General features: G+C 43.1%; 54 protein-coding genes (1 of these 54 running past the window's edge). 33 read left to right on the top strand and 21 right to left on the bottom strand.

Features of this window, described 5'->3' with window-relative positions:
• Positions 1–379: 379 nt before the first annotated feature.
• Positions 380–1,045 (bottom strand): HAD-IA family hydrolase, encoded by a 666-nt coding sequence (locus G5B30_RS01220; protein ID WP_165318127.1) that lies wholly within the window; start codon positions 1,043–1,045, stop codon positions 380–382.
• 171 nt (positions 1,046–1,216) lie between these two features.
• Here G5B30_RS01220 and G5B30_RS01215 point away from each other — a divergent pair, with 171 nt between their 5' ends.
• Positions 1,217–2,974, top strand: a complete 1,758-nt coding sequence (locus G5B30_RS01215) for an OmpA family protein (RefSeq protein WP_165318126.1) — start codon at positions 1,217–1,219, stop codon at positions 2,972–2,974.
• A 72-nt stretch (positions 2,975–3,046) separates the two neighbouring features.
• Here the strand turns inward: G5B30_RS01215 and G5B30_RS01210 are convergent, their stop codons facing one another.
• From G5B30_RS01210 to G5B30_RS01200, 3 genes are all read right to left on the bottom strand, one after another.
• Positions 3,047–5,644 carry a CHAT domain-containing protein gene (locus G5B30_RS01210; RefSeq protein WP_165318125.1) on the bottom strand — a complete coding sequence of 866 codons (2,598 nt, stop codon included), beginning with the start codon at positions 5,642–5,644 and terminating at the stop codon, positions 3,047–3,049.
• 47 nt (positions 5,645–5,691) lie between these two features.
• Positions 5,692–5,991, bottom strand: a complete 300-nt coding sequence (locus tag G5B30_RS01205; RefSeq protein WP_165318124.1) for a GIY-YIG nuclease family protein — start codon at positions 5,989–5,991, stop codon at positions 5,692–5,694.
• A 146-nt stretch (positions 5,992–6,137) separates the two neighbouring features.
• Positions 6,138–8,156: a PKD domain-containing protein gene (locus G5B30_RS01200; protein ID WP_165318123.1), complete on the bottom strand. Its 2,019-nt coding sequence runs from the start codon at positions 8,154–8,156 to the stop codon at positions 6,138–6,140.
• 83 nt (positions 8,157–8,239) lie between these two features.
• Between G5B30_RS01200 and G5B30_RS01195 the strand changes: the two genes are divergently transcribed.
• Together G5B30_RS01195 and G5B30_RS01190 are read left to right on the top strand one after the other, a co-directional pair.
• Positions 8,240–8,794, top strand: a complete 555-nt coding sequence (locus G5B30_RS01195; RefSeq protein ID WP_165318122.1) for an RNA polymerase sigma factor — start codon at positions 8,240–8,242, stop codon at positions 8,792–8,794.
• Between the two features lie 11 nt (positions 8,795–8,805).
• Positions 8,806–9,525, top strand: a complete 720-nt coding sequence (locus G5B30_RS01190) for a hypothetical protein (protein WP_165318121.1) — start codon at positions 8,806–8,808, stop codon at positions 9,523–9,525.
• Positions 9,526–9,528: 3 nt separating this feature from the next.
• Here G5B30_RS01190 and G5B30_RS01185 read toward each other — a convergent pair whose 3' ends face one another.
• From G5B30_RS01185 to recJ, 3 genes are all read right to left on the bottom strand, one after another.
• The gene (locus tag G5B30_RS01185; protein ID WP_165318120.1) at positions 9,529–11,046 is read right to left on the bottom strand and encodes a GH3 auxin-responsive promoter family protein; all 1,518 of its coding nucleotides are present in this window, start codon (positions 11,044–11,046) and stop codon (positions 9,529–9,531) included.
• A gap of 37 nt (positions 11,047–11,083) precedes the next feature.
• The gene (gene lptB, locus G5B30_RS01180) at positions 11,084–11,830 is read right to left on the bottom strand and encodes an LPS export ABC transporter ATP-binding protein (RefSeq protein WP_165318119.1); all 747 of its coding nucleotides are present in this window, start codon (positions 11,828–11,830) and stop codon (positions 11,084–11,086) included.
• Between the two features lie 63 nt (positions 11,831–11,893).
• Entirely contained in the window at positions 11,894–13,594 is a 1,701-nt protein-coding gene (recJ, locus tag G5B30_RS01175; protein ID WP_165318118.1) for a single-stranded-DNA-specific exonuclease RecJ, read from the bottom strand.
• Between the two features lie 115 nt (positions 13,595–13,709).
• Here recJ and G5B30_RS01170 point away from each other — a divergent pair, with 115 nt between their 5' ends.
• The 3 genes from G5B30_RS01170 to G5B30_RS01160 all read left to right on the top strand — a co-directional run bounded on the left by G5B30_RS01170 (position 13,710) and on the right by G5B30_RS01160 (position 16,377).
• Positions 13,710–14,495: an MBL fold metallo-hydrolase gene (locus tag G5B30_RS01170; RefSeq protein ID WP_165318117.1), complete on the top strand. Its 786-nt coding sequence runs from the start codon at positions 13,710–13,712 to the stop codon at positions 14,493–14,495.
• A gap of 85 nt (positions 14,496–14,580) precedes the next feature.
• The gene (locus G5B30_RS01165) at positions 14,581–15,060 is read left to right on the top strand and encodes a cation:proton antiporter regulatory subunit (protein ID WP_165318116.1); all 480 of its coding nucleotides are present in this window, start codon (positions 14,581–14,583) and stop codon (positions 15,058–15,060) included.
• Between the two features lie 9 nt (positions 15,061–15,069).
• Positions 15,070–16,377: a cation:proton antiporter gene (locus tag G5B30_RS01160; protein WP_165318115.1), complete on the top strand. Its 1,308-nt coding sequence runs from the start codon at positions 15,070–15,072 to the stop codon at positions 16,375–16,377.
• Here G5B30_RS01160 and G5B30_RS01155 read toward each other — a convergent pair.
• Both G5B30_RS01155 and G5B30_RS01150 read right to left on the bottom strand, forming a co-directional pair.
• Positions 16,374–16,703, bottom strand: coding sequence for a metal-sulfur cluster assembly factor (locus tag G5B30_RS01155; RefSeq protein ID WP_165318114.1), 330 nt, complete (start codon positions 16,701–16,703; stop codon positions 16,374–16,376). The two genes, G5B30_RS01160 and G5B30_RS01155, sit on opposite strands and share 4 nt — an antisense overlap.
• Positions 16,700–17,866 (bottom strand): glycosyltransferase family 4 protein, encoded by a 1,167-nt coding sequence (locus tag G5B30_RS01150; RefSeq protein ID WP_165318113.1) that lies wholly within the window; start codon positions 17,864–17,866, stop codon positions 16,700–16,702. The genes G5B30_RS01155 and G5B30_RS01150 overlap by 4 nt, the downstream gene beginning before the upstream one ends.
• A 63-nt stretch (positions 17,867–17,929) precedes the next feature.
• Here G5B30_RS01150 and G5B30_RS01145 point away from each other — a divergent pair, with 63 nt between their 5' ends.
• Together G5B30_RS01145 and G5B30_RS01140 are read left to right on the top strand one after the other, a co-directional pair.
• Entirely contained in the window at positions 17,930–18,907 is a 978-nt protein-coding gene (locus G5B30_RS01145) for a polyprenyl synthetase family protein (RefSeq protein WP_165318112.1), read from the top strand.
• Positions 18,908–18,973: 66 nt separating this feature from the next.
• A complete protein-coding gene (locus G5B30_RS01140) occupies positions 18,974–19,750 on the top strand; it encodes an amidohydrolase (RefSeq protein WP_165318111.1) in 777 nt (258 codons plus the stop codon).
• Positions 19,751–19,813: 63 nt separating this feature from the next.
• Here G5B30_RS01140 and G5B30_RS01135 read toward each other — a convergent pair whose 3' ends face one another.
• The 3 genes from G5B30_RS01135 to sucC form a co-directional block, all read right to left on the bottom strand.
• The gene (locus G5B30_RS01135; protein ID WP_165318110.1) at positions 19,814–20,242 is read right to left on the bottom strand and encodes a hypothetical protein; all 429 of its coding nucleotides are present in this window, start codon (positions 20,240–20,242) and stop codon (positions 19,814–19,816) included.
• Between the two features lie 29 nt (positions 20,243–20,271).
• Positions 20,272–21,717 carry an asparagine--tRNA ligase gene (gene asnS, locus G5B30_RS01130; protein WP_206366980.1) on the bottom strand — a complete coding sequence of 482 codons (1,446 nt, stop codon included), beginning with the start codon at positions 21,715–21,717 and terminating at the stop codon, positions 20,272–20,274.
• A gap of 164 nt (positions 21,718–21,881) precedes the next feature.
• Positions 21,882–23,078: an ADP-forming succinate--CoA ligase subunit beta gene (gene sucC, locus G5B30_RS01125; RefSeq protein WP_165318108.1), complete on the bottom strand. Its 1,197-nt coding sequence runs from the start codon at positions 23,076–23,078 to the stop codon at positions 21,882–21,884.
• 129 nt (positions 23,079–23,207) lie between these two features.
• On the opposite strand from sucC, the gene G5B30_RS01120 reads away from it, so the two are divergent.
• From G5B30_RS01120 to G5B30_RS01040, 17 genes are all read left to right on the top strand, one after another.
• A complete protein-coding gene (locus G5B30_RS01120; RefSeq protein WP_317164305.1) occupies positions 23,208–23,861 on the top strand; it encodes an ABC transporter ATP-binding protein in 654 nt (217 codons plus the stop codon).
• A 6-nt stretch (positions 23,862–23,867) separates the two neighbouring features.
• Positions 23,868–24,338 carry a hypothetical protein gene (locus G5B30_RS01115; RefSeq protein WP_165318106.1) on the top strand — a complete coding sequence of 157 codons (471 nt, stop codon included), beginning with the start codon at positions 23,868–23,870 and terminating at the stop codon, positions 24,336–24,338.
• The gene (locus G5B30_RS01110) at positions 24,335–24,892 is read left to right on the top strand and encodes an HAD family hydrolase (protein ID WP_165318105.1); all 558 of its coding nucleotides are present in this window, start codon (positions 24,335–24,337) and stop codon (positions 24,890–24,892) included. Before G5B30_RS01115 ends, G5B30_RS01110 begins: the two co-directional genes overlap by 4 nt.
• A gap of 58 nt (positions 24,893–24,950) precedes the next feature.
• Positions 24,951–26,411, top strand: coding sequence for a S41 family peptidase (locus G5B30_RS17335; RefSeq protein ID WP_165318104.1), 1,461 nt, complete (start codon positions 24,951–24,953; stop codon positions 26,409–26,411).
• Positions 26,412–26,416: 5 nt separating this feature from the next.
• The gene (locus tag G5B30_RS01100; RefSeq protein WP_165318103.1) at positions 26,417–27,427 is read left to right on the top strand and encodes a LacI family DNA-binding transcriptional regulator; all 1,011 of its coding nucleotides are present in this window, start codon (positions 26,417–26,419) and stop codon (positions 27,425–27,427) included.
• Between the two features lie 44 nt (positions 27,428–27,471).
• Entirely contained in the window at positions 27,472–27,675 is a 204-nt protein-coding gene (locus tag G5B30_RS01095; protein ID WP_165318102.1) for a hypothetical protein, read from the top strand.
• Positions 27,663–27,983, top strand: coding sequence for a hypothetical protein (locus G5B30_RS01090; protein ID WP_165318101.1), 321 nt, complete (start codon positions 27,663–27,665; stop codon positions 27,981–27,983). The genes G5B30_RS01095 and G5B30_RS01090 overlap by 13 nt, the downstream gene beginning before the upstream one ends.
• A 183-nt stretch (positions 27,984–28,166) precedes the next feature.
• On the top strand, positions 28,167–28,610 hold the full coding sequence (gene rplK, locus G5B30_RS01085; protein ID WP_165318100.1) for a 50S ribosomal protein L11: 444 nt from the start codon (positions 28,167–28,169) through the stop codon (positions 28,608–28,610).
• Between the two features lie 22 nt (positions 28,611–28,632).
• Positions 28,633–29,331 (top strand): 50S ribosomal protein L1, encoded by a 699-nt coding sequence (gene rplA, locus G5B30_RS01080; protein ID WP_165318099.1) that lies wholly within the window; start codon positions 28,633–28,635, stop codon positions 29,329–29,331.
• A gap of 2 nt (positions 29,332–29,333) precedes the next feature.
• Positions 29,334–29,852: a 50S ribosomal protein L10 gene (rplJ, locus tag G5B30_RS01075; RefSeq protein WP_165318098.1), complete on the top strand. Its 519-nt coding sequence runs from the start codon at positions 29,334–29,336 to the stop codon at positions 29,850–29,852.
• 78 nt (positions 29,853–29,930) lie between these two features.
• Positions 29,931–30,308, top strand: coding sequence for a 50S ribosomal protein L7/L12 (rplL, locus tag G5B30_RS01070; RefSeq protein WP_165318097.1), 378 nt, complete (start codon positions 29,931–29,933; stop codon positions 30,306–30,308).
• Between the two features lie 163 nt (positions 30,309–30,471).
• Complete coding sequence (gene rpoB, locus G5B30_RS01065; protein WP_165318096.1) at positions 30,472–34,281, top strand: DNA-directed RNA polymerase subunit beta; 3,810 nt, start codon at positions 30,472–30,474, stop codon at positions 34,279–34,281.
• A gap of 31 nt (positions 34,282–34,312) precedes the next feature.
• Positions 34,313–38,590: a DNA-directed RNA polymerase subunit beta' gene (gene rpoC / locus G5B30_RS01060; protein WP_165318095.1), complete on the top strand. Its 4,278-nt coding sequence runs from the start codon at positions 34,313–34,315 to the stop codon at positions 38,588–38,590.
• 221 nt (positions 38,591–38,811) lie between these two features.
• On the top strand, positions 38,812–39,372 hold the full coding sequence (locus tag G5B30_RS01055; protein ID WP_165318094.1) for a type 1 glutamine amidotransferase domain-containing protein: 561 nt from the start codon (positions 38,812–38,814) through the stop codon (positions 39,370–39,372).
• A 164-nt stretch (positions 39,373–39,536) separates the two neighbouring features.
• Positions 39,537–40,985 (top strand): glyceraldehyde-3-phosphate dehydrogenase, encoded by a 1,449-nt coding sequence (locus tag G5B30_RS01050; protein WP_165318093.1) that lies wholly within the window; start codon positions 39,537–39,539, stop codon positions 40,983–40,985.
• A gap of 512 nt (positions 40,986–41,497) precedes the next feature.
• Entirely contained in the window at positions 41,498–41,749 is a 252-nt protein-coding gene (locus G5B30_RS01045) for a hypothetical protein (protein WP_165318092.1), read from the top strand.
• Positions 41,750–42,140: 391 nt separating this feature from the next.
• Complete coding sequence (locus G5B30_RS01040) at positions 42,141–42,461, top strand: hypothetical protein (protein WP_240903060.1); 321 nt, start codon at positions 42,141–42,143, stop codon at positions 42,459–42,461.
• 25 nt (positions 42,462–42,486) lie between these two features.
• Here G5B30_RS01040 and G5B30_RS17580 read toward each other — a convergent pair whose 3' ends face one another.
• Both G5B30_RS17580 and G5B30_RS01030 read right to left on the bottom strand, forming a co-directional pair.
• Positions 42,487–42,690: a PIN domain-containing protein gene (locus tag G5B30_RS17580; protein WP_165318359.1), complete on the bottom strand. Its 204-nt coding sequence runs from the start codon at positions 42,688–42,690 to the stop codon at positions 42,487–42,489.
• A gap of 11 nt (positions 42,691–42,701) precedes the next feature.
• The gene (locus G5B30_RS01030) at positions 42,702–42,923 is read right to left on the bottom strand and encodes a hypothetical protein (protein ID WP_165318091.1); all 222 of its coding nucleotides are present in this window, start codon (positions 42,921–42,923) and stop codon (positions 42,702–42,704) included.
• Between the two features lie 280 nt (positions 42,924–43,203).
• On the opposite strand from G5B30_RS01030, the gene G5B30_RS01025 reads away from it, so the two are divergent.
• From G5B30_RS01025 to G5B30_RS01005, 5 genes are all read left to right on the top strand, one after another.
• Positions 43,204–43,482: a helix-turn-helix domain-containing protein gene (locus G5B30_RS01025; protein WP_165318090.1), complete on the top strand. Its 279-nt coding sequence runs from the start codon at positions 43,204–43,206 to the stop codon at positions 43,480–43,482.
• A gap of 596 nt (positions 43,483–44,078) precedes the next feature.
• On the top strand, positions 44,079–44,708 hold the full coding sequence (locus tag G5B30_RS01020; RefSeq protein WP_165318089.1) for a fibronectin type III domain-containing protein: 630 nt from the start codon (positions 44,079–44,081) through the stop codon (positions 44,706–44,708).
• Positions 44,705–45,181, top strand: a complete 477-nt coding sequence (locus tag G5B30_RS01015; RefSeq protein ID WP_206366970.1) for a DUF5675 family protein — start codon at positions 44,705–44,707, stop codon at positions 45,179–45,181. The genes G5B30_RS01020 and G5B30_RS01015 overlap by 4 nt, the downstream gene beginning before the upstream one ends.
• Positions 45,182–45,185: 4 nt before the next feature.
• Entirely contained in the window at positions 45,186–45,386 is a 201-nt protein-coding gene (locus tag G5B30_RS01010; protein ID WP_165318088.1) for a hypothetical protein, read from the top strand.
• Positions 45,373–45,573, top strand: a complete 201-nt coding sequence (locus G5B30_RS01005) for a hypothetical protein (protein ID WP_165318087.1) — start codon at positions 45,373–45,375, stop codon at positions 45,571–45,573. Before G5B30_RS01010 ends, G5B30_RS01005 begins: the two co-directional genes overlap by 14 nt.
• 14 nt (positions 45,574–45,587) lie before the next feature.
• Here G5B30_RS01005 and G5B30_RS01000 read toward each other — a convergent pair whose 3' ends face one another.
• From G5B30_RS01000 to G5B30_RS00990, 3 genes are all read right to left on the bottom strand, one after another.
• Positions 45,588–46,151 carry an AAA family ATPase gene (locus G5B30_RS01000; protein WP_206366969.1) on the bottom strand — a complete coding sequence of 188 codons (564 nt, stop codon included), beginning with the start codon at positions 46,149–46,151 and terminating at the stop codon, positions 45,588–45,590.
• 12 nt (positions 46,152–46,163) lie between these two features.
• Positions 46,164–48,959: a UvrD-helicase domain-containing protein gene (locus G5B30_RS00995; RefSeq protein WP_165318086.1), complete on the bottom strand. Its 2,796-nt coding sequence runs from the start codon at positions 48,957–48,959 to the stop codon at positions 46,164–46,166.
• 115 nt (positions 48,960–49,074) lie between these two features.
• The gene (locus G5B30_RS00990) at positions 49,075–49,557 is read right to left on the bottom strand and encodes a very short patch repair endonuclease (protein WP_165318085.1); all 483 of its coding nucleotides are present in this window, start codon (positions 49,555–49,557) and stop codon (positions 49,075–49,077) included.
• Between the two features lie 544 nt (positions 49,558–50,101).
• On the opposite strand from G5B30_RS00990, the gene G5B30_RS00985 reads away from it, so the two are divergent.
• Genes G5B30_RS00985 through G5B30_RS00975 form a run of 3 tightly spaced genes read left to right on the top strand, consistent with a single transcriptional unit; the run spans position 50,102 to position 53,806 of the window.
• Positions 50,102–51,703 (top strand): DNA cytosine methyltransferase, encoded by a 1,602-nt coding sequence (locus tag G5B30_RS00985; protein WP_165318084.1) that lies wholly within the window; start codon positions 50,102–50,104, stop codon positions 51,701–51,703.
• Positions 51,704–51,716: 13 nt separating this feature from the next.
• Positions 51,717–52,304, top strand: coding sequence for a hypothetical protein (locus G5B30_RS00980; protein WP_165318083.1), 588 nt, complete (start codon positions 51,717–51,719; stop codon positions 52,302–52,304).
• A gap of 14 nt (positions 52,305–52,318) precedes the next feature.
• Complete coding sequence (locus G5B30_RS00975) at positions 52,319–53,806, top strand: DUF262 domain-containing protein (RefSeq protein ID WP_165318082.1); 1,488 nt, start codon at positions 52,319–52,321, stop codon at positions 53,804–53,806.
• A 36-nt stretch (positions 53,807–53,842) separates the two neighbouring features.
• On the opposite strand, the gene G5B30_RS00970 is transcribed toward G5B30_RS00975, so the two are convergent.
• The 4 genes in view from G5B30_RS00970 to G5B30_RS00955 are tightly spaced (at most 31 nt apart) and all read right to left on the bottom strand, a layout consistent with a single transcriptional unit that may run on beyond the window.
• Positions 53,843–54,925 carry a hypothetical protein gene (locus tag G5B30_RS00970; RefSeq protein WP_165318081.1) on the bottom strand — a complete coding sequence of 361 codons (1,083 nt, stop codon included), beginning with the start codon at positions 54,923–54,925 and terminating at the stop codon, positions 53,843–53,845.
• Positions 54,925–56,058 carry a hypothetical protein gene (locus G5B30_RS00965; RefSeq protein WP_165318080.1) on the bottom strand — a complete coding sequence of 378 codons (1,134 nt, stop codon included), beginning with the start codon at positions 56,056–56,058 and terminating at the stop codon, positions 54,925–54,927. The genes G5B30_RS00970 and G5B30_RS00965 overlap by 1 nt, the downstream gene beginning before the upstream one ends.
• Positions 56,055–56,789, bottom strand: coding sequence for an HNH endonuclease (locus G5B30_RS00960; protein ID WP_165318079.1), 735 nt, complete (start codon positions 56,787–56,789; stop codon positions 56,055–56,057). Before G5B30_RS00960 ends, G5B30_RS00965 begins: the two co-directional genes overlap by 4 nt.
• 31 nt (positions 56,790–56,820) lie before the next feature.
• On the bottom strand, positions 56,821–57,671 hold the 3' portion of the coding sequence (locus tag G5B30_RS00955; protein WP_165318078.1) for a hypothetical protein. 28 nt of this gene lie beyond the right edge of the window; 851 of the gene's 879 nt are visible here — the last part of the coding sequence; the start codon falls outside the window, past its right edge; the stop codon is at positions 56,821–56,823.

Here is a 57,671-nt window from a genome sequence, read left to right as displayed (position 1 = left end):
TCATTTTGACAGAAACAATATAGATTGTCACCAACACAATACAGCAGCTCCCGCTCAGTAAACACGATATGTTGAATTGAAATTTCTTTATAATGTATTAATTATCCAATATTATGGAGATCTTATTTCATTTCAGGTATGTTACGTAGCAATTATACGATGTGAATACTGTCTACCTGCATATATTCGTGTCTAGGGCCTTGTAAACGCGGTTTGAGGCCATGTTATAGCTGTTTGCGATGATGTTATGGCTCTTTGTTTTCCGAACAACACAGCGGCTTATTTATTGACCTATATCTCCATATAGTTAAACCCAGACCATATTAGATCACGAACTGCAGCCTTCCGCTTCGTTTACATTCCTAACGCGGAATCTGGGTTAAAAACTGTTGAGAAACAATAACTCCTTCTTCAATTCAGCCAGATTGTCAAAAATATAAGTTGCTCCTGCACTTTGTAATTCTGCCCGGCTTCCGAATCCATGTAAGAGACCCGTTGTATCCATATGAAAAGCTTGTCCACCTATGATGTCGTATTTCCGATCTCCTATCATCAATGCCTGTGAGGGGTCGCTCAGATTTGTTTCCTCCATTACATGTTGGATAACATGTCCTTTGGTAGGGCGGGAGTCATCTAATCCGGCACCTCCAATGAAGTCGAAATATGTGTCGATTTTAAAATGCTCCACGATCCGTTGGGCAAAGACAGTTGGTTTAGAGGTTGCTAAATAGATGGAATAGCCTTCATCTTTTAATCGCTCCAATAATTCCTGCACACCATCAAACAACCTGTTTTCGTATATACCGATGTCCGTAAACCGTTCCCGGTATTTTTCGACACCAAGATTGGCCTGTGCTTCATCAAAATGATAGATCTGCATCAGGGAGTCTTTGATGGGAGGACCTATCCATGATCGTAGCGTATCCAGGTTATCGGTTTTGATGCCAAAGTATTCCAAAGCATAAGCAATACATTTGGTAATCCCTTCGGAAGGATCGGCTAATGTTCCATCCAAATCAAATAGCAGGTGTCTATATTTTTGCATATTTTATATATTCATTCTGATCCGCAAAGATACAAATCATAAATGTACAGTTAATTTGTCCTATCGATTAAGGCTATCGATGGTAACATTTCTCCCTATCTGTTGATTACAAATTACAGGTGCATCAGAAAAATGCGCTTGTATGATTTGTAGAAACTAAAATGATAGGTTATGAAAAGACTTTTACTAGTATGGATGGTTTGGAGCTCCTTTTTCTCTTTTGCACAGGAGCGTGTAAAAGGAGATCTCCAAGTGGGTATTCAAGGAGGCACAAGTGTGCCGATGGACAGTTATAAGAAAATCGGTGATACTAAAATCGGCTATTACGGCGGATTTTTTGTCGATAAATATTTCTCAGGCAATACATTTGGCATAGGCATAGATGCCCGTTATATCTACAACGGCATAAATAAGCAGGATAGCTTAAAGTTTGAAAATGGCCATTTTGGAACAGACTATCGTAATCCAGCGCGATTCAAGGACTACCTTTTTACAATAGGACCCACATATAAATGGAGCAAAAACAAGTTTCATGTGGAGGCTTATGTACGAGGAGGTATGATGATGCAATACTTTCCGGAGTATGTGCGGACCATGACGTACGATGATGGCAGCGGCAATCAGGTGCTTTACGATCCGCAGTGGACCGAGAATGATTCGACCAACAAGGCGAATAGCTGGGCGGCCTTAGGGGGCTTGCGATTCAATTATAAAATAAGCCCGAAGGTTGCTTTGTTTGCCCATGTGGACTATGTGCAAACCTTTGGCACCAAATTCGGCAATAAACCTAGCCAGTTTACCGTGCGGAATAGTGTAGAAATTCTTCCCGTGGAGGAGACCACTTCCGTTAAGAGCTTTTTGGATCATTACGAAGAGCAGCAGGTTGCCAATAGAACGTTGCATAAAACAATACAGGCAGGCATCGGGGTGAAGATGATGTTTGGTAGCCAATCGACTCCAGTTGTTCCACCTGTGAAAGAAGAGCCTATAAAATATGACGATATCCCTAAACCTGTGGCGGCTGCAAAGGATTTGCAGATTGTGGTTAAGGACAAACAGACGAATTTAGCCCTGAGTGGTGTCACCGTGTCTGTCATGGGAAATGACCGTGAGGAGAAATCGATTTCGGATGCAAGTGGGCAAGCTGCAAAAATAGCAGGTATCAAGCCCGGCCGTTATCAGGTCATCGGTGAGAAAAATGGTATAAAGACTCCTGTACTTGTATTGACCGAAACGGATTTTCAAAGTAATTCGAATGTGATTTTTAAAGAAATATATCACGACGACCCACGGTTTACACTGGTAGGCGAGACGTTCGATTGTGTCAGCCAGCATAATGTCGGCGGTATCAATACCATGCTGACCAATACCGGAAGCAAAACTAATATCAGCCAGATCTCAGATCTGGAAGGGAAGTTCATTTATCAGTTAGAAGCACAAAGTGAATTTACGGTGGTCGCCAATCAACAGGGTAAGTATTCCCAGACCGAAATGGTCTCGACCAAAGGATTGGATCGCAGTCAGACTTTATACGTCACGCTAAAACTGGGTGTGTGTGAACTGGCGAAAGACAGTTCATGGGAGCTGAAAAATATCTTATACGATTTTGATAAAAGCACGATCCGTCCCGATGCGGCATTGATCTTGGATAATGTGGTGTCCATCTTAAAACAAAATCCTTCCCTGCGTATCGAATTGTCGTCTCATACCGACAGTCGGGGAAATGATAGCTACAACTTGAAGCTTTCACAACGCCGTGCGGATGCTGCCGTCGACTATTTGGTACAGAACGGCGTGTCGCGAAATCGACTGATTGCAAAAGGCTATGGAGAAACGCGATTGAAGAACAATTGTGGGAATGGTGTTTCCTGTTCGGAAGAACAGCATCAAGAAAACAGGCGTACCGAAATTAAAGTATTGGATTTTTAAATAAAGAACCTTAATATGAAAACGAATACCACTAAACCCTTTATAAAAACAGCGGAGGAAGAGGACGTTAAATTAGTACGCTTCGTGATCGGATTTTTCGTCTTTCTTTACCGTAGAGCGATTCGACCGTGAATGGATGTATATTCCTGTGAGGATTAATAGAAGGATAACTATACCAATGCCCATATAGAGAGATAGGTTTGTGTTTTTTCGCAAGCCTATCTCATTGTTTATCCCTGAATAATTGATGTTGGCCCAATACCAGGGATTTTGATGTTCGATAGATGCTTCGTTTAGAAATACGCGTTTTGCCTGCGCTAATGCCTCGACAGGTTTCCGGCTTTCATAGAGCTGTTGATAAAACAGGGACGTCAGCCGCAGCATGGCTTCATCGTTGGCAAACCAATAGGTTGAGATGACGGAAGGTACGCCCTTACCCAAGAATACCCGCTGGATACTTTCCATACCTTCGGAAGGTAGGGATATACCGCTTCCCGTATTACATGCCGACAGAAATACCATGGGGGAGTAAATGTGGTAAAAACGGAGCTGTTTAGTCGAGATCGGCTGCTGTAAATAGATAATCGGATTGTCATCACCATCCAAAATGGTATGTGCCGCAATATGGATGATATGAGATCCGGCGAATTGTTGGACGATCGTGGAGTCGTTTTGGTTTTTGGGTCCGATTTGTTCACTTTTGAAATGTTTGCCGATATTGTCGACTTCCTCGTGTACAAATTTTAAATCCGGTAAGGGTTTAGGAAAGGAAGCCCGATAGAGCAGGGTAATATCCGTTTGATTGGCTGTCGGTGCTTGCAGTAGATCGTAGAGGATGAACGAATTGAGATACGCGAAATTGTAGATGTTGACCAAGAAACCTTTCTCATACAAAGCGTCAAAAGGAAGCCCATAAAGCTGTCCATCCAGCGAGAGGCAAATGTTGCCGTCAGCCGTATGCAGGTCCGGCAATAACGCGCTGATGATTCGATGTGACTGCTCCCGGTAGTGTAGTGGATCGCGGTTATAGCTATTGGGCGAAGCCCCGAAATAGGTGTCCTTAAACTGCTGGACAAAGGTGGTAAAAGTAGTGTCGGTTATCTTGTGGTAAGTGTACCTGTCGTTCGACCGATCAATGACGGTAATCGTTTTGTCCTTATGGATGAAATAGCTGTAGTAGCTTTTATTAGGTTCGTTTAAATGGGTGAAGAAAGAGGCCTTATCGGGTGAATAATTATACGTTTCAAAATAACGTTCGGAAAGCTGAAAGTCGATCATCAGCTGATTGACCTGCTGTTGAAGCGCTTCTCGTTGATTTTGATCCGTCGTCTGACTGATTTTCTGATGCAGGTGACGGATAGTCCGGATAGCGTTTTTTAACGAAAGATCGCCATGGTCCCATTTTTCCGATCGGTTTATCTCGTTAATAAGCAGTCGTCCTTTGCTTAATTCGATACACCAAAGCAGCGTCTCTACGATGTCTTGTTTTGTCGGTTCTTGTATCAGGACGCGTTCGATCAAGGCCGACATTTCTTCTATAATCGCTCGGTTCCAGATGTTGTTATTGATTTGATTTCTTTTACTCGTAATGAGCTGTTGTGTCCGAAAGTCGTTTTCAATTGCCCATTGGAAATAGTGAAGCGTCGAGTCCACCTCATTTTCTTGTCCGAAGCATCTCGCCAGTCCCACGAGCGCCTGCGTATAGGTATAATCCAGTGTGTACTCGTCACCCACCGTGGAAGATAAGGCATCAACAACCTGCTGATACGTACGCTTTGCTCGAGGGACATCATTTTTGTGAAACAGGATATTGGCGAGGGTAAGCTGCAGTCGGGCTTTTGTCCGATGTTGCGTGTCGGGGAAATGGTTGTTCAACAACTGTAATGCCTGACGGCCGGAAGCGTAATCGTGATGGATTTCCCCATATTGCCCCAGCGCTGACGCATACCAGATGAGTGTGTCGCCGTACAATTTGTTTTTTGCAAATTCCTGTAAGGCCAGTGTATTATATTTTGTACTGTTGTCCGCATCGTTTTCCTCCTGATAGACCGTAGAAAGGGTGTTATACAGCAAAGCACGTGAGAGGGATTCGGTGGGTTTTTTCAGCGTTTCCTCTATGAGCTTCTTCGCCTTCGTCAGGTCCTGATTGTAGAGGTATGCATTGGCAAGATTGTTCGCAAAGCCAACCCTTTGGCGATATTGGTCCACTGGGATTTTATCCAGCGTCTGTTCCAATAAATTGATTGCCTTCTGGTTGTCATCGATTAAGGTATACAGTGCTGCCAGTGGTTTGATGACGTATACATGGGTATTGATATCTTTCAGGTTCTTCGACTGAATGAAGTTTAATACTTTCTCATAATACCGGATGGCGTTATAATGATCGCCGTATTCCCGCAGACCATAAGCCATGAAGATCAGCCCGTAAGCGTACATCTCCTGTTGTTCGAATGACTGCGGGGTGAGGCTCAGGCTGTTTAAAAAAGAGTCAGGGTTGGAGACATACTTTTCGGGAGAGAGATCGGCGGTACTTTCGAAGTATTCAAAAAGCGAATCGGGAAGGGATATCGCTTTTGATGCGGACGTACTTTGTTGTGCCGTAGGGGCAGAGCAGTGCAATACGGTCTTAGCAATCAATACACACAGTAGGTATATAATATATTTCCCCATTTTTTATGTTTTACCGTCATTTCGACGAGGAAGGAGGAGAAATCTATTTACCAGTTTTTTATATCTTCCCACAAATTTCTCCAATTGGGATTCATATTGTTTATTAAAAAATCTTTCTTTTCGCGCCGCCATTTCTTAATCTCTTTTTCTCTGTTAATAGCTTCCTCGATAGACGAAAAAATCTCATAATACACACATACGGAAAGATTATATTTAGCCGTAAAAGATCTTGGATATACTTTTTCTCTATGTTCTTTTATTCGCCAAAGCAGATCGGATGTGACACCTATATATAACGTCGTCCTATTAACATTTGTCATGATATATACGGCTCCACCTATTTCCATTGTTTTAAAACTATACGTGAAAAATATTTATCCATAGATTTTCCTTCGGAGCTGCTTCGCGGTCTCTCTTCGTTCGAAATGACGTTTTTTTAAATCTGCGGTGAGCCCCCTCACCCAATTCTCCTCCTACAGTCGTCGAAATGAAATTAAAACCGCCAGATGCCATAGATGCCACTGTGGGATTTTTGATTTTTATCGTAGGAGACCCTGAAGCCGATAGCGGGCCCCATATACACCCGTCCGATATTGATATCGAAGAAAGGGTTGTATTTTAGAGCACTGTTTTCCTTTTGAATATCATCATTTTCGACGAGGAGAGTTCGCTCTTCCATACCCTGTGCGGCGTCTACCATATAGTAGTAAGTTTTTTTGGCGCTGGAAGAGGTATTGAAATCTTTACGAAGCGACACTCCAGCCCCTACAGAGATCCAGGCATTAATATTATACCTCATTTGTAAAGGTAGCTGTAGCGATAAATATTTGCGAGTCTCTAAGCTGTCATAAGCAGTTATGGTTACATCCATCATTCTTCCCTCCGGACCTATAGGCAAGGATACCGGTTGTTTCAGCCCAGAGATATTTATAGAACCATTCTGCTCGTAATAACTCGTATAAATCTCCGCTTGCCAATAAGGACGTTTGTACGGCGCCATAGGCGCTAAGCCGAACCCAAGTTGTATACCGGGTTTGAATTGATACTTCGTTTCATGTTCTTTCGGTGTGCCGAACGTGGTTGTTGCCCCCACTGTCACGATAGGGGAGATAATCTGCCGAAAACGAGAGGTTGAAGTATTGGTCTTGATCGGTGGGTTTTTGTCAAAATAGATATTTGTATACGACTTGAATGATTTATTCCGGAACTTTTTCTTCTCCATATCGATATCAAAGAGAATAAACCCTTTGGTACTGTCCATGTCCGTAATATTTTTGGCTGCGGTACCAGGAAGAGCGATATCTTTAAAGTGAAAGACAAAGGTACCATCGTCTTTGATGTAATAACGATAGCAGCCCATGGCGTTGTCGGTTTGACAGGTGTCGCATTTTGGGTACAGCGCTTTCAGTTTAAAGGTGTTTTTGTCGACTTCCGGCGGTAAGGCCATTTCCAGACGGACATTGCGGGCATCGCCTTCACCATCGTTTTGGAATTGTACTTTATACGTGAGGGTTTTGTGCTTACTTTGGAATCGATAACTCATGCGTGCCGGCTTGACCGACATTTTATTTGGATCGTGCGATTTGACGACAGGGATATCCACCTGATGTACATTGGCGAGACCATCTTCGGGAATGAATACACCTGTGATGGTAACGATGGCGTTGGTGTCGACCAGCATGTCTTCCGTCACGTCCAGGTTGATCAGCGAGAACTGCTGTTCGGCGTTGGCCGGATCGATATCGTAGGCTGTCAAACTGTTGTATGCCCCATACAAGTCTTTGAAGTAACCGATGGCCTGATTTTCATTGGCAAAAAGAGAGACTTCCTTGATCCCATAATCCGGGCTTCCTGTTTTCGTAAAGGTCGACTGTTTGACGCTGGCCCATAGACTATGCAGTCCATCCCGTTGCGGTAGTGTGTCGATCTTTTCCCGGTAATAATTACTCTGGTTGGCAAATGTGAAGCCGTCCAAACCCGCCACTTTCTCATTCGATAAAATATAAATGCGTCCCTTTTTTCCTTCGGTGTTGACACCGACGACGAGCGAAATGTCTTCACCGGGCTTGGCATCGGACAGTTTGAAAATCTGAAATATACCATTAGAAGAGAAAAAGTTCTGCTCAAATAAATTGGGCGAGGTATTGGAAGCTATAGCAGATGCCGCTTCGACTTTCTTTCTCGGTCGTTTCGGCTTAGGACCAAAGTCGTAGTTGTTGACCGCATATACCGTCACGTTGTACTCCCCGGGCTGCGCATATTGATGTACAGGCTCCGCTTGGGTGCTGAAATGTCCATCACCAAAATCCCATAAATAGGTGTAGTAAGGTGCTCGCCCACCCGGGATCTGAACCAATGGGCGTAATTCCGATTTAAATACGATCTGGTTGCCGATGATTTCCGTGTGAATCTGGCTTTCAAAGGTGTCGATCGGCGATATGGTCTCCAATTGCTGTGCAACGAGCGATTGTATACAGATCAGGACAGTAATCAAGCCTATAATTGGTTTCATGAGGATAGTGCTATTCATATTAATAAGGTATTCTCCTTGATTTATACAATTATTGCTAAATTTACAAATAAACTTCGTTTCCGATGCACATCGACCAAATTTATATCCGGTATCTAAAAGACAACGACAGTAAGGGCATCCAGCTTATATATAATAAATATGCACGGCAGATTGTTACCCTTATTCAACGAAACAGCGGTACAGAAGATGATGGTTATGATATATTGCAGGAGGCGCTGGTCGATATCTATCATATGGCGCGAGATCGGGATTTTGAATTGACCACAAACTTTGGCTCTTTCCTGTCGCTGGTCTGCAAACGCAAGTGGCTGAACGTGTTGAAGAAAAATCAACGGCTACAGGTAACAAAAGCAACGGATGATTTATTTCATATTGAAGATCATGCACAGCAGGAATGGGAACAGATGCTGCATCAGGTCGATAAAGAAAATAAAGTCATGGCCATGTTGGACACATTAGGAAAAAGTTGTCAGGAAATTATCAAACGCTGCCTCGTCGAGAAGCATCAGGAACAGATTGCCGAGTCTATGGGTATTTCCTATGCTTACCTGCGAAAGAAAAAGAGTGAATGTATGGCTTCGCTGGTTCAGAAAATCAAACAAAGTGGTGTTTTTTAAACGGATAGGTAATGGAAAACAAAGCAGATAAAATTCAGGCATACATTGATGGTCTATTGACCGGCGATGAGCTTGCTCAATTTGAAAAGTGGATGGCCGAAGATGAGGAATTGCGGGCGGAGGTTCATGCGCAGCGTGAGGTACAAGAGACTATCAGGAAACGGTTAACCTCGAAAGAAGATGCACTTCGCGCCAATCTGCGTCAGGCTCGAGTAGGATTGCAAACCGGAAGAAAAGGGGTTGTCAGCCTGTATAAGGTGTACTTGCCTGTCGCGGCGGCGGTATGTTTGCTGATTTTCTTTTCGATATTCTATCTCTATACCGACGACAGTTATCTGTATGATCTGCCCGCCATGCAATCGGAGGTTGTCCGCGGTCAGGAGGCGAATGTAAGTTATGAAAACGCAGTCCAGGCATTCAATGCGCAGTCCTATGAGGAGGCTCGGGGAATACTGTACAGCCTCATCGAAGCGGACTCATCCGTCGTACAATACAGGTATTACGCCGCGCTTACCTATGTTGGTGAACAAAATTGGTCGCAGGCCTTACCCGAGTTGACACCGATTGCAGAAGGAAAATCCATATTTGCCGATGAAGCCAAGTATTACCTCGCCCTTGTATATCATAAAATTGACCAGCACGAAGAGGCGAAGACCTTACTCCGCGAGATACCCTCACAGGGCAAGCTTGGTGAGAAGGCTGGAAAACTGTTGGATGTGTTAGAGAAATAAGGTTTAGCCGTTTTTCATCATCGCTAACAACGGATCGAGGTATTCCCGGCTGTTGGCCAGACGGGGCACCTTATTTTGGCCACCAAGCTTTCCTTTGGACTTCATCCAGTTATAAAACGTGTCGGCCGGAGCATTGTGTATGACTGGAAATGCAAGTGCCATATCTTTAAAACGCTTAGCATCATAATCGGAGTTAATTTCGCGGAGTGTATTGTCCAGTACTTCACAAAAATGCTGAAAGTCCGCAGGTTGTTTTTCAAATTCAATGATCCATTCGTGTGCGCCCACTTCATTTTTTCGGAAATAAATCGGTCCGGCGGTGTAGTCTTTAATGCGTGCACCTGTGTCTTGACAGGCTTTACTTAGGGCTTGTTCGGCATTATCTACAATGACCTCCTCGCCGAAAGTGTTGATATACTGTTTAGTACGTCCCGAGATCTGAAAGCGATAAGGAGAGAGCGAGGTGAACTTTATCGTATCACCGATTTTATAACGCCAAAGGCCTGCATTGGTCGATATGATCAGCGCATAGTTTTTTCCGACTTCCACTTCATCCAGCGATAATGTATCGGGGTGTTCCTCCTCCAGCCGTTCTGTCGGTAAGAACTCATAATAGATGCCGTAATCCAACATCAGCAACAAATCTTCTGAGTCGGAACGGTCCTGCAGCCCAAAATATCCTTCCGAAGCGTTGTAGTTTTCTAAGAAATACATGTTGTCCGAAGGAATAAGCTGTTTAAACTGCTCCTTATAGGGTCGGAAGCTCACACCACCATGCCCGTAGAATTCCAGATTGGGCCATACCTCCAACAAGTTGTTTTTGCCGGTAATTTCCAGAATACGTTTCGCCATGACGATGTTCCAGGTAGGCACACCTGCAAGGCTTGTGACATCTTCTTTAATGGTAATCTGCGCAATCTGCTCGATTTTCTCCTCAAAGTTGGGGTTTAGCGTGACCTCGATATTGGGTGTTCTTTTGAATTCCGCCCAAAAAGGAAGGTTTCGGATCAATATAGATGATAAATCGCCATAATACGAGTCCGGGCTAAAATTGTTGATCTGTGAAGAACCGCCGATAACGACCGATTTACCTGTAAATAGCTTCGTGTCCGGTCGGTTACTGCAATAAATGGAGAGCATGTCCTTTCCCCCTTGGAAATGGCATTCTTCCAAGGCTTCCATACTCACCGGGATAAATTTACTGCGATCGGAGGTTGTCCCCGAAGATTTGGCAAACCACTTGATATCAGAGGGCCAAAGCAGATTCTGCTCTCCCTTAATCATACGATCGATATAACCCTTTATATCGTCATAATCACTGATAGGTACTCTGTTTTTATAATCTGCTAAGGTAAATATACTTTTGTAATCGTACTTCTTGCCCCACTCGGTGGCCTCGGCAGAAGAAATCAGATTTTGGAACCATTCCTCTTGTACATCGTGCGGATATTTCATGAAGAGCTCAATCTGGTGAATGCGCTTTTTCATGATCCATGTAAAGAGTGAATTTAAGAATTCCATAGTCTGTAATCAGTAGTCAGTGATCAGTTGACGGTTGTCATTTATCAGTTGCAAAATTCTTGCGGCGAAGCACAAAATTCCGTCCTAAATAAAACTTACGTGCCAATTCGCTATCCGCAATTTCTTCCGGCGTACCGGTAAGCATAATCTTCCCTTCCGTCAGGAGGTAAGCCCTGTCGGTAATCGAAAGCGTTTCCTGTACATTGTGGTCGGTGATTAGTACACCGATATTTTTAGATTTCAGTTTAGCGACAATAGTTTGTATTTCTTCTACTGCGATAGGGTCTACGCCAGCAAATGGTTCATCGAGCAGGATAAAATGTGGGTTTGCCGCCAGTGCCCGCGCGATTTCCGTACGTCGCCTTTCCCCCCCGGATAACAGATCACCTCGGTTTTTTCGTACCCGGTGTAAGCTGAATTCGGTAAGCAGCTCTTCGAGCTTCGCATAGCGTTCTTCTTTGTCGGGATAGTGTATTTCCAGTACCGCGAGAATGTTGTTCTCCACCGACAGTTTCCGAAAAACCGATGCTTCCTGCGCCAGATACCCGATACCTTTTTGTGCCCGCTGAAACATGGCAAGCTTGGTAATCTCTTCTTTATCGAGGTACACATGTCCGTCATTGGGTTTGATCAAACCCACGATCATGTAGAAAGAAGTCGTCTTTCCGGCACCATTAGGCCCCAATAAGCCGACTATTTCCCCTTGTTCCACTTGAAAAGAGACATTATTTACAACAGTACGTTGCTTATACTTCTTAATTAAATGTTCAGCTCGTAATATCATGTGGTACGAAGTAAAAAGTCAAAATTAAAAATTAAAAGCCTACACGCTCCCATCAAATATATATTAATATCGTATTCCTTTGATATTTAATTGTAAATTCTTTCGACCTCTCCAGTTATTTTCCTCTACGGTATAGCATATGTCAAAGGGACGGTTGCTGTTGATGACGTCGAGGTATTCGGCTTGACCAAAGGCAATACAATCAAACACTGGAGAGCCGTCCTGAAATATACTAAATTTTAAATGATTATTGCCTACGATGGAAGCCTTGCCATAGGCGGACACCTGTTTTGTGATGAATATCGGCGCCTCATTGTCCGGTCCGAAGGGTTCAAACTGCCGGAGAACACGGTAAAATTTGCCGTCGATGTCCTGTAATCTGGCCGGAAGCTCAATCGAAATCTCTTGTTGCAGCATCTCTGGTTTGATACTTCTGTGGACGACATCTTCAAATTTGGCTTGAAACAGCGGGATATTTTCCTCCTTCATGGTAAGTCCCGCCGCATATTTATGGCCGCCGAACTGATCCAGAAGATCACTACAGGCACTGAGGGCTTCATAGAGATCAAAACCGAGTACAGAACGCGCCGAACCGGCAACATGCCCGTTGGTTCGGGTCAATATCACCGTAGGTCGGTAATGCTTTTCGATGAGCCGTGATGCGACGATGCCAATCACGCCCTTGTGCCAATCCGGTCGATAAAGTACCGTAGATTTTCGTTCGACGTACGTTTGGTCGCTATCAATCAGCGCCAGGGCTTCTTCTGTAATCCGTAGATCAAAGTCTTTTCGGATGTTGTTCTGGTCATCGACCGACGAGGAATAATTAGCGGCTTCATGGATGGACTTGGCAATCAGAAGTTCCACCGCATCCTTGGCATGATCGATCCGTCCCGCAGCATTGATGCGGGGACCGATCTGAAAGACGATATCATTGACCGAGAATATGCCGGTCTTATTATTCGATAATTTGATGAGTGCCTGTAAACCGATGCTCGGATTGGAGTTGAGCTTCTTTAGGCCAAAATGAGCGAGGATTCGATTTTCACCGGTTATGGGGACGATATCAGAAGCAATGCTTACGGCGACAAGGTCAAGATACTGCTCAGGCAGTTCCGGATCCATATTATTCTTTTGGACAAAGGCCTGAATGATCTTAAATCCAATTCCACAGCCCGAGAGATCTTTATAAGGATAGGTACAGTCCGAACGTTTTGGATCTAAGACGGCAACAGCTTGTGGGAGCTGTTCGCCCGGGAGATGATGGTCTCCAATAATTACATCAACCCCCAGACTGTTGGCATATTCAATCTTTTCCAGCGCCTTGATACCGCAATCTAAAGCGATAATGAGGGCAAAGTCATTTTCGGCAGCATATTCAATGCCCTGTCTTGATATACCATATCCTTCCATGTACCTGTCGGGAATATAAAATTCAATACGGGAGTGAAATGCACGAAAGAAGCTGTATACCACCGATACGGCTGTTGTCCCATCCACATCATAATCACCATAAATTAATATCTTTTCGTTGTTTCCGATAGCCCTTTCGATGCGGGATATGGCTATATCCATGTCCTTCATCAAGAAAGGATCATGAAGCTGGTCCAAGCTTGGCCGGAAGAATATCCGCGCCTGCTCGAAAGTTTCGATATTTCGGTTGATTAATAGTTCTGCAATAATAGTGCTGGTCCCTAACGCCGTTTGTAGTTGTTTTACCTTTTCAATATTGTTTTTTGGTTTTAGGACCCATCTTTTTTGCATATCTTTACGCAGTATTTATGCGTAAATATACAATTTTATAGGGATAGAAACCTAATCCCGAAGGTGTGTATTTGCCGGGATTTGTATAACTCTCATAGTTACAATAAAATAAAAGATGGTACAAGCACATTCCCTATTTGAAGGATCTTTTTCTGTAGATATTTCCAAAAAATTTATACCCTTTGACCCCCAGAAAGACGATCCGAAGGATCGACCAGGCTCTTTATTTGTTCATGTCCACCCATTTTTGATTGAGTCGAGCAATGGATTGATGATATGTGATGCGGGTTTGGGACTGCGGACAGCCGAGGATGAACTGCTCATTCATCATAATATCAAAAAATTGGGTTTCGATATCGAAGATGTCAAATACGTACTCATGTCTCATTTGCATAAAGATCATACCGGAGGCATGGTCGACTGGAAAGGCGGTACAGGACGCGTAGCATTTCCGGAAGCTGAATATATTATACAACGCGGGGAGTGGGAGTATGCTTATGGCGGTCATTCCTCTTCATACGACACGGCAACATTGGATGTGCTGCAGCGCAGCGGTAATCTAACTTTAGTGGAAGGCGAGGGGAGGGTGAATTCCGAAATCCAGTATGTGTTGAATGGCGGGCATACGCCTAACCATCAGGCCTTTCATATACATACCGGTGGCGAACATTTTTTCTTCGGAGGAGATGTCTTGCCGGAACCGGAGGAGCTTTTCAAAAATTTTATTGCCAAATACGATTATGATGGTCGTCAGGCGAGGGATTTACGCCTCCAATATTGGGAAGAGGGAGCGCCGGAAGGTTGGGTGTATCTTTTCTATCATGCCAAGACGATTGCTATTGGTCGGCCGCAACTAAAAGAAGATGGAAGTTATAAGCTTATCGATGCGACAAAGGAGTAATTTAAAATTCGGTTCGTGAATGCGACGCATTTTATATAAGTTTGTTTATCTTCATACACAGAGTATTCATCAAAAAATATAAATCATGTCGATAGTTAGAGAAAGTGATCTAATTGGAATTGGCAAAAAGTATCAGATCGAGACGGACGCAGGTGACAATATGGTCGTTGTTATCCATGATGATGGTCGTCGAGAGCTGTATCGCCGAGACGATGAGGATAACGAAACACATTGTGTCATGACCTTATCGGATGAGGAGTCCCGACAGGTAGCGGGTATTTTAGGAGGTCTTTCCTACAAACCGAAAGCACTCGAAACCATTGAAGTAGCTTTAGATGATCTACGTATCGAATGGTACAAGGTCGAGGCGTCCAACGACGGTGTCAATAAAAGTATCGGCGAGCTGGAGGTCAGGCAACGCACAGGTGCGTCTATCATCGCGGCCATCCGGGATGAGGATACTACCATTAATCCCGGACCCGATTACGTGATCCAACCGGGTGTCACCCTCGTCATTGCCGGAAAATTGAAGCACATCAAACTTTTAAAAGAAATACTGATATAGGAGAACAACATGTCGCATATAATAATATTAGAGATAGGTATAGCTGTTTTATTGGTTGCATCGGTAGGCTTACTTGCAAACCGGCTGCGTTTTTCAGTTATCCCCTTTTTTATTATTATAGGTATGTTGTTGGGTAACGAAGAGTATCCGACATTTGTCGCCAATCTATTGGCACAAACCAATAATTCCGCACTGACCGACAGCTTTAATACTATTTGGAGCTTCTTTACTTTCACAGAAAGCAAGCCGTTTATTGAGTTTATGGGTCGGCTGGGCGTATTGTTTCTGTTGTTCTATCTGGGATTGGAATTTTCTGTTGGTCGATTGATCAAGTCCGGAAAATCCATCGTGACGGGAGGAACATTATACGTCATCATTAACTTTGTCTCCGGTCTGTTGATCGGGTGGTTGATGGATCTTCCCTTCAAAGAGTTAATGGTGCTCTGTGGGTTGATGACAAGTTCCTCTACGGTTATTGTAGCCAAAGTATTGACAGATCTGAAGCGTACGGCCAATCCCGAGACAGAAGTCATCATGGGTATGATTATGTTCGATGACCTGTTTATTGCCATGCATATTTCCTTCCTTTCCGGGCTGATTCTCGCTGGAGGAACATCCTTTGGTGCCGTACTGGGCACCTCCTTGCTGGCATTAGGGTTTATCTTGGCTTTTTTACTTTTGGGACGAAAACTCGTCCCTTTCATTGACCGGATATTACAGGAAAAGACGTCGGAGTTATTCATCCTGATTATTTTCAGTCTACTCTTTGTTATCGCCGGATTTTCGGAGACGATACATGTTGCCGAGGCTATAGGTGCATTGATGGCGGGATTGGTGTTTGCCGATTCCAAATATATCAAGAAAATTGAAGCCCTGATTATACCGTATAAAGATTTCTTCGGCGCCATGTTCTTCTTTAGTTTCGGTCTTTCTATCGATATCTATTCGCTCACGGGCGCAGTAGGTTGGGCCGCATTAGCGGCGGTGGTTACCGTATTCGGAAATATTGCATCCGGTTATTTCGCCGCACATTTTTCCAATCTTAAGCCCAAGACTTCGTTCGATATCGGGCTGACCTTATCGGCACGCGGGGAGTTTTCCATTATTATGGCCAATATCGGTAAGGCAGGAGGACTACTGCCCGTAGTACAATCTTTCGTGGTCGTATATGTCCTGATTCTATCGGTCGTCTCACCTTTGTTGACCAAGGAATCGCGGAATATCTGGTATGGGTTGTTTGGTAAAGAAAAGACGGCTTCCAAGCCAAAGAAGACGCTTGAGAATCTGGAAGCCAAGGTTGTCGAAGGTTCCGATTAAAATAAACCGAGTTCCAACTTCGCTTCTTCTGTCATCATATCCTTTGTCCATGGCGGATCAAATGTCAGTTCCACCAACGCTTCGTTTACGCCATCGACAGCAGCAACCTTTTCTTGCACCTCATCCATAATATCCCCTGCAACCGGACAACCGGGGGCCGTTAGCGTCATGACGACTTTTGCTATGCCTCCTTCCTTGGTGATAATTTCATAGACTAGTCCCAGATCGACAATATTAGCCGGTTTTAACTCGGGATCGTAAATCGTTTCTAATGCTTCCCGGATTTTAGGTGCTAATCCGAGGGGATCTATTGTTATAATACTCATTTTTTTACTTGTTTTAGGGTTTCCCTATATATGCTTTCTAACAATAATACGTTTTTTTCAGGGGAATAGTTGCCCCAATATTCATTTTGACAGTTTACAGATATCTGTCTTTTTTCTTCCGTACTCAGATTCTGCCATTTGTCCAATGCCGCTACGAGGCTATCTTCATGGCCTGCTTCGAAATGCGTGCCGTTTTTGCCGTCCTGTATCATCTCACTTAGAATACCAATCTTACTGGCAAGAACCGGTGTGCCACACGCAAATGATTCTAAGACTGTCATTGGCATGCCTTCAAACCAAATGGAAGGGACAACGAGTGCTTGGCTTCTGGATAATGCCTGATATAACACATCTTTCTGCTGGAAACCGTGAAATTCAATATTCGGATATCGGTGCGCATATTTTTCTACGGTGCTTTGCAGGGGACCTGTCCCATATATTTTGAGGCTACAAGATGATTTCGAAAAAGCCCGTAGGAGTGGGAGGATGCCCTTTTCGGGGGAGAGCCTACCGATATATACAAAATAGTTTTCTCGAACGGGGTTTTCCGGTACCGCTATTGGATTGACAAAATTCGGTTTAATGGCGATCTGGTCCGGGCGCAGGTGAAGAGTGGATCGTAAAAGCAGATCTTTCCCAAATTCCGAGAACACCAGAAATTTATTCACCTGTTGCCAGGTTCCGATCTTTTTATGGAAATAGTACGTGGCAGCCGTCAAAAATGTTTTTATTAGCGAATTATCCAATACTTTTTTCCAAACGGACTTCCACGGAAAGTCTTTTGTTATCGTGTCGGTAAAGACCTGCCCGTTGTGAAAGAGCGTTGCCGACGGATCCAAAATACGGAAGTTGTGTAAGGTCTGTACCACGGGAATATTCCGTTTACGCAACCTTCGGAATATAAGTGGGCCGATAGCATAATGGGTATTGTGAATATGTACGATATCGGGTTTAAACTGTTTAACCTGCTTAAGTATCCTTCGGGAAGCGAAGATATTCCAGGGGTAGAATAGGTGTTGTACAAAACCTTTAAGTCCTTTTTTGTTATGGAATGAAAGTGTTGCGACTTCGTGCGATGCGGCGAGCATCTGCGTTTCCTGTTCAAAGACAACGTCTTCGCCACCGTGAAATTGATAATAGTTATGTACAATCAGTATACGCATTAACCGGGCTTATTCACAAAAATAGGAATAAATTATTATCTTCGCACAGGATCAAATGGGACTATGTACGTAAATAAAATATTTGCTGAAAAGATTAGTGAAGAGCTCACAAGTAAGGTTTTACCGCACCACCCCGAAAATCTTTATGCGCCTATAAATTATATACTCCATTTGTCGGGCAAACGTATCCGGCCCCTACTCGTTTTGTTGGGTGCCGATTTGTTTGGTATTGAAAATATAGACGATGCATTGCCCGCATCCGTAGCCATCGAGTATTTCCATAACTTTTCACTGATCCACGACGACATCATGGATAAGGCCCCTTTGCGGAGAGGACAGCAAACCGTTCACCAGAAGTGGAACGATAACGTGGCCATCCTCTCGGGCGATGCTTTATTGATAAAAGCCTACGAGCAGTTGTCACAATGTCCGGCACCGCTCATTCCCGATCTGCTTCGCGTCTTCAATCGCATTGCGTTGGAAGTCTGTGAGGGGCAACAATTGGATATGGATTTCGAAACCTCCGATTCAATCATGGAGGAGGAATATATACAGATGATACGCCTAAAGACATCGGTGCTGCTGGGCGGAGCATTAGAGATGGGCGCGATATTGGCAGGAGCTTCTTCTGAAAGCCGCAGACAGTTGTATGATTTCGGTGTTAATCTCGGCATTGCCTTTCAGCTCCAAGATGATATATTGGATGCTTTTGGCGATCCGGCAACGTTTGGTAAACAGGTGGGAGGTGATATCATAGCCAATAAAAAAACCATCCTATATATCTTATTAGGTGAAACTATTCATCCGGAGGACCAAGCGCATTTTGAAAATTTGTTAGTATTGGGCCAAGGAGAAGCATCGGAAAAAATTACAGGAATCATCACACTGTATGAAAAATATGCTATTCAGCAAAAGGCCGATACACTAAAACAGCATTATACAGCGTTAGCATATAAGAGTTTGGAAGCTATCAATATCGACCATCAACGTAAAACCGAGTTATATGAGTTAGCCAATCAACTCATGAAGCGCGTAAGGTAATTTACTTTATTGTCGTTTGTCAGTTTTATTTTGTACCTTGGAAGAGAAAAAAGTGTAATCATCTTAATGGAGCCTATAAAAATCACCGTATTTCAAGCATATTTATTTTGGGAAAATGTAGAGAAGAACCTTCAAAATCTAGGGTTGCGATTATCTGCATTAAAAGAAAAAACCGATTTAATCATTTTGCCTGAAATGTTCAATACGGGCTTCACGATGAATGTCGCCAAATGTGCGGAAAAGGTAGACGGGCAAACGATGCGGTGGCTGTACGATACGGCTAAGAAATTTGAATGTGTCGTAGCAGGATCTCTTATTATCGAGGAGGAAGGAAAATACTACAACAGATTTGTGTGGATGTCCCCTGACGGCAGCTACGTGCATTACGATAAACGACACCTGTTTGGTATGGCCGAGGAGGATACGGTATTTACACCTGGGAACTCACGCATTATGCTCCAGCTTAAGGGATGGAAAATCTGTCCGATGATATGCTATGATCTGCGCTTCCCCGTATGGAGCAGAAACCAGGAAGATGGATACGATCTCTTGGTTTATATTGCCAGTTGGCCCGACAGACGTTCCGGACATTGGAGAGCATTGATTCCTGCCCGTGCCATCGAGAACCAGGCGTTTGTGATCGGGGTAAATCGGGTAGGGCATGATGGTAACGAAGTCTATTATTCAGGCGGTTCCATGTGTATTTCACCGGTAGGGGACGTGGTCTATTATAAGCCCGAAGATGAAGATCTCTATACTTTTACACTACAGCCCAAGGATTTGGAGAAAGGACGTGAGCAGTTTCCTTTCTTAAAAGATGCCGATAAATTTTCTTTATTGTAATCTATCGCCTACACTTAAAGCTTGCCGTCTAAAGCTTATGGCCTATAGCTTAAAGCCTACCGCCTATTTATAAGGCCGTTCCAAAATCGCAGATTGTATAACCGCCTGCCGAAGATCAAATTCGAAAGGTTTCTTTTCAGTCTCTTTCTTTTCTTCCAGTACAGTAACATTTTTAAGCGCGCGGTCGGATTTCTGCCGTTGTACTCTTTTCACTTCTGACGGAATTTCCCCCTCGTATGACACAACCGTAGGCGCCCTCTTCGGGGCAGGAGGTACGGAAACCTGTGCAGGTGGCGTGATCGGACGGGGTGGTACGACTTGTGGCCGCGACTGTTGCACCTGAGGCCGAGGGTGTTGTTGCGTTGGTGTAGGGACAGGCGGACGCTGCTGCTGTTTTCGTTTCGCAGCCTTCTCCATCTCTTCTTTATAGCCCGTATACATCTTATAGATGATAGAACCGATGATGACCAGTACAACAAGGATATTTTCCATCCTTTAAAGATATAAAATTTTTTGCTTTATTAAAATTCAGCGTTATTCGGCGTGCGTGGGAAAGGAATAACATCCCGTATGTTGGTCATGCCTGTTGTAAATAGCACTAAACGCTCAAAGCCGACACCAAAACCCGAGTGCGGCACCGAACCAAAGCGGCGGGTATCCAGGAACCACTCCATCTCTTCCGCAGGGATACCCACTTCATCCATACGCGCTAACAGTTTATCGAGGTTTTCCTCCCGTTGCGAACCGCCGACCATCTCACCAATTCCGGGGAATAAGATGTCCATCGCTTTTACCGTCTGCCGACCCTCTGCGTCAGGAGCATTCTGTTTCATGTAGAAAGATTTGATCTCTCTCGGATAATCGGTCAAGATAACGGGTTTCTTAAAATGCTTTTCGACGAGGTAGCGTTCATGTTCGGATTGTAAATCCGCACCCCATTCCTCGATAAGGTATTTAAATTGCTTCTTCTGATTCGGTTTGCTCCTTTTTAAGATTTCAATAGCATTCGTATACGTGACACGCTCAAAATCGTGATCTAAGACAAAGTTCAGTTTTTCGACCAGGTTCAGCTCCGAACGTTCGTTTTGAGGTTTTGACTTTTCCTCGTCCAGCAGACGGGTTTTCAGGAATTCAATTTCCTCTGGACAAGTTTCTAAAGCGTACTTAATCACATATTTAAGCAAAGCCTCTGCCAGATCCATATTGTCTTCAATCTCGTAAAAAGCCATCTCCGGCTCGATCATCCAGAACTCCGCCAGATGGCGTGTCGTGTTGGAGTTCTCTGCGCGGAAAGTAGGTCCGAAAGTATAGATATTACCGAAGGCCAGCGCAGCAAGCTCGCCCTCCAGTTGTCCCGATACCGTCAGGTTAGTCGATTTACCAAAGAAGTCCTCTTTAAAATCAATCTGTCCGTCTTTCGTGCGGGGTATATGATTTAAGTCAAGTGTCGTTACCCGAAACATTTCGCCAGCACCCTCGGCATCTGAACCTGTGATAATCGGGGTGTGCATGTACACAAAGTCCCGCTCGTTGAAGAACTTGTGGACGGCGAAAGCCAGCGCGTTGCGTACCTTGAAGATAGCATTGAACGTCGTGGTACGGAAACGCAGGTGGGCGATCTCACGCAAGAACTCCAAGCTGTGCTTTTTGGGTTGTAAAGGATATTTTTCGGGATGGGAGTCTCCGATGATAGCTACTTCCGTCGCTTTGACTTCCACACGTTGGCCCTTGCCCATCGATTCCACCAATTGTCCTTTGACGCGAACGGCTGCTCCGGTGGTGATTCTTTTTAAGATGTCCTCCGGCGTATTTGTAAAATCTATTACTGCCTGAATATTATGGATCGAAGAGCCGTCATTGATAGCTATAAACTGATTATTACGGAAAGTCCGTACCCAACCTTTGACAATGACTTCTTTTCCGTACTCCTCGGACAGCAATAGTTTTTTAATTCGCGTGTGTTCCATCATTAAAAGAATAAAAATAATAATCTGCTTATCTTTCAGTAAGCAAGACAAAAATACGGTATTTGGTTGGTTTTTGGGAATAATTACCGTGAAATTATAGTGGGGACAAATAAAAAAGGCTGCTCATATTATTGAAGCAGCCCTGTTTTTATTTTGGGGAATGATTACTTCTCTTCCAATACCTTAGTAACCAATTCCGCAGCTTCCTTCAGCAAGATCGCTGAATACACCTGTAATCCAGATTCGTCGATCAGCTTTTTCGCTTCAGCGGCGTTTGTTCCCTGAAGACGAACGATGATCGGCACAGGGATGTTTCCAATTTCCTGATACGCATCGATGACACCTTGCGCCACGCGATCACAACGAACGATACCACCGAAGATGTTGATTAAAATAGCTTTTACATTCGGGTCTTTCAAGATGATATTAAAACCAGCTTTAACCGTTTCCGCATTCGCTGTACCCCCTACGTCAAGGAAGTTGGCCGGCTCACCACCTGCAATTTTAATGATATCCATCGTCGCCATCGCCAGACCTGCACCATTCACCATACAGCCCACATTACCATCCAGCTTCACGTAGTTCAAGTTAGATTCACCTGCTTCTACCTCTGTTGGATCTTCTTCTGCAAGGTCACGTAAAGCGGCAAAGTCAGCATGGCGATATAATGCATTTTCATCTAAATTTACTTTCGCATCTACCGCTAATATCTTATCATCCGATGTTTTTAAAACCGGGTTGATTTCAAACAAAGAAGCATCTATAGCATCATACGCTTTATAAAGTGCAGCTACGAATTTGACCATGTCCTTGTGTGCCGCACCCGATAGACCCAGGTTGAAAGCAATTTTCCGTGCTTGGAAACCTTGCAATCCCACTTTCGGATCCACCTCTTCCTTAAAGATCAGGTGAGGTGTCTTTTCTGCAACCTCTTCAATGTCCATACCACCTTCTGTCGAATACATGATGATGTTACGACCCTTAGCACGGTCCAACAGGACAGACATATAAAATTCTTTTGTTTCACTTTCACCAGGATAGTAAACATCTTGAGCGACCAACACTTTATTGACCTTTTTGCCTTCGGGGCCTGTCTGCGGTGTAACCAGCTGCATTCCAATGATGTCGGTAGCTCGTTGTAACACCTCATCGTGGTTTTTCGCTAATTTGACTCCACCACCTTTACCGCGTCCGCCAGCATGGATCTGTGCCTTTACGACCACCCAGTCCGAGTTAAGATCTTCCTTTAATTTCTTCGCTGCTTCAACGGCTTGTGCAGGGGTTTCGGCTACAATACCTTCTTGTACCCGTACGCCAAAACTCTTAAGTATTTCTTTTCCTTGATATTCGTGAATATTCATTGATACAAAATTTGGTGGTAAAATTAGTGTTTTTATTCGTAAGCGACAATACTTTGTTTACTTCTTTCGTTGAGGTACCCTTCGGCGTTATCTTCCAAATCTCCGAGATTTTGTTAACTTCGTGGTATGATATTGCGAGCCACGAATATTTATAAATCATATGGAGCGCTTCCTATTCTTAAAGGCGTGGATCTGACCGTCAATAAGGGGGAGATCGTTTCGATAGTAGGCGCTTCAGGCGCGGGTAAAAGTACGCTACTCCATATAATAGGTACGCTGGATAAGGCAGACAGAGGCGAGCTGATGATCAACGATCAGCCGATCCACACCCTGTCGTCCAACGGTCTGAGTGCTTTTAGGAATGAACATATCGGCTTTGTTTTTCAATTCCATCATCTGCTACCCGAATTTACGGCGTTGGAGAATGTATGTATTCCCGCATTCATCCGCGGTGACGGAAAGTCTAAAAGCGAAAAGCGGGCATTGGAGCTATTGGATGTACTGGGCGTCGCCGACAGGGCTCATCATAAACCTGGTCAGCTGTCCGGTGGTGAGCAGCAGAGGGTATCTGTAGCCCGGGCGTTGATCAACAACCCTGCTATTATTTTGGCCGATGAGCCTTCGGGCAACCTCGACTCGGAAAATGCGGCATCGCTCCATCAATTATTTTTCCATCTGCGGGACACGATGAATCAAACCTTCATTATTGTGACCCACAATGAGGATCTGGCGAATATCTCTGATCGGACCGTACACATGCGCGACGGCCTTATTTATGCTTAAAGACCCATGGAAAAAATCATAATGACCTATGCGACGCGACCGTTAGGTCTACGTCTTGCAAAATTGCTTTCCGCCTCTTTTGATATTGAGAAGGCCACATCGGAGGCCGTTCCCTCTGTACTCCGTTCCTCTTATGCCGACATTCCAAAAGGAGCGAATCCCACGTATGCCCACGAAATGTTGAAATTGGCCTTGGATAAAGCCGCGCAATATATACTTCCCTTAGGTGTCGATGAAGCACAGGCGTTAGCCGAATCATCGGTGCTGTTTGACGAATACGGTATTCGCGTACTATGTCCCGCTAAGGAGGACTTATCCGATGTCAATTATCTCCAGGATCCGGCGAAGGATTTGCCGTTATGCCTGATCAATGACAACACAGATATGATCTCGGGCGATATTTTTGACGAAGCACCGTGGAACGGATTGTGTATCGTCTCCGATTCCGGCGATGATTTTATATGGATTGTCGTATGATAGCGATAGATACTATTCCCTTAGATAAAGCAGTGTATTGTTTCGAGCTGGACGATGTGCTCTATCCCCGGCAGGATTATGTGCTGCAGGTGTACTATCTCTTTGCGCAGTTTGTCGAATTTACCGAAGGCCGTCCTCCGGCCAATGACCTGGCGCTTTTTATGAAGGATACTTATCTTCGCCACGGCGAAGAGCAGCTTTTCGCCCGCGTTCAGGAGCGCTTTGGCTTGGCCCCTAAATATGAGGAGAACCTGAATAGGTTGCTGGCGAATGCGCACTTGCCTTTGAAGCTGCTTTTGTTTGCTGAAATCGAGCGTTTTTTGCAAGCATTATTCGAAAAAGAAAAAAAAATAGCTATCTTGACCAAAGGTAATCCTGTAGAACAGCTCAATAAGATCAAACACATCGCATGGGGAGCACTGGAAGCTCATAAAGAGGCCTTGCGGGTTTATTTCGTCGATGAGCTTAAATACCGGGGTTACGACCCTATTGATTATGTGGCCAAGGAATTTGATACAACAAAAGATAAAATTTTTTATACGAATGATAAATAAAGGAAACATTCGAGGAAATGTAAGTATAGTTATGTTTCTTTTTTTATTAACGAGCTTTGTGAGTTGTAAGAAAGAGGTTGTCGAACCCGACGGTTCTACAGATGAAAGGAGTGTTTACCTCGATGATGAGTTTGAAAATAAAGTCAGGGATTCGATTTGGTACTATTACAAGGTGGTGTCGCTATGGCAAGATATGATACTGCCAAAGACATCCAGCATCAATTTAATAGACAGAAGGAATTATCTACGTGATAATTATACGCAGTATTTTGAAACCGGAGAAGATGTGCTCGAGCACCTCATGGCGCAAACCAAAACCTCTTCAAACGGATCAAATTACGATTGGTATAGTTTTATCGATAGAAAGGGGGTTATTAGCGGCGAGTTGCAGGACGGGATAACGAGCAGCTATGGTATGTGGCTTCTATTTTTATCCGAAACCTCAAATGATCCAGCGTATCTTTATGTTCGGAGCGTCGATAAGAATTCTTCTGTATATGCTGCCGGCATACGCCGAGGAGACCGGATTGTTAGCATAGACGGGAAGACCAACCTGGATTTTACCTCGCAGGAATTGGAAAATTTTAAAACTATAGATGAGTTTTTACTGTCGAGCAAAGCAACTTTAGGGATAGAGCCTCCGTCCGGCTCACCATTTACGAAAGAAATCGTGAGCACCTCTTTCAATATAGATCCTGTCCTTGACGACAGGGTGATCGAATATAAAGGTAAAAAGGTAGGGTATCTGGCGTTTGACTCCTTTGTCGATGTAAACGGAAGCAATGGGATGAAAGGACAGTTTGACGATATTTTTGACGAGTTCGAGGATGCCGGAATCAATGAGCTGGTCGTCGATTTGCGCTACAATGGTGGAGGTGCCACGAACACCGCCGAGTATCTGGTCAATCGGATAGCACCAGCGTCTGCAAACGGTGATATCATGTATACCTATGATGTGAACCCCGTGCTGAAGGGTTGGGGCTGGCTGGATGAGGGTGAAGAGTTTGGTCCCGTCAAAATTGTAAAAAACGGCAATCTGAATTTAACGCGGGTTTATTTTTTGGTAACCGATGGCACGGCGTCGGCCAGCGAATTGCTAATGAATAGTTTGAAGGCTCATATGACCGTGTATATGATAGGCGTCTATGGAGTCGCTAATAATCAGCAGGTATCCTTAAGAACTTATGGTAAACCCGTTGGCTTTTTCGGCATTAATATCGTGAATGAAGATATACAGCTTTATGCCAGTTCGTTTAAAACCTTTAATAAAAATAAAGAAGGCAATTATTTCGACGGCATGATACCCAATGCACACGTTTGGGAGTTTGAAAATTTTCGGGATTTTGGTGATCCCCAAGAAACTATGTTGGCTGCAGCATTAGAACATATAGCTCCGAGCCCTAAGGCGAAGATAGCCTCTGCGGGGACGACCAAGGAGGTGCCGGCGGTCAGCAAGTCCATAAAGAGCTTTGATAAAAGCCCTATTCGCCATGGTATGTTCAAGTATAAGAAAGATTAACGATTATGAGTAAACTTAACAAGCCGACTACCATCAAAGAAATAGCACGTAAGCTCAAGATTTCACCATCGACGGTTTCGCGTGCGCTGAATGACCACCCGAGCATTGGCCTGGTCACAACCATGCGGGTGAAGAAGATGGCGGAAGAGCTGAATTATGAACCGAATCAGACGGCCATATTTTTTAAGCAGCGGAAGACGTATACAATAGGCGTTGTATTGCCCAATCTATCTGAGCCTTTTTTCTCTGCGGCTATCAGCGCCATTGAGGATCTGGCAGACCAACATCATTACACGGTGATTTTGGGACAGTCGTTGGATAACCCCGAAAGACAAATGAAAATTGTACAGACCTTCAAAAAGCACCGTGTCGATGGCGTGTTGATGTCGCTCGCCAAAAACAGCAGGGACCTGGGGTTTATGGATATTTTGGCAAGTGCCGAGATACCCGTTGTTTTCTTTGATGTGGTACCCGATGTCGAAGGCGTTCATAAAGTGCAGAGTGACTTGGTAGCTGGGGTGCATGAGGCTGTTGATGCTTTTGTGTCGCGCGGCCACCGGGAAATCGCTATGATCAACGGCCCTGAAAATCTGTTGGCTTCCACCGTGCGGACACAGGCTTTTAAAGAGGCATTGGAAAAAAACGGAATTACTTTTGAAGACAAGTACGTGGTACATTCCGATTTGACGGAGGAAGGAAATCGAGCTGCCTTGGATCAGATATGTGCTTTCCCCGAGCGTCCGTCGGCCGTCCTGTCCTGTAGCGATTTCATCACGCTGGACGTCATGAAGTTCGCCCGTCAAAAAGGTATTGGTATTGGTCAGGAAATGCATTTCATCAGTTTTGCAAACTATCCCTTGTGGAAATATATTGAAAATCCGCCCCTCGGTAATATCGAGCAATATCCTGATGAGCAAGGGCGCAAAGCCGCTGAGATTTTGTTCGAAATATTACAAAGTAAAGAGCCCATTACCCCTCAGGAGGTCACTATTCCCACCAAGCTGGTTTTGAAATAATATGCCCAAAAATTGTTAACTTTGATAAATCAAAACAGTGTGAAATGGATATAGCAGTTGAAAAAAAAGAAATCATTCAATGGATAAATTCTTTAGACAATCCTTTTATAATTGAACAAATTAAAAGGATTAGGAAGAACGAGTCCGAGCCTTTTGATTTTGAAAGGGAATGGAAACAAGGGCTTTCCATAGATGATGCAAGAAAAAAAACAGCTGATTTCATAAAATCGTTACCTTGGAAAAAGTAGTTGTACTTCAACAAGATGTAGCTGATTTTCTTGAAAACCTTATCTGGATTCTTTTTGAAAAGGAATACTTTGGTTTTGAAGAATCTGCACAGGTTTATGTGTCAAAAATTTATGATTTCATTGAGTTTGATCTCGTAAATTTCCCGCCTAAACGAACTCCACACAAACTTAGACGATATGGGTCAAAATATGTTTTTTATAAAGCTAACAGCCATACGACTTGGTATATCTTTTTTGAAAGCAGGGGTGCGCGTTACGTTATAACGTATATTACAAATAATCATATGGAAGACGTAAATTTTTTATAATCTCTTATGGTCTATGCAATTTAATATTTCTTTCACTAACATCCTTGTGTAATCCAAAACTTATCTATATCTTTGCACCTCGTTTTGTTGCAAAACTATGCTTTGTGCGAAACGAAAACTAAATGTTACGTTATTGCTTCCAACTTACTAACAAACATTTAACAAATTAAATAACACAGAAAGATGGCAAAAGAAGTCAGTGCGTTAGTAAAATTACAAGTGAAGGGCGGTGCAGCTAATCCATCTCCACCAGTAGGACCTGCTTTAGGTGCTAAGGGTGTAAATATCATGGATTTCTGTAAGCAGTTCAACGCTCGTACGCAAGACAAACCAGGACAAGTGTTGCCTGTTGTTATCACTGTTTATGCCGACAAATCTTTTGATTTTATCATCAAGACTCCTCCGGTTGCTGTGCAGTTGAAAGATGCTGCTAAAGTAAAAGGTGGGTCCGGCGAGCCTAACCGTAAAAAAGTTGCTGCTATATCATGGGAGCAAGTGGAGGCTATCGCAAAAGATAAAATGCCGGATTTGAATGCATTCAGTGTTGAATCAGCAATGCGCATGGTGGCTGGTACAGCTCGTAGTATGGGTATCACTGTTTCAGGTGACGCTCCTTGGAAAAATTAATTAACGAAATCAGTTTAAGAAAGTGGCTAGATTAACAAAAAATCAAAAAGCGGCACTATCCAAAATTGAAGCTGGTAAGACGTATTCTTTACAGGAAGCTACGGCTTTGGTAAAAGAAATTACGGCGACCAAGTTTGATGCTTCGGTGGATATCGACGTTCGTTTGGGCGTAGATCCTCGTAAAGCTAATCAAATGGTTCGCGGTATTGCGACATTACCTCACGGAACCGGTAAGACTGTTCGCGTATTAGTATTGTGTACTCCCGATAAGGAGGAAGAAGCTAAGGCGGCCGGCGCGGATTACGTAGGTCTTGACGAGTATATCAGCAAAATTGAAGGTGGGTGGACTGACGTTGATATCATTATTACTATGCCTTCGGTTATGGCTAAAGTGGGTAAATTGGGTCGTATATTAGGTCCGCGAAACTTAATGCCAAATCCTAAGACGGGTACAGTAACGACCGAAGTCGGTAAAGCTGTAACAGACGTAAAAGGCGGTAAGATAGATTTCAAAGTCGACAAGACAGGTATCATCCATACTTCAGTTGGAAAAGTGTCCTTCCCGGCAGAGAAGATTTACGAAAATGCATTAGAAGTATTACAGACTATTGCAAAATTGAAACCTTCAGCAGCTAAGGGAACATACTTTAAGAGTATCTACATCTCATCAACAATGAGTCCGGGTATTCACATCGAAACTAAATCAGTAGCAGGTATTTAATCATGAGAAAAGAAGAAAAACAAGCAATTGTTCAAGCTTTGGCCGAGCAGATTAAATCTTACGGTAATTTCTATATCACCGATACTGCTGATTTAACTGTTGAAAAGGTAAATAATATTCGTCGTAAATGTTTCGAAAGTGGCATTGTCGTTCAAGTGGTAAAAAACACCTTGATTGAGAAAGCTCTTGCAGAAGCAGGGATCGATTCAGAAGAATTAAGAGGTGTGCTTAAAGGCGCATCGACCCTTATGTTCTCTGAAACAGGAAATGGTCCGGCGAAATTGATCAAACAATTACGTAAGGAAGGTGACAAGCCCCTATTAAAAGCGGCTTACATCGAAGAAACTGCGTTCGTAGGCGATAATCAACTAGAGGCTCTAGTCAATCTGAAATCGAAAAACGAACTTATTGCAGACGTTATTGCTTTGCTTCAATCTCCTGCGAAGAATGTTATTTCTGCCCTTCAATCAGGTGGAAATACCATCTCCGGTTTAGTAAAAGCTTTAGAAGAAAGAGGTTAACGAACACCTCATCAAACAAACAATGTTCGTACATTAATTAACAACAATTTAAGTAAATTCAAAAAATCAAAATAAAAAATGGCAGATTTAAAACAACTTGCTGAACAGTTGGTAAACTTAACAGTAAAAGAGGTTAAAGAACTAGCTGATATCTTAAAAGACGAATATGGTATCGAGCCTGCTGCTGCAGCTGTTGCAGTTGCTGGACCTGCTGCTGGTGGTGAAGCTGCTGCGGCTGAAGAGAAAACATCTTTTGATGTGATCTTGAAAGAAGCTGGCGGTCAGAAATTGGCGGTCGTTAAATTGGTAAAAGATCTAGCAGGTCTAGGTTTGAAAGAAGCAAAAGATCTAGTTGACGGAGCACCTAAAGAATTGAAAGTTGGTGTTTCTAAAGACGAAGCTGAAGCTTTGAAAAAACAATTAGAAGAAGCTGGAGCTGTTGTTGAGATTAAATAAGTTCTCATAACACCCTTTAGGATTAGACTCTGATAGATATTCATCAGAGTCTATTCCTGTTTTATCGTATAGTATTTAGAACACACGCCTGCTGTCGTGTCGTTTACATCATTTTTAACAGCAACATTGAGCTCAGTTTTATTAAAACTAAAATCTTATTCCCTTGGCAAACACTAATATTCAAAACGAAAGAATCAATTTTGCTACCAGTAAGAAGGTTATCGATTATCCGGATTTCCTGGACGTGCAATTGGAGTCTTTCAGGGAGTTTTTTCAATTAGAAACTACTTCTGATAATCGCCATCAGGAAGGGTTGTACAAGGTTTTCGCAGAAAACTTCCCTATTTCTGATTCAAGAAACATTTTTGTGCTAGAGTTTTTGGATTATTTCATTGATCCGCCGCGTTATGATATCCAGGAGTGTATAGAGCGTGGTTTGACTTATAGTGTTCCTCTAAAAGCAAAATTGAAGTTGTCTTGTAATGATGAAGAACACGAGGATTTCGAAACCATTGTACAAGATGTATACTTGGGAACAATTCCTTACATGACACCCAAAGGTACCTTTGTCATCAACGGTGCTGAGCGTGTTATCGTTTCCCAGTTACACCGTTCCCCGGGTGTTTTCTTCGGTCAGAGCAGACACACGAATGGTACTAAACTTTATTCTGCCAGGGTCATTCCTTTTAAAGGATCTTGGATCGAGTTCGCCACAGACGTCAACAACGTCATGTACGCGTACATCGACCGTAAAAAGAAGTTCCCTGTAACGACTTTATTGCGTGCTATCGGCTTTGACTCGGATAAGGATATCCTTGAGTTGTTCGATCTGGCAGACGAAGTAAAAGTCAGCAAAACAGGATTGAAGAAGTACGTTGGCCGCCGTCTTGCAGCCAGGGTATTGAACAAATGGACGGAAGATTTCGTTGACGAAGATACCGGAGAAGTGGTATCGATCGACCGTAACGAGATCATCCTTGAACGTGAAACAGTCTTAGAAGAAGATCACATTGATTTGATCCTTGATGCCGGCGTGAAATCGATCATTTTGGCAAAAGATGATGACTCAAACAATGCGGACTATTCTATTATATATAATACATTACAAAAAGATACGTCCAACTCCGAGAAGGAAGCGGTAGAACATATCTATCGTCAGTTGCGTAACGCTGAACCACCAGATGAAGAAACCGCGCGCGGTATCATCGACCGTTTGTTCTTCTCAGACAAACGTTATGATCTAGGTGATGTAGGCCGTTACCGTATCAACCGCAAATTGCAGCTGGATACTCCTGCGGAGACCAAAGTATTGACTCGTCAAGATATCATCGCTATCGTGAAGTACTTGATCAACCTGATCAACTCGAAAGCGGAAGTGGATGATATTGACCACTTGTCAAACCGTCGTGTACGTACCGTCGGTGAGCAGCTATACGCACAGTTTGGTGTAGGTCTTGCCCGTATGGCACGTACTATCCGCGAGCGGATGAACATTCGGGACAACGAGGTGTTTACACCGACCGATCTGATCAATGCACGTACATTATCGTCGGTGATCAATTCGTTCTTCGGAACAAACCAGTTGTCTCAATTCATGGATCAAACGAATCCATTAGCCGAGATTACCCACAAAAGACGTCTATCAGCTTTAGGGCCAGGCGGACTTTCACGTGAGCGTGCAGGTTTCGAGGTACGTGACGTGCATTATACGCATTACGGTCGTCTGTGTACCATTGAAACGCCAGAAGGACCGAATATCGGTTTGATTTCGTCGTTGTCTGTTCATGCAAAGATCAACAACCTTGGATTTATCGAAACCCCATACCGTAAGATTGAAAACGGTAAAGTGGTAGTCGACGAACCAGTTGTATACCTTTCTGCAGAAGATGAAGATGGTAAGACCATTGCACAGGCCAATGCGATCTATGACGATAAAGGAAATTTTGAAGATCCGAAAGTTAAGGCACGTTATGAGGGTGACTTCCCGATTATCGAACCCGAGCGCTTGGATTATATGGACGTTGCGCCAAACCAGATTACCTCGATTGCAGCTTCATTAATTCCTTTCTTGGAACACAATGATGCCAACCGGGCATTGATGGGATCGAACATGCAACGTCAGGCCGTTCCATTGTTGCGTCCGCAGGCGCCAGTCGTCGGAACAGGTCTGGAAGGACGTGTTGCTTCTGACTCCCGTACCTTGATTAACGCTGAAGGCGAAGGGGTCGTGGAATATGTTGATGCAGAAGAAATCAAAATACGTTACGACAGAGATGACAACGACCGTTTGGTGTCTTTTGATGATGATGTGAAGACCTATAGGTTGATCAAATTTAAAAAGACCAACCAAAATACATGTATCAACCTGAAGCCTATTGTGCGTAAGGGTCAGCGTGTAACCAAAGGACAGGTACTGTGTGAAGGTTACGCGACAGAGAACGGTGAATTGGCATTGGGACGCAACCTGAAAGTGGCCTTCATGCCATGGCAAGGGTACAACTTCGAGGATGCGATTGTAATTTCCGAGCGTGTCGTCTCCCAAGATATATTCACTTCCTTGCATATTGAAGAGTTTGAGCTGGAGGTACGTGATACCAAGCGCGGTGAAGAAGAATTGACAGCAGATATCCCGAACGTATCCGAAGAAGCGACCAAAGATCTGGATGAAAATGGTATCATCCGTGTCGGTGCTGAAGTCGGCGAAGGCGATATCCTGATCGGTAAGATCACGCCAAAAGGCGAGTCGGATCCTTCACCGGAAGAGAAGCTCCTGCGTGCGATCTTCGGTGATAAAGCTGGAGACGTGAAGGACGCTTCCTTGAAGACACCGCCTTCGATCAAAGGTGTGGTCATCGACACGAAGTTGTTCTCCCGTGCGAAGAAAATGTCGAAAGAAGTTGAGCGTAAAGCTTTAGAGAAATTAGAAACGACACACGAGAAAAATACCCGCGTATTAAAAGATCGCTTGATTGAAAAGTTATTTACCATTGTAAACGGTAAGACCAGTCAAGGTATCTATAATGTCTATAAAGAGCTGTTGGTTGCCAAAGGCGTCAAGTTCACCCAAAAAGTATTGAGTGAAATCGATTATGCCAATGTAAGCCCGACAGGTTGGACGACCGACGAGGATAAGAATGAGATGATCAAGTACACCCTCCACAACTACAACATCAAGTTGAACGAGGAGTTGGGTGTATTCAAACGCGAGAAGTTCGCGGTATCAGTAGGGGATGAACTTCCTTCAGGTATTGTACAGATGGCGAAAGTTTATGTGGCAAAGAAACGTAAGCTGAAAGTCGGTGACAAGATGGCGGGTCGTCACGGAAACAAGGGTATCGTAGCCCGTATTGTACGTGATGAAGATATGCCATTCCTGGAAGACGGTACACCTGTAGATATCGTGTTGAATCCATTGGGGGTACCTTCACGGATGAACTTGGGTCAGATCTACGAAACAGTGTTAGGTTGGGCCGGTCAAAAACTGGGTATGAAGTTCGCGACACCGATCTTCGACGGAGCCGAAATGGATCAGGTTGAAGAATGGGTAGAGAAAGCCGGACTTCCACGTTCAGGACGTACCTACTTGTACAACGGATTGACGGGAGACCGCTTTGATCAACCGACAACAGTAGGGGTGATCTACATGCTGAAATTAGGTCACATGGTAGACGACAAGATGCACGCCCGTTCTATCGGACCGTACTCGTTGATTACACAACAGCCATTGGGTGGTAAAGCCCAGTTCGGTGGTCAGCGTTTCGGTGAGATGGAGGTGTGGGCACTCGAAGCATTCGGTGCATCGAACATCCTACAGGAAATATTGACTGTGAAATCCGATGACGTTGTTGGTCGTGCGAAAACTTACGAAGCTATCGTTAAGGGCAACAACCTTCCGACACCATCCGTACCTGAATCATTTAATGTATTGGTACATGAGTTACGTGGTTTAGGATTAGATATCACATTAGATTAATTAGGTAAAAGAGCTTTAACTTTTTATAAGTATGTCTTACAAAAAAGATAATAAAATCAAAAGTAACTTCACATCGATTACGATCAGCCTGGCCTCTCCGGAAACCATTCTGGAGCGTTCCAGTGGTGAGGTTACGAAACCAGAGACAATCAACTATCGTACTTATAAACCAGAACGGGATGGCTTATTCTGTGAGCGTATTTTCGGTCCGGTAAAGGATTATGAGTGTCACTGTGGTAAATATAAGCGTATCCGTTATAAGGGTATCGTGTGTGACCGTTGTGGTGTTGAGGTAACGGAAAAGAAAGTGCGCCGTGAACGTATGGGGCACATCTCTTTGGTCGTTCCTGTAGCCCATATCTGGTACTTCCGCTCACTTCCTAACAAGATCGGTTACTTGTTGGGGCTTCCCACCAAGCGGTTGGATATGATTATCTACTATGAAAGATATGTCGTTATCCAAGCCGGTATTAAAGAAGAAGACGGTATATCCTACATGGATTTCTTGACGGAAGAAGAATATCTGGACATTCTGGATACCCTACCGAAAGAAAACCAATATCTGGACGACACCGATCCACAGAAATTCATCGCGAAGATGGGTGCGGAGGCGCTTGAAGAATTATTGAAGCGTCTTGATCTGGATCAATTGTCGTACGACCTACGTCACCAAGCGGCAAACGAAACGTCGCAGCAACGTAAGAACGAAGCCTTGAAGCGCCTTCACGTTGTGGAAGCGTTCCGTGGTGCAAACACACGCATCGAAAACCGTCCGGAATGGATGATTGTGAAGATCGTTCCGATTATTCCACCGGAATTACGTCCGTTGGTGCCTTTGGATGGCGGTCGTTTTGCGACCTCGGATCTGAACGACCTTTACCGTCGTGTCATCATCCGTAACAACCGTTTGAAACGTTTGATCGAGATCAAAGCCCCTGAAGTCATTTTACGTAACGAAAAACGTATGCTTCAAGAAGCCGTAGACTCGTTATTTGACAACTCACGTAAGGTGAATGCTGTGAAAACAGAAGGTAACCGTGCGTTGAAGTCTTTGTCCGATATTTTGAAAGGTAAACAAGGACGTTTCCGTCAAAACTTATTGGGTAAGCGTGTGGATTACTCCGCACGTTCGGTTATCGTCGTAGGGCCAAACTTGAAATTGCACGAGTGTGGACTTCCTAAAGATATGGCTGCCGAGCTTTACAAACCGTTTATCATCCGTAAGATGATCGAAAGAGGTATCGTAAAGACGGTTAAATCCGCTAAAAAAATTGTGGACCGTAAGGATCCGGTTGTATGGGATATCCTGGAAAATGTATTGAAAGGACACCCTGTATTGCTTAACCGTGCACCTACGCTTCACCGTTTGGGTATACAGGCTTTCCAGCCGACCTTAGTCGAAGGTAAAGCGATACAGTTGCACCCCTTGGTGTGTACTGCATTCAACGCCGACTTTGACGGTGACCAGATGGCCGTGCACTTACCATTAGGTAATGCCGCAATTCTGGAAGCCCAGATCTTGATGTTGGCTGCGCATAACATCCTTAACCCGGCCAATGGTTCGCCGGTGACGGTACCTTCACAGGACATGGTCTTGGGTCTTTACTACATTACTAAAGGCCGTAAGTCTGATGAAAACCGCAAGATGAGAGGGGAAGGCAGTGCCTTCTACTCTTCCGAAGAGGTTATTATCGCTCTGAATGAAGGTCAGGTTGATCTTCACTCCTGGATTAAAGTCAGGGCGAATGTGCGCAATAAAGATGGACAATTTAGCGAGCAGATCATCGAGACCACTGTAGGTCGTGTTATCTTCAATCAGGTTGTTCCGGAAGAAGTTGGTTTCATTAACGAAATTCTAACCAAGAAATCCTTACGGAATGTCATTGGTGAGATTGTGAAGAATACCGGTATGGCACGTGCAGCCAAGTTCTTGGACGACATGAAAGATCTTGGTTTCCAAACCGCTTTCAAAGGTGGTTTGTCATTCAACTTGCAAGATTTGAATATTCCAGCGGCAAAAGCTGATCTAATTGAACAAGCTACCGGCGAAGTTGAAGAAGTAATGAACAACTATAACATGGGTTTCATTACCAACAACGAGCGTTACAATCAGATTATCGATATCTGGACACGTATCAACAACAGGTTGACAGCATACGTGATGGATATTCTTTCCAACGACAACCAAGGCTTCAACTCCGTCTACATGATGTTGGATTCTGGAGCTCGGGGTTCGAAAGAGCAGATCCGTCAGCTGTGCGGTATGCGGGGTCTGATGGCGAAACCACAGAAGTCAGGTACTTCCGGTGGTGAGATTATCGAAAACCCGATCTTATCGAACTTCAAAGAAGGTCTGTCCGTATTGGAATACTTTATCTCCACACACGGTGCCCGTAAAGGTTTGGCCGATACCGCATTGAAGACAGCCGATGCGGGTTACTTGACCCGTCGTCTGCACGATGTGGCACAAGATATGATCGTCATCGAACAAGACTGTGCAACCTTACGCGGTATCTATACTACAGCATTAAAAGACAACGACGATATCGTCGAGCCATTGTTCGATCGTATCTTAGGACGTACACCGTTGAACGATGTTTATCATCCGGAAACGAACGAGCTGATTGTCGCTGCTAATGAGGATATTACCGAAGAAGTAGCTGACGCTATTGAAGCCGCTGGTATCGAAGGTATAGAAATCCGCTCCGTATTGACCTGTGAGGCCAAGCGTGGCGTATGTGCAACCTGTTACGGACGCAACCTGGCTTCCGGCAAACGCGTTCAGTTGGGTGAGGCTGTAGGTGTTATTGCCGCACAGTCTATCGGTGAACCGGGAACACAGTTGACACTCCGTACCTTCCACGTCGGTGGTACGGCGTCCAACATTGCAGCGGAGTCGACCGTTATTGCCAAATACGAAGGTACAGTCGAATTTGAAAACGTTCGTACCGTAGAAAAAGAAGGCGATGATGGTACGTACCATGTTGTATTGGGGCGTTCAGGTGAAATCAAGATTGTCAACGCCGATCGGAAAGTCGTTTATCAGCAAGTTATCCCTTACGGTTCGAAACTTTACGTCAAAGAAGGCGACAAAGTAGAGAAAGATCAGAAGCTTGTCGATTGGGATCCTTATAACGCGGTTATTATCTCCGAGTTTGCAGGTAAGGTCGAGTTTGACGCCGTTATTGAAGGTGTTACTTTCCGTGAAGAGTCCGACGAACAAACCGGACACAAAGAGAAAGTCATTATCGAAACCCGCGATAAAACGAAGAACCCTACGATCAAGATTGTCGATACAAAAGGCGGTGTTGTCCGCTCGTACAACATTCCGGTAGGCGCACACGTCTCGGTATCCGATGGACAAAAGGTGAAAGAAGGTACGATCTTGGTTAAGATTCCACGTTCTACCGGTAAGACACGCGATATTACAGGAGGTCTTCCTCGTGTGACCGAGCTCTTCGAAGCACGTAACCCATCTAACCCGGCTGTCGTGACCGAAATCGACGGCGTGGTATCCTTAGGTGGTGTGAAGCGTGGTAACCGTGAGATCTCTATCGAGTCGCGCGACGGACAAGTGAAGAAATATTTAGTACCTCTTTCGAAGCATATCCTGGTACAGGACAATGACTTCATCAAAGCGGGTATGCCTTTGTCGGACGGACAGATTGCCCCTGGTGATATCCTATCGATCAAAGGACCTGCTGCGGTACAAGAGTACATCGTCAACGGTATCCAAGAGGTTTACCGTCTGCAAGGTGTGAAAATCAACGATAAGCACTTCGAAACGATCGTTCACCAGATGATGCAGAAAGTAAACATCGAAGATCCGGGAGACACTCGTTTCTTAGAAAAAGAGGCGGTCAACAAATGGGATTTCGTCGAAGAGAATGATTCCCTGTACGACAAGAAAGTCGTTGTTGAGGCAGGCGATTCGAATACCTTACGTCCTGGTCAGATCGTTACGCTTCGCAGGTTGCGTGAAGAAAACTCTAATCTGAAACGTCAGGATATGAAGCTCGTCGAAGTGCGTGATGCTATTCCAGCGACTTCGAGCCCCTTATTGCAGGGTATTACCCGTGCATCGTTAGGTACGAAATCATTCATCTCTGCGGCTTCCTTCCAGGAAACCACGAAAGTATTGAATGAGGCAGCTATCGCTGGTAAACGTGATGACTTGTTAGGATTGAAAGAGAATGTCATTGTTGGACATTTAATTCCTTCCGGTACCGGTCTTCGCCAATACAGCAATATCATTGTCGGTTCTCGCGAAGAATACGATCAACTATTGGCTTCGAAAGAAGAAGATTAGTTTTAGTATTGCGATATGCGATATGCGCCTGCCTGCGGTAGGCAGGTATTGCGATGAGCAAATACCATAGAAAATCCCGTTCGAAAGAGCGGGATTTTTTTATATATGACTTTTCCTATTCAGGAATCTCAAATTTAAGTGAACGAGAAACCCCGTTGTTTGTTCTTTATTATACAGACGTATGGTGTATTATGCGTAGGATATAAAAAACAAGAGTTATCATGGGAAAATTAGATGGAAAAAGAATAGCCGCATTGACCGAAGATGGTTTCGAACAAATTGAGTTAATAAGTCCAAAAGAAGCATTAGAACAAGAAGGTGCACAGGTCGATATCGTTTCCCCAAAAGACGATACGGTACGTTCGAAGGTAGGCGATGACTGGAAAGACGAATATCCAGTAGATGTACCTTTAAACAATGCAAAGGTAGACGATTACGATGGATTGCTGATTCCGGGAGGGGTCGTCAATCCCGATAAGTTGCGGACCAATGAACGCGCACTTTCCTTTGTGCAGGCTTTTTTTGAAGCCGGCAAACCCGTTGCGGCAATCTGTCACGGACCGCAGGTGTTAATCAATGCCGAAGTCGTTGAAGGTCGTAAGCTTACTTCCGTCGGGGCGATCAAAATGGATTTGATCAATGCCAAAGCGATGTGGGAAGATAGCGAGGTCGTTACCGATCAGGGACTTGTCACCAGTCGTACACCAGAAGACTTACCTGCATTTAATAAAAAGATTATTGAAGAATATGCCGAAGGGATGCATCGCGGTCAGCATGCTTAGGATGGGTGTTCTTTTTTTGAATATTTATCAACAAAAAATAGATTACTTTATGAATAATTAAAAATAATCTACCAATCTGCATACAAAATTACTAAAGTATAATTTCATTTGCTTTTGATATTGAATTATGGCTATGTTTGGGCCGTAATCATTTCTAACAAATTATGACACAACAAGCAACTTTTGAGTCCGAAATCAAAAGTTACAAAACCAAACAAAATGACGCTGTGGAGCTCGTCAGAGTGGTCAGCGACCTGTGGTTTAACCAATCCATCGAACTCGTACTCTTCCGAAACCAGTTGATCGACCGTCGCGTCAGTTTTCTGCTAAATCTGCATCGGACTACCCAGGCCCTTACCGGTACGGCGCTGCGGGTGGAGGAAACATTGAAAGTCGCTCATGCGATTTCATCGCTCCATTTGTCTCCCTCTCGGATAGACATCGGTAAATTGGCTTTGAAAATCCGTGAGCAGGGTGTATCCGATAAGGACATCGCAGCCTTCGTGGGAGGAGAGCTATCTGGAGCAAAAAGCCATCAAAGCTTTGATCCCCGTGATGTCGTGTTGTACGGGTTTGGACGGATAGGCCGACTGTTGGCGCGCGAGCTGATCAGCAAGTCGGGTGCAGGCAGACAGCTTCGCCTCCGCGCGATCGTCACACGCGATAAAGTCGATGCCGCAACCTTAGAAAAACGAGCGGCATTGCTCCGTCAAGATTCCATCCACGGTGACTTTGAAGGCGAGGTCGATATCGATGTGGACAAAGGCGCGTTGCTTATCAATGGTGTGACGGTATACATTATTGCAGCAGGTACTCCCGAAGAAATCGATTATACGGCTTACGGTATACAGGATGCATTGGTCATCGATAATACCGGAGCCTTTCGCGATGAGCAGGCACTGTCAAGGCATCTCGTTGCAAAGGGTGCGCGCCAGGTATTGCTCACAGCACCCGGAAAAGGCGTGCCTAATATCGTCTATGGCGTCAATAACGAGCGTATCGATACTGAGAATACGGCAATATTTTCCGCGGCCTCTTGTACGACCAATGCCATTGCACCCGTATTAGCTATCGTACATACTGCTCTGGGTATCGAACAGGGTCATATCGAAACCATCCACGCTTATACCAATGATCAAAATCTGGTTGATAATATGCACAAGAAGTCCAGAAGAGGACGTGCGGCAGCACTCAATATGGTGATCACGGAGACAGGTGCGGGGAATGCCGTAGCCAAGGTATTGCCCACGCTAACCGGAAAACTAACTTCCAACGCCATCCGTGTACCGGTGCCTAATGGCTCGTTGGCGATACTGCATTTGCAATTGGACAAGGAGACAGATGTTGAAGATATCCGAGAAATCCTAAAAAAAGGTGCATTGGAAGGAAAGCTTGTCGAGCAGATCAAATACTCCGACAATGCCGAGCTTGTTTCCTCCGATATCATCGGTACGAGCGCCGCTGCGGTGGTGGATGTTCCGGCGACCATCGTCCGGCCCGACGGCAAGGGTATTGTGCTGTATGTATGGTACGACAATGAATACGGATACACCCATCAGGTCATGCGCCTGGCCCGTCATATTGCGGGGGTAAGGCGTTTTACTTATTACTGATAAAGGTCGATGTTTTGTATATTTGTACTGTAAGACTTAATAAAGCCTCTTTCAGTAATGAAACGTAATTAAGTAGGAGCTTAAAGAGGCTGTCTCAAAAGTGAGCTTTACCGTCATTTCGAACGACGTTAGGAGGAGAAATCTAAGGACATGAATGCGTTAATCAGTCAAAAACGCAGATTATCACGTCGCTAAGGCTCCTCATAATGACGCGTTTTTAGGCTTGCAGATCTTTTGAGACAGCATCTTTTTTTATTCACTTTATCCGCTTCTCGTCTTTAGAAACAAGGCTATTATCCGCTTCCATCTGTCGTATTTCTTAGCAGGAGTTAGAGCAGGAGAGCTTATACAGCCGCGTGCTAAAAATTTTTAATGACAAGGGAAACATTTCTATATAAGGGAGACAAGCTAAGGAAAAGCTTACTTTACTAGAGGGAATTTCGTATTTTAGTGTGATAAAATTAGTTATGCCTAATATATGGATCTAATGCCAGAAATTATTGCAGAGAAAAATGAGTTTGGAGAAGTTGTTCAGAATGACGAAATTTGGAAGAGGATATATACAGATTACTATGGTAAAGAACGACGTTAATATTTCCCAGTTGCCCTTTGCGGAGCGCGTGCAGATTGGTGTGCAAAGGGCTTTGCGGAAATTGGTAGAAGAGAGTGCGCTGAAGGGTGAAAGTTTAGTGGTAAAGATGGATGGAGAAGTAAAAGACGTACCTGCAAAAGACCTGTTGGCGAACCTCCCTAAAGCGAAATAATCTCTCTCTCCTGTTCGGTCATAATAGCCTTATGCATAGGGAAAGCATTAAAGCGAAAGTTAACCATACTTGTTAAAGTTATTATGAGCGCCGAAGGAAAAAAAGCAATAGATTATGCTGGTGAAACTAAACTTGGTGGTAAACAGACAGTCGAGTTTCTCTCCTCAATACTGCTTTTAGGAACAATTATCGGCTCATACCCCAATCTTTTATACGTATTTTTTATGTGGATATAGGTCTGTTGGGCCTCTTCCCAATCCTTAATAGCTGTTTTACCTGCACCCGGCCCCCCGGTGATGATAAATTATTCGATCTGGATATATCCTTATTTCTACAGGCTCTCTGGTTTGGTAGTCACGATGATACAAGGCGTTGGCTACCACTTCCTCCAATGCCTCGTAAGGATAGTTCCATATACGTACAGCTTCTGGTTGTCCCTTTACTTTTTGTACCTTCTCCTTCATTACTGAGGTGCGTAAATGAAGTAAGGCTTGTCGAGCAGATCAAATACTCTGACAATGCGGAGCTTGTTTCCTCCGATATCATGGGTACGAGCGCCGCTGCGGTGGTGGATGTTCCGGCGACCATCGTCCGGCCCGACGGCAAGGGTATCGTGCTGTATGTATGGTACGATAATGAATACGGATACACCCATCAGGTCATGCGCCTCGCCCGTCATATTGCGGGGGTAAGGCGTTTTACTTATTACTGATAAAGGTTTCTAAAACGTTCTTTCTTTAGGATTTGTTTGTATTTTTCAATCTCTCTTCGATAAAAAATGATGATAATAACTTATCTGCAGTAACAAACAGCTCAGCCTTCTTTCTTAGGTGTACCGCTGTAGCCAACTGTATACTATCCAATGTACGCAGGCCTTGTTTGCCATACTTGGCCACCAGTTTTACCGCACTATCGAGAATGGAGGCATCGATAGGTACAATATGATATTTTTTTAAATTCTTCTATCATCAGCTACCGTGTCACTCAATGACCCTTGGTAATCCTTCAATATCTCTCGACTTTTGGAAAAGGAGAAATCCGATAATGAGACTTGCTCTTTGGTTTGCTGTGAGCTTGTCTTACCCTTATGAAAGCGGATCAGTTTTAAGCCTTCGAGATTTTTCAATAGCTTGATCGCTTCGTCATTCAGAATATCTAATGTTACGGTTTTCATATAGGAACCTCCTTTACTTTTACTCCAAATTTACAAATTACTTCTCCAACTTCCTAACCTCCTCCCAATTCAGATAACTTCTACTCGCTGTCTATTTCATGTCGTACCAATCTCAATGAGTTGAAATATTTTCTTCTGAAAACTAAATGATATATTGCTTTTATTGAAACAATTATTATCTTAGTGTTAATTAATTTGATTTTCTAACTGCGATTAAGGAAGATATTGTCCAACGGCACATCTGTATTTCGGTCCGGCGTCGCTCTAAAAAAATGTTGAAATGAAAAACTATGAAGAAGAATTCCTTCAATTATTAAAAGGTATGCATGCGTTATTGACCGAGATCAATGACATGGTGTCGCAGGAGAAAGCACAGCGGCTGGAAAAGTTGCTCAACAAGAATGAGGTGATGGCCTACTTGAATATCAGCGATGCCACCTATCGGCGCTACGTCGACAAAGGTACCCTCAAACCAATGTGCTTGGGGGGCATTGATCTGTATTACATACCGGACCTTCACGAAGCACTGGAGATCAGCCGCCGTAAAGGCCGGTTCTAAGGATGTATTCGGCAGCATATTGACAACACATTGTGCAATGTTGCCAATATACATGAAGTCGCTGCATACACGCCAAACGCCACAACCTACACGTTGTGGCGTTTTCCGTATACGTTATTCCGTTTTGCCACTATGCCATGACGTTCTGCGTGATGTCCATGTTGCATCACGTATACGTGATGCAACACAACGTGTATGCCATGCAACGCAACGTGTGCGTGACGTGCTCTTGCATACACGCAAAACTGCGGGGACACTATATTTTCCTGCATTGCATACACGCAATGTCGTATCGCATACATGTCATATTGCATCGTATACATGCGAAACAGTTTTGCGTATACGTAGTGTCGTTTCGCCTATACGCAAAAGTGTTTTGTATGTTGTCAAAGTTGCACGGCATGTACGCGAAAAGCCCATTTTACATTCTTTTTTATGCCAAAATACCCGAAAGTGACGCCAGATCCGTTCAAATCTGCTCAAATCCGCTCACTTTTTTCAAAAGGGAAAAGGCCTATGTACGTTTGTATCGTTCGATCTCGCGAGGACAGAACGCTTGCCCTGGGCCGTTAGCCCAAGGCGTAACGTAAAACAAAATGGCAAAAAAAACAAAAGCGCTCATCAGCTTTGCACGAATGAAAGACGATGAGCTCGTGGTCGCCGCCAACACGATTATCGGCGCCATGACGGACAACACAAATTACACCACCCCTGTACCTGCCTTGGCAGATATACAGGCCCTGTTGGACGATTTCTCCAACAAGTTGGCTATCTCCCGTAAACCCGGATCGCCGGAAGATACGGCGATCAAGGACGAAAGCAAGCTCCCGTTGGCCGAAGCGCTGCGGCAGCTGGCCTACTACGTCAACACCATCGCCCAAGGCCATCTCTCTACCCTGCTGAGCTCCGGTTTCCCGGTCAGCAGTCCGGACAGTCCTACGCTACTGCCCGTAGCCGTAGAGCATGTACGCATGAGTGATGGACCGCAGTCGGGTCAGGCCCGGTTCGATTTCGCCAGTCAGCGTGGCATACGCATGTACGAGTACCAGTACCGCAAAGTGACGGCCCCCGAATCCGAATGGAGCGATCGGTTGCGGACCACATCCAGCCGAAGGAACATCCTCGCCCCGTTGGAGGTGGCACAACGCTACGAAGTACGCGTCCGCGCCATCAACACGGCAGGCGCAGGTGAGTGGAGTCAACCCGTAAGTATGCTTGTGCGATGAAAGCGAAACACATCCTGGTCCTCCAACGGCATTATGGAGCACAGGGCACCAATGGGATCCTTACTTACGGCGGCAAACACATTTGCCGTACCATCGAGCTGCCGTGGCGCAACAATATCCCGCGGCTAAGCTGCATCCCCGACGGGCGCTATAAACTGGAAAAGCGCAAGTATACCAAGCACGGTGAGCAGATCGGCATTCCGGCTGTGCTGGGCCGTGAAGCTATCCTTATCCATGCAGCCAACGATGCCTTACGGCAGCTGGCCGGCTGCATCGCACCCGTCACGACATGGATTGGTGAAGGCCGCGGTGCCAACAGCCGACAGGCCCTCGAAAAGCTGAAAGCTTTGGTCTACAGCCTTTGGGACATGGACAGCGAGGTGTACCTGCAGATCAAGCCCGCCAGTGGTCAAATTGTTAAAATGTATAATATCAGTGATCGGCAGGCGCCGATCGCCAAACAAAATGTGTAAAATCATGAAAAAAATCCTAAAAATAGCGAGCAGAGCCGTACAGGTGGTACTGGCCGCTCCATTAAAACTGCCTGCAAAAGTCGTGCAGGTCATGAACTATATCGGTATAGCCTTGGGTATACTCGATCAGCTTGTGGAAAAGGAAGAACCCCGCGATGTCCTCATGGACACCGTGGGGGAAACCCCAATAGATGTCGAGCAGTAGTATGCGGTTATGGAATGAATGCAGAACGGGTACCCTTGGTGGTACCCTCTGCTCGATATGGGTGAGTTTTGATATGGGTGATATGTTGCACACCGCACTTATGGCTGCGGTGGGAACCCTTGTCAGTGTGGCGGTAAGTCGGTTGCTGGCATTGAAAGGGAAGGATAGGGACGATGATCCTCCCTAAGGGGGGAAGGTTTCTTACCTTAGCTCACCATTCTTAGCTATAAAACTCTGTACAAACTCCTTTCTCTCCTCAATACTGCCTTTAGGAACAATTATCGGCTCATACCCCAGTCTTTTATACATATTTCTCATGTGGATATAGGTCTGTTGAGCCTCTTCCCAATCCTGTTTCCGCTCGCTGTCTGTTTCATAGATTTCTTTCCAGGGTGGTAGGATGAAAACATGCGTATTATAGGGGCAGCTTTGTATCTGCTCCACCACGTCATTTGAAAGCCTATAGCCAATCATTTCCGCATAACAGACAGCGTCCGGAATACCTCGGTCAAAAAAGCATATCTCATGCGAGCAGCTGTCTATTATTCTGTTGTAGTCCAGTATAGAAGCCGCTATCATTTTATCGGTGTAGAGCCGTTTGTTTTTCCAGGGAAGGGCATCTCCGTCCGTTTCCATTTGCTCACGGATAATGGTTCTTGCTGCTTCCGGAACGATCCGAAAACCATCCGAAGATAAGGCATTCAGTAAAGCTGTTTTACCTACGCCCGGCCCCCCGGTGATGATGAACTGGTTGTTGATGTTCATAGCTAGCTAAAGTCAGTAAAATCGGTTCTTTTTAGGCGGCACGACAAATAAAGGACTTGGTTCAGTCTCCCTTACAAAAGTCGTATAGTCGCATCCATACTTGTAATTTGTACATCCAAACATTTGGGATAAACCAAATTTGTTTTTGATTTTTTTAATAAACTGCAATTCAGCTTCGCATCGTTCACAACATAAAGCCTCTTCCTGATCACCCCTGTGTTCGGCATAAATCTCACGCAGAAACTTGGACTGTCTGTTTTTGTTGGCCAAGAATACAAACTTCTCCTTCGCCCGCGTCAATGCAACATAGAATGCCCTGCGTTCCTCACCATTTGGATACCGGTCGTCGCCGCTGAGAAGCAGGCTGAGTATCCTGTCATCACTCAATTCCGCAGGAAAGCCATATTTGCCCGTCTCGCAATTAATCAATATCACAATGTCACTCTCCAATCCCTTAGCCCGGTGAACAGTCAAAAAATCAATTGTTTTTTCGAATTGCAGTTGATTATCTCTGATCGTGTTCCCCTCTCCATCTACCTCCTTATCATGGAGTACCGTTCTTACATATACACACGATTTTCTGCTATCTACCATGATCTGACTGTCATTTTTCAATTGCCGTATATCGTGATTATATCGACCCAATAGGGTGATCGACTTATCTGCCAAATCTTCCCCATACTCCATATAGAGCTGTTGCAGGATATCCAATACGTTTTGGTTTATTTCCTGTTCATCTTTTTTCCTGTATTCAAACATCACCTCCGTTTTGTTCGGCCTTCCCGCACGGAGCGTTTTTTCAGCCTGGTTAGGATTTTTGAGAATAAAGTTGGACGAAATCTGGATTAACGGCTCTGCAAACCGATAGGTCGTTTCTATTTTCTTAGTGACAGTATGCCCGAAATATTCTTCGAAATGCTTGAATAAAGTCAGATCACTACCCGAAAATCTATAGATCGATTGCCAGTCATCACCGACGGCAAACAACTTGCAATAGCTTTGCTTTTTTAAAGCATTCAGCAATTGATACCTATTGATAGAAATATCTTGGAACTCATCCACGATAATATATTTGTAAGGGTGAATATAGGTCCCTTCGTCGAGCTTATCTTTCGCCTGATTGATGAGATCATTGAAATCCAGCTTGTGTAGGTGTTTTAGCTGTGCTTCATACTGCTGATGAATCTTGCGGATCATGTCCAAGAGATTCACATTGCGCGCCATCATATTAGGCTCTAATAAGAACAACTTTCTATTGAGTGCTTCAAGCTCATCAAAGGACTTATTGTTTGACTTAAGTAAACCGATAAAGGTATTCACCAACTGTATCACCGCATCTATCTCTTTCGTGTACGCGTCCTGTAAGATGTCGTATATCTCTTCATTGGATTTGGGTGAAAGTTGTACACCGTGCTTTATCAGATTTTCAACAAGATGTTCCTCTACCGTCTTATTCTTGAATTCATAACTGTACGATTTAATCAGCGTTGTCTTGTATCGGCCGTGTACCTCATCCTTCCATTGCATGATATTCCGGTAATATTCCGAAGGGGAGAGACCATCACGTCCTTCAAAGAACGGAGGTGTATCACCATTTTCATCGATGCCGTAATGCTCCAGATAGAGCACGTTCTCCTGCGGGTTCGGACAGGATTTGATGCTATACTCATCGTAACCATTCAGGTAGATCGTGAAATCCGGTCTATAGCGCTTTTTGTTCTTATCGTAGTCTACGCTGGCATCGATCTCCTTATGGAATATATAAGGCGATTCGTAGCTGTATTCCACGCCGTTCAAGAACAAGAAATTCGCGATGTAACATTCCTCGCCGCTTTTCACAAACTCACTTCGAAGTGTTTTTCCGTTGTTGTGCTGATGCGCCTGCTTTTGGAATAACATGCCTTTTAGCGACTCAAACTCGCAATCCTTCAGATACTGGATATATTCTTTATAATTGCTGAACTCATTCTCGTGTTTAATCGGGCGCAAACCATTTAAGATGATATCATTGAAGGAGGCTAAATAAGCGGCATCGTTGATCAGCGATAAATGGGATTGTAAAATGATCTGCTCCGCCTCCTCCGGCAAGATCACATCCGGCGCCCGATCACTTCCCTTGATAATCTGATACGCCAGGGAATGGAATGTGCGGCAGGTTACACCGAGATACCCCAGTTTTTCCTTCAAGTCCTCCGCATTCTTTTTTGCAAATGAAAGAAGCAATATCTCCTTCGGACTGGCCAATCCATGATTTAATAAATAGCTGACCTTCCCTTGTACGGTCGTGGTCTTCCCACAGCCTGCTCCGGCAATTACCAAGGTATTATCATCATCGTGCAGTATCGCATCAATCTGCTGCTCATCCAATGGGTTGGAGAGGAGGGAGGCAAAATAGTTTTGACATCGGAGCTTTTCCGTTTGTATAAATGCCGTGTTGTGCTCTGTTCGTAAATCTGCGCTCTTTTCACTATAATTTAGTATTTCCAGATACCGATCATGCAGCTCGTTTTCCTCCTCATAATGCGGAGGAATATCTACCGTCGGAACTGTGGATTGGATCTCTGCGGTCTTGTTATGCAGATCCGTCCAAGAGCAATAACGGGTATTAAAGGGCAGAATCTGCTTAGCGATGTAATTGATCTGAGAAGCGTATTGTTCCAGATGGTTCTTGTATTGTTCTATCTGCTGTTGTAAAAGTAGGCGTTCGGCATCTTTGTATTGCTTGTTTCGTCGGTATCGATGTCGAAAGACAAAGAAGCCAATAAAAGCCAGTCCTATAGCTGCTATTATGTTGTAGAAGGCGGTCATTCTTGATAGTAATGCGCTAATATACATAGGTCTGTATATATTTTTGCTGCATTGTGCTTTGACGAAACTAAAGTGTCGAATCGATAAAATTACTTAATTTGAAAAGTATGTTCTTCTACTTCCATAGACGTCTTGTCTCTAAGAACAGCTCGATTTGATTAACGACCTTCGGTAGGTTCTTGAGGATATCCAGTGACCAGAAGCGGAATATCGTATACCCCATCTCACGCAGTGCCTTGTTGGTACGTTCATCCTTTTGCATATTGCGTTCGATCTTCGGTATCCAAAATAGCCGGTTGGATTTGATTTGCTCCCGACGAGTCTTCCAGTCGAAACCATGCCAAAATTCGCCATCGACAAAAATAGCCAGTTTATATTTCTTGATGACAATATCCGGACGTCCCGGTAGTGATTTATCATGCAAACGGAAGCGGATGTTCTTTGCCCAGAGTGCTTTGCGAAGAATTATTTCTGGTTTGGAGTGCTTTCCCTTGATACTTGCCATGAGACGGCTACGCTGCGGTGAAGTGTAGAAGCCTCCGGCTTCTTCAAAGTGCGGTACATATATACGGTCTTCTTCGTTGTCGTAGCTGTACATAATACAAATATAACGAAGAATATAAAAGAAGGTTCACAATCCCCTATGCCCGTTGGGTGAAATAGTAAATTAAAAATCATCGAATAAAGATGGGAGAGGGAGATTTTTTTAGAGAAGAAAGTGAAAATCTTCTTAAAAAGGGCTGTTTATATATGTTATATTGATCTTGTTGTTGGTTAATTGTTTGTTTTTCAACGAGTTGGTATTTTGAAAAAGGGAATGCAATTATAAAAAATTAAAGTCATTTTTAAAAAAGCTTTTTGAAAAAGTATACACGGTCCACATTCCCCCGATTATACCCATAGTGTTAAGTATAACAGTAGTGATTTCGGAATATGGTTGTAAAAACGCCATTGAACAAATATAGCGCTTTTTACATGATAATTAAAATTAATAGAGTTGCTTTTGAAAGTTCTCTTAGATTTGTTTATTTATGGATGGCGTAAGCCAACAATTTATACTTATATTAGCATATTTATTTTTTGAGTCATTATGGTAATGGATACCATTTCAATTGTTTGTTAATAAGTTAGTTGTGATTTTCATGTCAGAAAGAAAGTTAAAACATATCGAGCTTTTTGCTGGGTGTGGGGGGATGAGCTTAGGGTTAGAGAAAGCCGGTTTTGAACTTTATTTTGCTAATGAATTATCTCCTATGGCAGGAGAGACTTTTGCCTATAATATGTTGGGAGAAGATCTTGATAATCTGTCTAGACAAAAGACCCCTTCAGCTAAGGTAAAATGGATTAAAAGCCAATATCCGCAAGAAGAATTAATCCGTCGCCTTCGCGAAAACCCCTTTCAGGCGGCCGAGAAAGGCGAATTTAGCGATCTTGTGAGTCTTGAAGATATCAAAGGGAAACTATTAATCGGAGATATCGACAACCTCTTGAAATTCTTTGATGACAATCCACATATTGTGGAGCAAATCCGTAATGAAGATATAGACCTATTGTCTGGAGGGCCGCCCTGTCAAGGCTTTAGTCTGGCAGGCAGGCGCATAAAGGACGACCATAAAAATCTATTGCCTCTGTCGTTTGCACGATTTGCTGGCTTGACTAGGCCTAAAGCTGTCTTGTTGGAAAATGTAAAGGGGATAACGTCACCTTTTGATGAAGGTGGAGAGAAATATTATGCCTGGCTGGAAGTGTCAAAAGCTTTTGCAATACAAGGTTATGTGCCTGTTTGTATGATGCTAAATTCCAAGTTCTTTGGTGTTGCGCAAAATAGGCCTCGATTTATTATGATGGCTTATAGAGAGGATATATTTAATCGTATTTTCGCTTTATATGAAGAAAATCCTATTCTTAATGTCTCAATGCAATTCTATGAGTTGGTGAATGAAAATCTGGATGATGTTTTAAACATAGGGATTAAGGATTTCAGATATTACGATATAGATCATTATCCCGAATTGTTTGACGGAGTAATATTTCCGGAAATAACCAATAGAGAAGGAGATTTTGTGTCTGTCTTGGAAGCTATTGGTGATATCCGACGCACCGAGATAAAATACAAGGTCTCCACCATAAAAAAGGGGTATAGTGGAAAGCTGAATACTACATTTACGAATAAATATCATGAAACGGGTTTTATCCACAATCATGAACCTCGCAACCATAATTTTGGAACAAAAGCACGTTTTCGTTTTTATCAAGTTATCAATGAGTTTCAAAATGGTTTGAAGAAAGGGGCAGTTGATTTGTTTACAGGTAAAAGTATTGATGAAGACACGAAAGAAAAGTTAACTGTTGCTTTTCTGAATTATAATCTGTACTTTAATGGAGAAAATGGTGAGTTTTATAAAAAACCCAAAACGTTGACCGAAGTGGACAATCTTTTAAAAACTATACCCACAAAAAAACACTCCCAAAGGGCATTATTGGAATATGAACCTGCTCCAGCGCAGCTTACTATCCCAGATGATTTATGCCATTATCATATGGAAAACCTTCGTACACTTACAGTGAGAGAGATGGCTCGGTTTCAGTCTTTTCCTGATTGGTTTGTTTTTCGGTCAAAAGTTACGACTGGTGGTGATGGAAGAAAGTTTGAGGTGCCGCAATATACACAGGTCGGTAATGCTGTTCCACCGCTTTTGGCTTTAAAATTGGGCGAAGTTGTTTATAAATTGTTAACTGAATAATAATATATTCCAGATGTCTTTAGAAGAATTTAAGAAATCTTGTATCGACTGTAATCCCGATGAGGTGGTAGAGCGTTACCTCATTGAGAAGCCATCCTATTTCTTCAATAATGTTGAAAAAGGAAAGGAATATGAGTTTAAAAAAGACATCGCTAGTATACTTAATGTCCATATTAGAGATGTCGTCATAGTGGGATCCGCTAAATTAGGGTTTAGCATAAAGCCCGATGATTCCGATGCGGGTTTGTTTCACTTTTCTCCGTTTGACGGGAAAAATGGGAGGAAATCTGATTTGGATATTGCAATTGTCTCCTCTTCACTTTTTGATGGCGAAATGCAAAATCTCTACAACCACACAGGCTATGCAAAAAATTTTTGGGAAGATCGGCCACGCTTCGCAAAATATATCCTGAAAGGCCGGTTAGCGATTCGTTTTTTACCCGAAGGCTTTAAGTTTACGAAGGAAATTAAAGATGTGCAGGATAAATATCGGATGGCCTACGGTAGAGTGGTCAATATTGAGATATATAAATCTTGGCATTATTTCGAAACCTATCATCAACAGAATGTCAGGAGGATTCAGGTAAATCTGATTGCTTAATTTAAAGAATGATTATGGAAAATAAATTAGTATCCAGTATACAGTCTAATAGCTATAAAATAGTAGAGCTTTACAATAAATTGGATTTGGGGACACTGGTTCCCGACCCTGCTTTTCAACGGAATTTAGTTTGGAAAAAGCAACATAAATATGCGTTCATTCAGACGATCTTATTAAATTATCCGTTTCCTGAAGTATATATTGCTAGTGAACAAATTGATGTGGAAAGTCTGAAAGCGAAAGAGATTGTCGTGGATGGGCAACAGAGGCTTACCACTATAGTAGAATATATAAAAGGGGAAGGTGATTTCAATGGCAGATTACCGATTAAGAAATTTGACGAACTATCTATACCAGAGAAGAAGGATTTTTTAAATTATCCTGTTTCTGTCAAAGACTTGAAGGATCTAGACGAAGAAACCATAAAACAAATATTTAAACGGATTAATAGCACTAATTATTCGCTAAACAGTAATGAAATACTAAACGCTGAATTTGGAGGTGGAGAATTTGCATACTTCGCAAAACAGCTTACCGATGCTTCCTTGGAAGTATCAAAATTAGTTACCGACGTAATTATCAATCCAGATGACAGGGAGAGAATCTTGAAATTTTTTATGGATAACAAGATCTTTTCTGACAATGATATCAAAAGGATGTTTGATAGCCAATATATTATGCTGATAGCTTCGACAATATTGAACGGTAGCTACTTTAGGCGAAGTGATAAGGTTGAACAATATCTAGCGGAGTATAATGACGAGTTTGCAAATTATCAGACTATCCTTTCAAAGATTTTAAACTCTATCCAGATCCTTGAGCGTCTCAATTTGGACGAGAAGAGTTATTGGTTTAATAAGGCAAATCTGTTTACTTTAATAATCGAATTAAAAGATGTCGATCCCATTGCATTAGATCTTGATGTTTTCGAGACCGCATTATTGGATCTGGAGAAGAAGTTTGATATATACTTCTCAGCGGATGATGAAGAAGATTTGAAGAGCATTACTGATGATGAGCGCAAATATTTTGAGGTAGCTAGACAGGGCAGCCATGAGCAACCAGCACGAGAACATCGTGGAAAAGTAATTAGGGAGATTATAGAAAGGGCAATTTTAGAAGAGGAGCCTAATATTGTACAGCAAAATAGAGAGAGATTAGAGCAGCAAGGTATAAATTATGCAACCATTATTCCTACAGAAACTGGGCTAAATAAAGGTATTATGGACGCTACTTCAACTGTACGTGAATTTCTTAAACGGAACGATGTTCACGATTATGATGCTCAAGACAATGGTCCTGATCATAAGGTAAAGAAGGGCGGATTCTTTGTTGAATCTGATGGAAGAGAGTCTCTGACTGAGATATCTATGTATAAATCAAATGGTCGTGGCGATTGCCGAATCTGGTTTTCTGGATTGAAAGATTTTGCTGAACCGAAGGATGAGTTGGCTATTTATGTAGCTAATGAGATAGTGAAGGTATTGAATTTGAATAAATAGCAAATTCTTGTGATTTGGTTACAGAATTTTGTTGTGTTATGTCTGTTGGTGATTAAAGTTAATAAAAAAATCCCTGTAGATTGCTTTTATTAAGGGCTCTGCAAAGTTCACAACAAATTTCTCGTCTTTTTGATCCATAACATATTCCCCTAATTTCCGATGAGCGATACTTGATCGGATTCTATATATCCAATAGCTAGATATTTTAGCCAAAAACTTGTTATGAGTGTTTGAGCCACGAAAGTTCTGCGTGCTGTTTTCTGTAAAACTTCCATTTTCCTTTAGTCGTGTAAGATCCGTCCATTTGCGTAATGGGTTTGAAACCTTCCCGAAATTATAGAAAATATCTTCAGCATACTCCATGTAATTAAATATGATCTTCAAGTTCTCCTGTAAGGTTAGTGGATTTACATAATTCTCTATTAGAGATTGTAGTCTACTAAGATCCTCTCTATTGTAATCTCTTAAAAGTGAGCTTATTTGTTTTTCATTCCCACCTTGCAAAAGGAGATTACTGATTTTTTTTGCAGTGTGCATGTCGAAATGCATCTCCAGCATGTGATAGTATCTTAGGAATCTGTGAAAGCAGTTTGTCTCCGAAATTAATTCGTAATGTAGCGATCTAGATTGACTATCTAGAGTTTTACAATCAATAACTGAGATCTTATTCAGGCTCGAGTTAAAATTAAAACCTCTTAATAGTTCGCTTTCGATATGATAAAAGTCGCCCCATAATAACGTTCCATGTTTAAACTTATTGAAATATTCTTCCGCTCTATTTGTTTTAATTAATATATAATCATATTTAAATACATATTCTTGATGATTGCCAACCGATATATCGTCTTCGTTCTCGGCCAAGTATATTTTATATAGATCCTCAGGCAATGCATTGATCTCATAGTTTTTATTTGCCACAAAGTAGACCTGCCCTAATGGAATAAAACTTTCATCTTCGATTTGAACAGTTTGTGTCCTGTCAAAGATTTTACTAGTCTTAATAGGCATTATAACATGTCCGCTTATGGTAAGAAATCCATAAGTTGATCTAATGTCTATATCTAGTGGGTCAAATTCAAATTGATTTGCATATAGACGTTTTAAATGCTCGGTTTTCATTATAGCTCAGAGGCGCTTATAGTCCAACATGATTCCATACTTTCCTCACCAGAGCTTCTGAAATATTCGTAAAAACCTGACGATATCAGTTTTCTGGTAGCAAATCCCACATTGTATTTTTTTGGATCGGCTTTTTCCGTCTTTAACTGATCCATATACTTCAGTCGGAGGGGATCATCACCTGGCTGAGATTCTTCCAATACGTTTTTTAAATTATTGATAGCCTCATTCGTTCTGAAAGTTTTCTTAGGATCGTTTGTAAATCTACCTACGGATGAGAAAAATGAAATAAGCACGTTAGTGTCAGCTAACCAGTTCCGGTGCCTATTGATACTATCTCTGTATATTTTGTCAAACACGAGACAATCTAATTCACAATACTTAGAAAGATACTTCGCAAAAATGTCATAATTAGTAGAAAGAAACTCTTCTTCAGAATCTAATATTTCATCTTCCATAAACTTCTCTGAGACAACATTATTCTTATCTATCTCGGTGCTTTTCATCAAAAAAGCCTTGTACGCCAACACAATCCTGTCAAATGCGAATTCATTAGCATTACTTCGTCTATCCTCTTCGTTTTCTTGTATAAGTTTGAGGCTTGGTATTTTTTTTATTAGATTACTTTTCATAGTCATAAATAGTAATTCCAATTGATGACGCATGGACATCGGCTTTTGTCCCGAGTTTAGAACAATTAACCTGTAAATTAAATGATCAATATTCGGTTCTAGCCAAATTTCGAGAAGTAAATTCTGTTCGAGGTTTTTCTCCTCTTTTATTATACCATTGATTATGTAGGTTCGTTGTAGGCCGTCAAGAATATATATATTATCCACATCTGCCTTTAATAACCTCTCAACGTCTTCATATTTTTTTTCTTCAATAAGGGGGGTATACCTGTTTACGTTGTCAGGATTTATAGCCAGTGTTATAGTTGGGATTAACGCACCTTTTTCAAGATCGCTTTTCAATCTAATATAACCTTTATGTTTTTCTTTTTTCCGTTGGATTCCAAACCTATCGAAATCTTCGCCAACTAGTTTTAAATAACTATTTATGTCGGTCTGGGCGTAGATGACATTTGTTCCTGTACGAAGATCCTTCGTATCTGATAATACTTTTAAATTCATGTTATATCCACTAATATTTTGTTGCTTTCTTTGTTCTTTTCAAGTCTTATCCACCCCCTATGCAACATCCTATGGCAATTAGCACAGACAAGCATCAAGTCCTCTAATTTTGTTTTCTTTTCTTCAGTCAGTAGGTATAGGGGGAGCTTATGGTGACATTCCATAAAGCCATATCCAACATCACCATAAACTTTAGCAAAGTCAAAGCCACATTGTTCACACTCAAGTTTGCCATACTGAACGAGGGCGTGTTCTTTTTTCTTTCGTGTGAGCGTAGGATTTCTTTCCCTGTAAAGATGATACTTATGGAGTATCTTTCCTTCATATCTCGAAGTCTCATCATCAATCTCATTGTTGTCAATGGATAAGATGGCTTTTTTGATTTCATGGTTCGTGGCACTTTCACGAATTGACGTAGCTAATCTCTTAAGAGTCTCTCGATTATCTTTAAATTCCGAAAAAACCTCTTTATCCAGTTTGCTAGTCGCAGACATGCCTTTGCCCGGATAGGAATCATCCAAGGCCAAAAAATTACTAAGCTTCAATCCCACTCCATTTGGATTTCTGAACTTTTCGAATTCATTTCGATCCCCATGAATTGGCAACTGATTTAGTAGCTCTGGGAGTTCGATTATCTGGGGATTCCTTGCGTGTATTTGACCCGGCACTATATCGAAATATAAATCCAGTGCCAGTATTAATTCATCTCGTTGCCATTTAGGATTTCTCATTTATCCTCCTTTATAATCCCGTCTAACATGCTTAACTGATATCCATCAGCTTTACGATCTTCCCAGCCTGCGAAAACTCGAAGATAGATTTGCCTGTTAGTTTTATTTCATCTCCTCTTTTGATTCCGTTAGGAAAATCCTTTGCCGCTATTGCGTTATAATCGACTACGATTTCTATAGAGTTCCACTTATGCATCATAGATAAGATTGTCTGTTGTCGCTGAGTAAAATAGGAAATAGCTTCAACAGCCTGTTCCTTAAACTTGTCTATTCCTTCTAACCGCATGGTTGATTTGTTATTTTCCATATTCAGAAAAACGACTGTATTGGACATGTTTACGACCATATTTGGTACATCGAGTCGGTTGTATGCCTCTATATATTGATAAATTTTATCCGTTCTTTCATTTAGAACTGTAGGATTTGGCAGGAAAATACTTTCAGTTTCATCCATTGTCCCATAAATCTCCCTAAACACCTCCAGCACATCCAACTCCATGCCATCTGCAAAGGCGATTATTTCAATAGCAAGTGCTCGTTTGCTCTTGTCGCCAAAGTACTTGCTGATTTTGCCATTCGCTATTCCAAGTTTTTGTTCAATATCAGTTTGCTTTTGTGTGTACTTCTTAAAAAACTGTCCTTCTGGTGAAAGGTCTTTAAATTCCGCCAGAAGATCGACTTTTGGGCGTTTTGGAAAAATTTCGTCTACCGCTTTATGGAAACTGTCCTCACCTAATCCTGCTTGTTGATGAGCTATGTAAATGATTTTATAAAACTCTTCGGCGTATGGCTTAACATCTTCACTATTTGAAATAGCACTTATGCGATTTGCAGATATCCCAGAAATACGTGCTATCTTAGATTTATTAGATTTTAGCTTAT

Source organism: Sphingobacterium sp. SGG-5 (assembly GCF_011043525.1).
Taxonomy (GTDB): domain Bacteria; phylum Bacteroidota; class Bacteroidia; order Sphingobacteriales; family Sphingobacteriaceae; genus Sphingobacterium.
Note: the sequence above shows the minus strand (reverse complement) of the source record. Positions and strands in the feature narration are given on the sequence as shown.

Excerpts from the sequence above, each read along its gene's own strand:
- G5B30_RS01220 (WP_165318127.1), bottom strand. The coding sequence starts at position 1,045 with ATGCAAAAATATAGACACCTGCTATTTGATTTGGATGGAACATTAGCC.
- G5B30_RS01215 (WP_165318126.1), top strand. The coding sequence starts at position 1,217 with ATGAAAAGACTTTTACTAGTATGGATGGTTTGGAGCTCCTTTTTCTCT.
- G5B30_RS01210 (WP_165318125.1), bottom strand. The coding sequence starts at position 5,644 with ATGGGGAAATATATTATATACCTACTGTGTGTATTGATTGCTAAGACC.
- G5B30_RS01205 (WP_165318124.1), bottom strand. The coding sequence starts at position 5,991 with ATGGAAATAGGTGGAGCCGTATATATCATGACAAATGTTAATAGGACG.
- G5B30_RS01200 (WP_165318123.1), bottom strand. The coding sequence starts at position 8,156 with ATGAAACCAATTATAGGCTTGATTACTGTCCTGATCTGTATACAATCG.
- G5B30_RS01195 (WP_165318122.1), top strand. The coding sequence starts at position 8,240 with ATGCACATCGACCAAATTTATATCCGGTATCTAAAAGACAACGACAGT.
- G5B30_RS01190 (WP_165318121.1), top strand. The coding sequence starts at position 8,806 with ATGGAAAACAAAGCAGATAAAATTCAGGCATACATTGATGGTCTATTG.
- G5B30_RS01185 (WP_165318120.1), bottom strand. The coding sequence starts at position 11,046 with ATGGAATTCTTAAATTCACTCTTTACATGGATCATGAAAAAGCGCATT.
- lptB (WP_165318119.1), bottom strand. The coding sequence starts at position 11,830 with ATGATATTACGAGCTGAACATTTAATTAAGAAGTATAAGCAACGTACT.
- recJ (WP_165318118.1), bottom strand. The coding sequence starts at position 13,594 with ATGCAAAAAAGATGGGTCCTAAAACCAAAAAACAATATTGAAAAGGTA.
- G5B30_RS01170 (WP_165318117.1), top strand. The coding sequence starts at position 13,710 with ATGGTACAAGCACATTCCCTATTTGAAGGATCTTTTTCTGTAGATATT.
- G5B30_RS01165 (WP_165318116.1), top strand. The coding sequence starts at position 14,581 with ATGTCGATAGTTAGAGAAAGTGATCTAATTGGAATTGGCAAAAAGTAT.
- G5B30_RS01160 (WP_165318115.1), top strand. The coding sequence starts at position 15,070 with ATGTCGCATATAATAATATTAGAGATAGGTATAGCTGTTTTATTGGTT.
- G5B30_RS01155 (WP_165318114.1), bottom strand. The coding sequence starts at position 16,703 with ATGAGTATTATAACAATAGATCCCCTCGGATTAGCACCTAAAATCCGG.
- G5B30_RS01150 (WP_165318113.1), bottom strand. The coding sequence starts at position 17,866 with ATGCGTATACTGATTGTACATAACTATTATCAATTTCACGGTGGCGAA.
- G5B30_RS01145 (WP_165318112.1), top strand. The coding sequence starts at position 17,930 with ATGTACGTAAATAAAATATTTGCTGAAAAGATTAGTGAAGAGCTCACA.
- G5B30_RS01140 (WP_165318111.1), top strand. The coding sequence starts at position 18,974 with ATGGAGCCTATAAAAATCACCGTATTTCAAGCATATTTATTTTGGGAA.
- G5B30_RS01135 (WP_165318110.1), bottom strand. The coding sequence starts at position 20,242 with ATGGAAAATATCCTTGTTGTACTGGTCATCATCGGTTCTATCATCTAT.
- asnS (WP_206366980.1), bottom strand. The coding sequence starts at position 21,717 with ATGGAACACACGCGAATTAAAAAACTATTGCTGTCCGAGGAGTACGGA.
- sucC (WP_165318108.1), bottom strand. The coding sequence starts at position 23,078 with ATGAATATTCACGAATATCAAGGAAAAGAAATACTTAAGAGTTTTGGC.
- G5B30_RS01115 (WP_165318106.1), top strand. The coding sequence starts at position 23,868 with ATGGAAAAAATCATAATGACCTATGCGACGCGACCGTTAGGTCTACGT.
- G5B30_RS01110 (WP_165318105.1), top strand. The coding sequence starts at position 24,335 with ATGATAGCGATAGATACTATTCCCTTAGATAAAGCAGTGTATTGTTTC.
- G5B30_RS01100 (WP_165318103.1), top strand. The coding sequence starts at position 26,417 with ATGAGTAAACTTAACAAGCCGACTACCATCAAAGAAATAGCACGTAAG.
- G5B30_RS01095 (WP_165318102.1), top strand. The coding sequence starts at position 27,472 with ATGGATATAGCAGTTGAAAAAAAAGAAATCATTCAATGGATAAATTCT.
- rplK (WP_165318100.1), top strand. The coding sequence starts at position 28,167 with ATGGCAAAAGAAGTCAGTGCGTTAGTAAAATTACAAGTGAAGGGCGGT.
- rplJ (WP_165318098.1), top strand. The coding sequence starts at position 29,334 with ATGAGAAAAGAAGAAAAACAAGCAATTGTTCAAGCTTTGGCCGAGCAG.
- rplL (WP_165318097.1), top strand. The coding sequence starts at position 29,931 with ATGGCAGATTTAAAACAACTTGCTGAACAGTTGGTAAACTTAACAGTA.
- rpoC (WP_165318095.1), top strand. The coding sequence starts at position 34,313 with ATGTCTTACAAAAAAGATAATAAAATCAAAAGTAACTTCACATCGATT.
- G5B30_RS01055 (WP_165318094.1), top strand. The coding sequence starts at position 38,812 with ATGGGAAAATTAGATGGAAAAAGAATAGCCGCATTGACCGAAGATGGT.
- G5B30_RS01050 (WP_165318093.1), top strand. The coding sequence starts at position 39,537 with ATGACACAACAAGCAACTTTTGAGTCCGAAATCAAAAGTTACAAAACC.
- G5B30_RS01045 (WP_165318092.1), top strand. The coding sequence starts at position 41,498 with ATGAGTTTGGAGAAGTTGTTCAGAATGACGAAATTTGGAAGAGGATAT.
- G5B30_RS01040 (WP_240903060.1), top strand. The coding sequence starts at position 42,141 with ATGCCTCGTAAGGATAGTTCCATATACGTACAGCTTCTGGTTGTCCCT.
- G5B30_RS01030 (WP_165318091.1), bottom strand. The coding sequence starts at position 42,923 with ATGAAAACCGTAACATTAGATATTCTGAATGACGAAGCGATCAAGCTA.
- G5B30_RS01025 (WP_165318090.1), top strand. The coding sequence starts at position 43,204 with ATGAAAAACTATGAAGAAGAATTCCTTCAATTATTAAAAGGTATGCAT.
- G5B30_RS01020 (WP_165318089.1), top strand. The coding sequence starts at position 44,079 with ATGGCAAAAAAAACAAAAGCGCTCATCAGCTTTGCACGAATGAAAGAC.
- G5B30_RS01015 (WP_206366970.1), top strand. The coding sequence starts at position 44,705 with ATGAAAGCGAAACACATCCTGGTCCTCCAACGGCATTATGGAGCACAG.
- G5B30_RS01010 (WP_165318088.1), top strand. The coding sequence starts at position 45,186 with ATGAAAAAAATCCTAAAAATAGCGAGCAGAGCCGTACAGGTGGTACTG.
- G5B30_RS01005 (WP_165318087.1), top strand. The coding sequence starts at position 45,373 with ATGTCGAGCAGTAGTATGCGGTTATGGAATGAATGCAGAACGGGTACC.
- G5B30_RS01000 (WP_206366969.1), bottom strand. The coding sequence starts at position 46,151 with ATGAACATCAACAACCAGTTCATCATCACCGGGGGGCCGGGCGTAGGT.
- G5B30_RS00995 (WP_165318086.1), bottom strand. The coding sequence starts at position 48,959 with ATGACCGCCTTCTACAACATAATAGCAGCTATAGGACTGGCTTTTATT.
- G5B30_RS00990 (WP_165318085.1), bottom strand. The coding sequence starts at position 49,557 with ATGTACAGCTACGACAACGAAGAAGACCGTATATATGTACCGCACTTT.
- G5B30_RS00985 (WP_165318084.1), top strand. The coding sequence starts at position 50,102 with ATGTCAGAAAGAAAGTTAAAACATATCGAGCTTTTTGCTGGGTGTGGG.
- G5B30_RS00980 (WP_165318083.1), top strand. The coding sequence starts at position 51,717 with ATGTCTTTAGAAGAATTTAAGAAATCTTGTATCGACTGTAATCCCGAT.
- G5B30_RS00975 (WP_165318082.1), top strand. The coding sequence starts at position 52,319 with ATGGAAAATAAATTAGTATCCAGTATACAGTCTAATAGCTATAAAATA.
- G5B30_RS00970 (WP_165318081.1), bottom strand. The coding sequence starts at position 54,925 with ATGAAAACCGAGCATTTAAAACGTCTATATGCAAATCAATTTGAATTT.
- G5B30_RS00965 (WP_165318080.1), bottom strand. The coding sequence starts at position 56,058 with ATGAATTTAAAAGTATTATCAGATACGAAGGATCTTCGTACAGGAACA.
- G5B30_RS00960 (WP_165318079.1), bottom strand. The coding sequence starts at position 56,789 with ATGAGAAATCCTAAATGGCAACGAGATGAATTAATACTGGCACTGGAT.